The organism is Xenorhabdus griffiniae, assembly GCF_001028135.1.
In the GTDB taxonomy this organism is placed as follows: Bacteria; Pseudomonadota; Gammaproteobacteria; order Enterobacterales; family Enterobacteriaceae; genus Xenorhabdus; species Xenorhabdus bakwenae.
Map to the genome: position 1 here is coordinate 57,672 of NZ_LDNM01000017.1, position 42,711 is coordinate 100,382.

A 42,711-nucleotide genomic window follows, 5' to 3' on the forward strand; every position below is an offset into this window, starting at 1 on the left:
TTATCTGATGCCGTTCTTTTACCTTGGTTTCGTTACGGCAGCCTTCACTAACTTCAACCTTGTGGCATTAGGTGTGATTGGTATTGTTATGGCAATCCTGTATATCCAGCTTAGCCCTAAATATAATCAATCACAGGCAGCCGCTTCTGCTGGCAATACTCCAAACGACCTTGATAACGAATTAGATTAAGAGAATGAACAACATGTCAGAAGCAACAAATATGGGTCAGAAAAAACTGACACAAAGCGATATTCGTGGTGTATTCCTCCGTTCTAACCTATTTCAAGGATCGTGGAACTTTGAACGTATGCAGGCAATCGGTTTCTGCTTCTCAATGATACCTGCCATTCGTCGTCTGTACCCGGAGAATACCGAAGAAAGGAAGCAAGCTCTCAAACGACATATGGAATTTTTTAATACCCATCCTTATGTTGCGGCACCTATCCTTGGTGTCACTATGGCAATGGAAGAGCAACGGGCCAATGGGGCTGACATTGATGACGGGGCTATCAACGGTATCAAAGTGGGGTTAATGGGTCCTTTAGCGGGTGTCGGTGATCCCATTTTCTGGGGCACTGTTCGTCCGGTATTCGCTGCTCTGGGTGCAGGTATTGCCATGAGTGGCAGTCTGTTAGGCCCTGTTCTGTTTTTCTTCCTGTTTAATTTAGTGCGATTACTTACCCGTTACTTGGGGGTCGCTTATGGCTACAAAAAAGGATTGGATATCGTTAAAGATATGGGGGGGGGCTTCTTGCAGAAAATGACCGAAGGCGCGTCAATTCTCGGCTTGTTTGTCATGGGTGCCCTCGTCAATAAATGGACCAAAGTAAATATTCCGCTCGTGGTTTCTGAAGTGCCTGATCCCATCACGGGTGAGATGAAAGTGACTACAGTTCAAACCATCCTTGACCAGTTAATGCCGGGCTTAATGCCCTTGTTGTTAACATTTGGCTGTATGTGGCTACTGCGGAAGAAAGTCAATCCGTTATGGATTATCATCGGCTTTTTCGTGCTGGGGATCGTCGGTTTCCATTTTGGTTTCCTCGGCCAGGTCTGATATTCCTGCATGGCTTGAATATTCGGGGGAGGTTTACCTCCCCTTTTCTTTGTTAAGACAATAAATTAAATAGGGATTAAAAATGAGTTTGAATGATATTGTTCTGATCGTTTTAATTGTATTCATGCTCGCTTTTGCGATTTATGATGAATTTATTATCAATCAGCTCAAAGGAAAAACGCTGTTAAATATCAAACTCAAAAGAAAGCAACGAATTGATGCGCTGATATTTATCATTTTGATTGCTATTATTATTTACAATAATGTCACATTACATGGCAGTCAGTTCACGACTTACTTGTTAACATTTATCATCCTGGTGACATTATATTTAGGTTATATTCGCTCACCAAAATTAATATTCAAAAAACAGGGTTTTTATTATGCCAACCGTTTCTTTTCTTATGAAAGCATTAACGCAATGAATTTATCTGAAGACGGCATTCTTATGATGGATTTAGAGCAAAACAAAATATATGTATCCGTCACAAAGCTGGATGACTTAGAAAAAATTTATCAATTTCTGGTTAACAACAGATGATTGCACTTGGCAGATTCGACTAAATAAGATCAATAATTCATATTAGTCTTATTTCCCTCTCAAAACAGATATAGATAACGATAAGCATTATCATTTTCATATTTAAAATTATGGCAAAATATTTTTTGCCTTTTATTCTTAATATGATATTGTCCGTCGCAGTCATTGGGGAGTAGCCTGTTCCAGAAAATTTCTGGAAAATTCGTATCAACATGCTCGTTTAAAATAAAACGTGGTACGAATACCTAAAGAACCTAATAACGTCCAGGTTTTTATATTCCCGTTATATTTCAAGTGACAATTAACAAAGTCGCAGCTTGAAAGATACGGGAATAAATCGGTTGGCAAGACCATAGACACATAACCGCACCATTGGCTGGGGGGTATGTTATGTGTATATGGAATCACCCAGCCGAGGCTATTTTGATGAATCTCTATGCAACACTTATTCTCGCGCTTGCCCTGTCTATGGATGCTTTTGCCGCTGCTGTAAGCAAAGGTGCCGCCCTTCACCGACCTCATTTTAGCGAAGCTATTCGCACAGGTATCATCTTTGGTCTGGTTGAAGCCTGTACGCCTTTAATTGGTTGGTCATTGGGCTTGTATGCCAGCCAATATATTATGGAATGGGATCATTGGATTGCCTTTTTCTTGCTCCTGATCCTTGGCTGCCGCATGATAATTGATAGCTTCAAACGTGAACCTGAAACTTCTTATCAAGCTACACCTCAACGCCATAGTTCAGCGGCATTGGTTCTCACTGCCATCGCAACCAGTCTGGATGCGATGGCAATTGGTGTCGGCCTAGCCTTCTTACAAGTTGATATTCTCCACACAGCCATGACAATTGGCCTGATGACTATGATTATGGCCACATTAGGCATGTTAATTGGTCGTTATATTGGCCCGCTATTGGGTAAAAAAGCCGAGTTGGTTGGGGGATTAATCTTAATTGCCATTGGCTTCAATATATTATTCGAGCATCTTAAATTATTTTGGTATGTGGACTAACACTATTATTTAACGTTTTTTACGTTGTAGTTTTATTAACTCAATTTACTCCGGGATATATAGTTCGTTATATTCCGGAGAGTTGTTCCCTTGTCATCATACTTCTATGGTTTATAAGATGACAGCAATTATCTTATTATCAAATACGTCGATATACTTTTAACGTAAAATCGGCTTCACAATTAAGCTGTTCTCTCGCTATTAAATCCCTTTTAACTTCGTCTGATGCCCGCCAGGCAAAAGGCGTCATCTGCAATAAATTATGCGCTTGTTCACCATTTAATGACATTGTATAGGCCAGTGTTTCAGTTGAAATTAATTCAAATTCTTCCCATTGTTCCTGATTTTCAGGATGTAAATGCACTTCCTGATAAATAAGCGCTTTCAATTGATACAAGTGACGAGGCCCTGGCGTTACCGTCAGAACAATACCACCCGTTTTCACCACTCGAGCCAATTCTGTTGCCTTGCAAGGGGCGTAGATCCGCAAAATACCATCCAATGAATGGTTCGCAAATGGCAGTCGATGGCTAGATGCTACGCAGAAATGAACATCAGGGTAACGCCTGGCACCATAACGAACGGCGATTTTCGCCACATCTAATCCATACACCGCCAGTTTCCGGTGTGGATTCAACTGTTCCTGAACTGCGGCGGTGTAATAACCTTCGCCGCAACCAATATCCAGCAAAGTTTCAGCACTTTCTGGTAAATATTCCCCAAGTAACTCCACCGTTTTTTGTTGCAGAGCCTGATAATGACCTGAATGCAAAAACGCCCTTCTCGCCTGCATCATCTCCACACTATCCCCAGGTTCTTTTGAGCGTTTATGCTGAACGGGCAGTAAATTGACGTACCCTTCTTTTGCACAATCAAACTGGTGATTGTTTTCACAACGCCATTGGTGGTTTGCAAACAATAAGGATGAGTGACATAAAGGACATTGATAAGACATAACATTTCAACGAATAGGAAAAATCAGGGGCATACTATACTCGATAAACTTCAAGTTGCAATCCGCAAGACGACGCGAGGCCTTATATTTCCCCGCTGCGCGGGGGAAAGTAGAAGAAAAAGAGTATGTTTCAGGAAAATATGACTGCGAATTCCGGGATATTTTTCATTAAATTAACTTAACCATCAATCCTGCATCCTCTGGCTAGAAAACTGGGCTTGCAGGAATGGCAATAATAACAAACCTATCATTACTGCACAGACAGAAATGGTAATAAATAACCCGGTCCAATGGTAATACTTCAAAATAATCGCAGAAGGGTAACCGGCAAGTGCAGCGCCCGTATAAGCAAAGAGTCCAACAAACCCCGTTGCCGCCCCCGCAGAATCTTTATGAGAACATTCCGCAGCCGCCATACCAATTAATAATTGTGGACCAAAAACGAAAAAACCAATCGTGAAAAAGCCAATTGACTGAAAAATCAAATCAGTCACCGGCATCAACCATAAAGCCGCTACCGATAAGAAAATACCCATCGCAAATAGCAAGTTCATCGGCCCACGATTACCGCCAAACACTTTATCTGATCCCCAGCCCGCCACCAGTGAGCCTGTAAATCCCCCCACTTCAAACAGTGACAATACCGCATTTGCACTCACTAAATCATAATGATGATATTCTGTCAGATAGAGGTTTCCCCAATCGTTAATCACCGTACGGACGAGATAGACCAACACGTAACTCAGTGAAAGCAACCAAATATATTTATTGCAAAAAACATAGGTTTTCAGTATTTCTTTGGGGGTTAGCTCTTGTCCTTGATTTTCCTGTATCTTTTCTAAATGATCATTACGAAATTGACCAACGGTTGGTAATCCCATTGTTGCAGGCTTATCACGTAGCCGCCAACATAAAAATATCCCAGCCAAAATACCTAAACAGCCCGGCACAATAAATCCTTCTCGCCAGCTAAAATGTAATGTTAAGAAACTGACAAACAACGCAACCAAAGCACTCCCTATATGGTGTGATGTATTCCATATAGACCACCAAAAACCACGCTCTGAGCGAGAATACCAACTGGTGAGCAGTTTGGCACAGGGCGGCGAACCCCAACCCTGAAACCACGCATTTAATATCCACAAAAAGGTAAACATCACAATCGAGCTGGACAGACCAAAAAAGATATTGATGATCCCGGTGGCAATTAACCCGCCCCCCATGAAATAACGCGGATTGGAGCGATCAGAGATAATACCGGAAAGAAATTTGGAACAACCATAAGTGATATAAAACAACGTGCCAATAAGACCGATTTCCCCCTTATCAAGGCCGAGATCGGTTATCATGGCAGGCATCGCATAATTGAAACTTTTACGGGTAAAGTAGAATAGCGCATAGCCCACATAAAGACTCAGCATGATATGCAACCGCCAGTAGCGATACTGTTGCCGGATTTCTTCATCAGATAACTGTTTGTCATGTACCGACTTGGATTGAGAAGAAGCTGTCATGACCGTATCTTAAAGTTTAGGCAGGATGATAGACAAATCCGTCCCCGAAGGAGTCGAATCACCTTGTCGTTTTCCACTGTGAATTGAGAACGTCCCACCCAGCGCCTGCACACGCTCCCGCATACCACGCAAGCCAAACCCTTTCATATGATCTTCAAATTTACAGCCAATACCATTATCCCTGATCAATAAGTGGATCATTCCGCTGATGGAAAAATGTAATTCAATACAATCCGCTTGAGCATATTTCACGGCATTATTCAGTGCTTCCTGACAAAGGCGATATAACGTAATTTGGGTGGTGTCACTGAGTTGCGCAATGGTCATAGCTGAATCCGTTTCCCAATAAACTGCTACCAATATGCCATGGGACTCAAATTCCATATCCCGCAATAATTGCTCAACCGCCTCTTTCAAACCGAGGTCATCAAGAATTTTAGGCCGTAGCCGGCTAAGTAACCCTTTAGTTGTATCATAAACATTGAGGGATAACGATTCGATAGTTTTCGCACAATTAGCACTAATCGGTGCGACTTCTACCCGCTGAATAATATTGGCCTGCGTACGAATAGCCGTAATATTCTGACCAATTTCATCATGCAGTTCACGTGCAATTTCCCGCCTTACCGACTCTTCTGCTTTCACCAATTGGCGGGACAAACTGTGATTACAATGAAGTTGACGCTTTAGCTGTGCATTAAGGTCACGCTGACGCTGCACCGCCATTCCCAGCATGATCCCCGTTAACGTTTGAGCCAACAGTGATAACAAGAGATCCGTGATCTCGATATGCGAAACACCATTATTCGAAACACCATTACGCGCGGCAATCAAAGCAATGCTGTTTAGCAAAGTACCGATCACTGCGCCTTGCCAGCCGTAGCGAAAAGCCAGCAAGATAATAGGGATCGCCAGGCAAAACGGGGCAAAATAACGCAACTCATTCGGAAGACCAACTTGAAGAAAAATATTTATTATAAACAATGAACTATAAAGAATAATCTGTTTCAGATGAAACTGAATACGATGTGATACAAGATTAGCAGTCAGGGGAAGCCAAATATTTTGGAACAGGTAATGCCATACTAAGTAACACAAAGGGACTAACATGACACCCCCGGTTAAACTCACCAAAAATGCAATACTTAAAGCAGAATTATGATTACTGATCGCCGCGACATTAATCATGGAAGTTGCCAGAATAATACCAGCCATAACAGCAAATCGCTGCCATTGACTGCCACAATAATAGCGACTGACAAACCAAACAAGAGGAAAACTGGCCATGCTGGCAGTTAATACCGTCAGCCATTGTAGCTGCCCCATGAGGAGCGTCAAACAGATGGTAAGCCCCCATTCTGCGCCGTAAATAGTCGCCCAATAACGCTTGGGGGTATGGAGAGTAATGCCGAGACGCAAAGCAAAAGGAAAAAACAGGATAGCCAGTTCAGAGTCATTGACAAAATAGTAAGCGATGACCCATAAGCAGAACCACCAACAAGAAAACAGTAACCAGCCGCAAAATGAATTAATCAGATATTGACGCATTTAAAGATCATTAGTGGCAAAATAATTCGCCAAACCCACGTTATTCGTTACCCCTAATTTACTCATCGCATTGGCTCGATGAACATGTACGGTTTTATGGCTTAATCCTAATTCAGCCGCGACGGCTTTAACATCCATACCACTCGCCAACATTTCGCCAACTTGCCGTTCCCGTTTAGTCAGGTATTCCAATGAAGACGGATTGCCTTTTGATGACGTTAAATTAAGGACAATATCCGGTGTCAGATAACAACCATTATTGGCGGTAGTCCGCACCGCTTGAATCAGTTCATCCGGGCTGCAACGTTTACTGAGATAACCACGCGCACCCGCTTTCAAGGCCTTCTCTACCATTGTGGCAGAATCATGCACACTCAGCATAATACAGGTAATGCCTGAGGGAAGATCTTTCAGTAGTGAAAGTCCACTTTCATCTTTCATTGAAATATCAAGAATACAAACTGTTGCACCCGATCCCGGTAATCCTTGCCTGGCTTCAGCACATGAACTGAATTCCCCCACGATTTCAATATCAGGCTCTAAATTCAACAATTGAGCAAATCCTGAACGAACAACAACATGATCATCTACTAATGCGACTTTAATCATCATTATTTATTATCGAGTTAAGCATCGGATTAAACTACTCTTATTGATATCGCTTCGCAACAGTACGTCATCGATAGAAAATAGGGGATATTAGGGCAAAAAGTGATGAAAAGATGCTACTGCGGTTATACAGCAGCATCAGTAAGTTTTTAATACAGCTTAATGTGCTTTCTTCGCTTTTCGAATCTTTTTCTCTTCCGCAATAGCCACGAAAGCAAGCAAGGTAAGGCATGCGAAGGCTGAGGTATCCAGAGCAACAAATGTCCCTTTCCAACCCGTTAAACCAAAGACAGGTACACCATCAGCAATCATTCCCAAACCGAGCTTGGCAAAACTGTCACCGATTAAATAAGCAAACGTTCCTTTAACACCATCAGCCACACTGATCGCCTTTTTCGGTACAAACCCTACAGCAGCCACACCAATCAACAACTGTGGGCCAAATACCAGAAAACCAAGCACAAACAGAGAACTCAAATACATGTATTCACTGGTTGCATGTTGATAGAATTCAAGGCAGACAATAATCAACCCTAACGAGACACAGGCAACCAGGGCACGACGGCCATTCGCCAAATCTGACAAATACCCCCACATTAAGGTACCTACCAGCGCCCCTATTTCGAACATGGTAAAACCCGTGATGGCCGTTTCTTTTGATTGCCCCAATTCCTGATAGGCATACACGGTTGACCATTGGTCAATACCAATACGTACGATGTAAAGGAAGATATTGGCAAAACAGAGTAGCCAAATGACTTTATTTTTTAAGACATATTCAACAAAGATCTCACGTTTGGTCATTTGGTTTTTTTCTGCCGCGATATCTTCTTCGCTGACAGATTCATCAAATAACTCTTCTACCTTACCCAAACCATAACTTTCTGGAGAATCGCTACCATAACGCAATCCAATGAAACCAATGATCAGGGCGATAATAGAAGGGAAAATAAACATCCCTATTACATGACCATCAAAGAAATAATTGGCACCAAAGAGGGCAACCCCAGCCGCCGCGGCGCCACCGACATTATGTGACATATTCCACAAACCCAGATAGGTTCCACGCTTGTTACGGGGAGTCCATTTCGTAATAGTGGAATAGCTGGCAGGCCCTCCTATGCTTTGGAAAAAGCCACTCAACGCATAAAATGCCATCATCAGGAAAATGCTGATGCCGGAATTTCCCATACTCATGCTAAACCCTAACATGGCAATGCCAGATAGGATCAACATAAATGGCAGGAATTGTTTGGTATTTTTACCATCGGCATAATAAGCAACAACGGTTTTACCAATCCCATAAGTAATAGAAAAACCTAACCCTATCAACCCAAGCTGTGTCATCGACAGACCATAAGTCGAGATCATATCGTTTTGGGCTATGTTAAAGTTTTTACGTACCAAATACATAGCCATATAGCCAATAAAAACCACCAAATACGACTGCATAAAGGGTTTGAACCACATTTTGCGGCGTACTTCCACTGGCAGATCCAGTGTTGGTTTACGAATTTGTTCTAAAATTTTAAGCATTTGAAATCCTTAAATAACCACGAGAAAAAGCGCCTTTTGAAGCAGGTGAAAATAAAAAAGGCAAATTGCAAGAAAGCAAAAGTTTTCGTAGTTATAGTTTTCGTAAATATAGTTTCGCAGATATAGTTATTATCCGGTCAGTTTAGAAAACTAAAGGCAGGTTGGCTTGAGCTATGGTCTTAGTTTAACTAAGAATATTTCCTATTTTTGCCTTATTCGAGCATAAAGCGTGAAAGAAATCACACTCTTTGCTCAGTACAGGGAGAAATAAGGGCTATTTTTTGGTGTTTGATGTCCAACAATATTTAGGCCAGTAAAAACTGAACAAGATCATCAACATTGTTAACGGCCAGCCACGAGTAAAAAAGCCCTGAAATCAGGGCGTTAATTAGAAAATCATGATGATTTGGTAAGTCTTGGGGAAGCTTTAAATCATTCCCACTCAATTGTTGCGGGGGGCTTACCGCTGATGTCATAGACTACCCGCGAAATACCACCTACTTCATTAATAATTCTGTTCGAGACACGACCCAAGAAGTCATAGGGCAGATGCGCCCAGTGCGCGGTCATAAAGTCAATGGTTTCTACCGCACGCAGGGACACAACCCAGTCGTATTTACGACCGTCACCCATAACACCAACAGAACGAACCGGCAGGAACACGGTAAATGCCTGGCTGACTTTATTGTATAAATCCGCTTTATGCAGTTCTTCAATAAAGATCGCATCCGCGCGACGCAGCAAGTCACAATATTCTTTCTTCACTTCGCCCAATACGCGAACACCAAGGCCCGGTCCCGGGAATGGATGACGATACAACATGTCGTATGGCAGGCCTAATTCCAGACCGATACGGCGCACTTCGTCTTTGAACAACTCTTTCAGCGGTTCAACCAGACCCAGTTTCATATCTTCTGGCAAACCACCGACATTGTGGTGAGATTTGATCACATGGGCGTTGCCAGTTGCAGATGCGGCTGATTCGATAACATCCGGATAAATCGTGCCCTGGGCCAGCCACTTAACCTGAGTTTGTTTCGATGCTTCTTCATCGAACACATCAATAAATACGTGACCAATGGTTTTGCGTTTAGCTTCTGGTTCATCAATGCCTGCCAGTGCAGATAAGAAGCGGTCTTCCGCTTTAACATGCACGATGTTCAGGTCAAATTTACCGGCAAACATCGCCATCACCTGATCCGCTTCGTTCAAACGCAGCAAGCCATTATCGACGAAAACGCAAGTCAAACGCTTACCAATCGCACGGTTTAACAACAGTGCAGTCACCGAAGAATCCACACCGCCAGACAGTGCCAGGATAACATGGTCATCCCCAATCTGCGCACGCAGACGTTCTACGATATCGTCGATGATAGAGGCAGGCGTCCATAGCGCTTCACATTGACAAATATCCTGCACGAAGCGTTTCAGGATATTCAAACCCTGGTGAGTATGAGTCACTTCTGGGTGGAACTGTACGCCGTAAAAACGTTTCGCTTCGTTGGCCATGATGGCAAACGGGCAAGTATCCGTACTGGCAATGGTTGTGAAATCAGCCGGGATCGCTGTCACTTTATCACCATGACTCATCCATACATCCAGCAGCGGTTTGCCTGTTTCGCTTAGGGCATCTTGAATATCGCGGAATAGTTCACAATCATTCTTGATTTCAACCTGCGCATAACCAAATTCACGTTCATCAGAGTTGGAAACCTGACCACCCAATTGTGTGGACATGGTTTGCATACCATAACAGATACCCAGCACAGGTATACCTGCATTGAAAACATACTCCGGCGCACGTGGGCTATTGTGCTCAGTCGTACTTTCTGGTCCACCAGAAAGGATAATACCATTCGGATTAAATTCACGGATTTGTTCTTCAGTGACATTCCATGTCCAAAGTTCACAATAAACACCAAGTTCACGAATGCGGCGGGCAATAAGCTGGGTATATTGCGAACCAAAATCAAGGATCAGAATGCGATGCTGATGGATATTAGTCGTCATTTGAGGTGAATTCCCAAAACAAGTGGCAATTAAAAAATAAAAAAGTCAGTGACCCAATGGTGGGCCACTCTCAATAAATTACAGACCTGAACGATAGTTTGGTGATTCTTTGGTGATCGTCACATCATGAACGTGGCTTTCCTGAATACCTGCACCACTGATACGAACGAATTCGGCTTTAGTTCTCAGTTCATCAATCGTGGCACAACCCGTCAGCCCCATACAAGAACGCAAACCGCCCATTTGCTGGTGAACGATGGTTTTCAGCAGGCCCTTGTAAGCCACACGACCTTCAATACCTTCAGGAACCAGTTTGTCGGCTGCGTTATCAGTCTGAAAATAACGATCAGAAGAACCCCTGGACATCGCGCCCAAAGAACCCATGCCGCGGTAAGATTTGAATGAACGGCCCTGGTAAAGTTCGATTTCACCCGGAGATTCTTCAGTTCCTGCCAGCATAGAACCAACCATGACACAGGATGCACCCGCCGCAATCGCCTTGGCAATATCACCAGAGAAACGGATACCACCGTCGGCAATAACAGGAATGCCCGTATCTTCCAGTGCTTCAACCGCATCTGCAATAGCCGTGATTTGAGGAACACCCACACCGGTTACGATACGGGTTGTACAAATAGAACCCGGACCAATACCCACTTTAACCGCGTTTACACCCGCTTCTACCAGAGCCTTGGCACCTTCACCCGTCGCTACGTTACCCCCAATGATTTGCAAATCAGGATACTTAGCGCGAGTTTCACGAATACGCTGCAACACACCTTCCGAATGGCCATGAGAGGAGTCAATAAGCAGGACATCGACCCCCGCAGCAACTAATGCATCAACCCGTTCTTCGTTGCCAGAACCTGCACCCACGGCAGCGCCAACACGCAGACGACCTTGTTCATCTTTACATGCGTTTGGCTTACGTTCTGCTTTCTGGAAATCTTTCACCGTAATCAAGCCAAGCAGGTGGAAGCTATCATCAACAACCAGTGCTTTTTCCACGCGTTTTTCGTGCATTTTCTGCAAAACAACTTCGCGGGCTTCGCCTTCTTTTACCGTCACCAAACGTTCTTTAGGCGTCATCACCGCAGTCACAGGCTGATCCAAATCAGTCACAAAGCGCACATCACGACCAGTAATGATACCCACCAGTTCGTTTTGTTCTGTTACCACCGGGTAACCCGCAAAACCATTACGTTTAGCCAGTTCATGGACTCCGCGCAGGGTCGTTTGTGGCGTGACCGTGACAGGATCAGTGACTACGCCGCTTTCATGTTTCTTCACGCGGCTGACTTCTTCAGCCTGGCGTTCGATTGACATATTTTTATGAATGAAGCCGATGCCCCCTTCCTGTGCCAGTGCGATTGCCAGTGAAGATTCCGTCACAGTATCCATAGCGGCAGAAAGCATAGGGATGTTCAGGCGAATAGTGGAAGTTAATTGAGTGGACAAATCTGCTGTGTTAGGCAAGACTGTTGAGTGGGCAGGAACCAACAATACATCGTCAAAAGTTAATGCTTCTTTTTTAATTCGTAACATGGGCAATATCTCACCAGGCTATGGAGCAATAAGAGGGATAAAATATTGCCGCGGCATTATACAGGCCGAAACCGGTTGCCTCCAGCATTTTTTGAAAAAAATTCTTGATTCGTAATCTGATGGGATTAATATCAGCCAATTAAGTCATTGTTTTAAAATTTGATCTAGCTCACATGTCACTACCAATCAATACCGGAATTTTTTCCGTCAGCCGTTTAAACCAAACTGTTCGTCAGTTACTTGAGCTGGAAATGGGCAGAATTTGGCTATCCGCCGAAATATCCAATTTTTCTCAGCCATCGTCAGGGCATTGGTACTTCACGTTAAAAGATGAACGGGCACAAGTTCGTGCTGCCATGTTTCGCAGTCACAATTTGAGGGCAACGTTTCGTCCACAAAATGGTCAGCAAGTATTGGTTCGGGCACAAATCACCTTGTATGAGCCTAGGGGTGACTATCAGCTGATTGTAGAAAGTATCCAGCCTGCCGGAGAGGGTTTGCTTCAACAACAGTTTGAAATGTTAAAACAAAAGCTTTCCACCGAAGGCTTGTTTGATCAAATTCATAAAAAATTACTCCCCTCTCCTGCCAAACGACTCGGTGTCATCACTTCCACCAGTGGCGCAGCACTGCATGATATTCTGCATATCCTGAAACGCCGTGATCCTGTCTTGCCAATTGTCATTTATCCCACGGCCGTTCAGGGAGCCGAAGCGCCATTACAGATTATTCGGGCAATCGAACTGGCAAATGTGCGACACGAGTGTGATGTTTTGATTGTCGGTCGTGGCGGAGGGTCACTGGAAGATTTATGGTGCTTCAATGATGAACACGTGGCACGGGCAATATTCCAAAGCCGTATTCCCATTGTCAGCGCAGTCGGCCATGAAACCGATGTCACCATTGCGGATTTTGTCGCTGACTTACGGGCACCAACGCCCTCTGCGGCAGCAGAATTGGTCAGCCGCAATCAGACAGAGTTATTACGACAAATACAATCCCTGCAACAACGTCTGGAAATGGCAATGGATTATTTCTTTGCCCAAAAACAACAGAGAGTGAATGTATTGCAGCACCGCCTCCAGCAGCAACGCCCTGATTTGCAATTGGCGCGCCAGCAGAATCATTTAGCTGAGTTACGGCAAAAACTGACCGATAGTGTCTTACGTTGTCTAAAACAGAACTCAATTTCATATGAGAAGTTGAACCAGCGATTGTTGCAACGCCATCCTGAGCGGGAAATTCAGCGTTATAACTCATTTATCCAGCAACTTGACTTTCGTTTGAGACAGTCCATTGAACGGCAATTAGGGCGTTATCGGGAAAAATTTGCCGTTTCTTGTTCACGTATGGAAGCAGTCAGTCCACTGGCAACATTGAGTCGCGGTTACAGTATCAGCGAAGTATCTGATGGAAAATTATTAAAGCAAGTCAAACAAGTAAAAGCAGGCGATATGCTGAAAACGCGGTTGCAGGATGGCTGGGTTGAGAGCCAGATAACGCAGGTTACAAAAGTCAATAACAGAAAGAAATTAAAATAGATTTCTGAGATAGCGGTGAATTTTCACCGCTATCGTTATATGCCTATTTAAATGTTATTTTCCATTAGAGAAATTAGAGAAATTAGAGAAATTAGAGAAATTAGAAGCGAATTTCTGCGCCCATGACGTAGGTTCGGCCACGGGCAGTTTGGGTTTTAGCATCTTGCTCCCCCATCATCGGTGATGAGTTCATACGGTTCAATGCATCAGAATAATTTCGATTTGTCAGATTCTGCACAGAGAATTTAATCAATAAATTTTTGTTAATCTGATAATCACTATACAGATCAATAATTGTTGGAATTTTATCCGATTCTTCCATTACAATTTTATTATTATCATCCCGCTCATCTTCAGGACTCTGATGATAAGATTGCCCTGTATATTTTATAATAGTTCCTACCCGAAATTTTTCATCCAAGAAACGAACACCGGTATCTAATGTCAAATAACGTTCTGGTAATTGTGATTCCGGGCTTGCGCCCATATAATGTGTCGCTAATGATGTCGGTTGCTGTGTTTTCTGTTGGCTATATGCCAATAAACTATAGAACATACCCGCATCATAATTAGCGGAAATCTCATAACCTTTCATAGTTACTGGTTTCACGCTATTGGTATAGATATAAGCACTAACATTCGGGTTAAGTGAACCCTCTTCTTCGGCTGTCAATTTTCCATCAAGTTTACACAGTTTCTTTTCAGTACAAAGCATATACTGATCACTACTGATATAATGTTTAATTTTGGTATGGAAGTACGTTGCTTTTAAACGGAAAGTATCTCCATCTACAATTAAATTCGGGTGGTAGCTATTAAATCCGATTTGATAGGTATCCATCAGCAATCAAGGTTTTGGTCGCATCAGTAAAATCGTGGAAACTGTTTATCTTATTTTTGAGTTTCCCCTGCAAGTACCAGTTTTTGCCTAAATTACCACCACCACGGACATGCACCAAGGCATAGACAAAGCCACGATCCAACAAACTCAGCAAGGCAGAACTAAAATAAGGGTCCATGCTGATACCGTAAGAACCATACCCATAAATCAGGATCGGGTTCTCGCCTTTTTTGAACAAAGATTTGCGGTATACCAGAGAAACAGGGACGTCCACGCCATCACGGGCTTTTACCCAGATGCGCTGGCTTTCATAGTTTTCTTTGTTGAATCCTTTTACTGCCTGTTGTTTCAACAATTCACGCTCACCTGTTTGCATATTCCACTGGAATACTGAACTTGGTGTGGTCATTGATGAATAGCTATAGCGCAAGAAATGGGTATCGGGTTCTGGGTTAAAACCCAATGATGCCATATAGGCCGGATCATCGAATTGAACCCGTTTTTCCTGCCGGGTTTTCCAATCAATCTGGCGGATCGACGGCAATCCTTTAGCCCGTTCCTGTACAACCAACCCCTCGTTGAACAGGGCAAAATTTTCCAGATCGGTATTTTCCTGTGGGGCAATCACGGTTTCCCAGGGATTATTAATGGCATCTGTCCGATACAGGCCAAACAATAGATGTTCACGATTAGAGCGGATATAGAATTGCCCACGGAAATGGTCTAGATCATATTCATGCCCAACTTGCCGAGCAGAAAAAACCTGCGGCTCTGATTGTGGGTGGTTAGCCTCAATGAGTCGATATTCTGAACTCGTGTAACTGGTACTCGAAATCAAAATATAATCAAGTGACGTACTCTCCGATATCGACAGATAGAAACGTTCATCTTCCTCTTGATAGATTTTTTTATCTTGTTGGCTATCAGTGCCATATTGGTGGCGGAATAACTGATAAGGCAGCAACGTTTGTGGATCTCTGCGCACATAAAACAGCGTCACGCCATCATTTGCCCACACAATGTTGCCGGAAGTATTCTCTATGACATTATTCTGCCAATCGGTATTACTGAAATTTTTAAATGAGATCTTGTAGTTACGGCGCCCTTGGGTATCCTCTGCCACTGCGATGCGCTCGTTATCCAATGAAACCGCAAAGCCACCCAGTTGATAGAACTTATGGCCTTTTGCCCGCTCATTGCCGTCAACCATGACCTGCCAATCCGTTGAATTATCGACTGGTTTGCGCTGATAGATCGGGAAATCTTTTCCTGCCTCGTAAACAGTACGATAAATATACCCATTATAGGTATAAGGAACGGACTGATCGTCTTTGCTCATTCTATCAGCCATTTCTTTATAGAGAGTTTCGCGCAATTCCTGACCTGATTTCAGCATCTGCTCGGCGTATTGATTCTCAGCCTTTAAGTAATCAATGACGTTTTTATCCTGATGGCTGTCATCGCGCAGCCAATAATAGTTATCAACCCGCACATCCCCGTGGAGTTCCATTTTATGCGGCTGTTTTGCGGCCATCGGTAGCACCCTGTTTTCCTCCATTGCAGTAGCAACAAAACTGTGGTTCCATAAACTACCACTGAGTAACAAGCTAAGCATTACTCTTTTACCACGCACTGCCTTACTGCAAGCTTTCTTTTCTTTATTCGACCTTTTCATATCTGATGAAAACGCCGCCTTATGCTGTGACATGCCATCAATCCTGTATTTTTATTGAGATAAATAAAAATCTATCGGCAGTTCAACCGTAACACTACCATTAGTTAAAATAACTTCAGGTGGCTTAGGCAAAGGCTGTGCCCTTTCCAACACCATCCTTGCTTCCCTGTCCAGTGAGTTAGTCCCTGAACGTCGAGTGAGTTCGCTGTTCATTACGACACCCAATGGGTTAACCATAAATTTCACCATCGGACGCCCTGTTCGTCTTCTTCTCTGGGCATCTTCTGGGTATTTTTTATAGCGGTTTAAGTGCCCGGCTACCTCTGCCTGCCAAACAGCTTTGGCATCAGCAATGGCATCAGAATTGCTTTCGTAGGATGCCGCGGTACGAGCGGTCACATTATCGGCCGTCGTATTGCTGGTTGCTGGCGCGGCACTACTGTGGGATTTTTCGCTTTCCTGCTCTTTTGCTTTCACGCGCTTAACAGGCTGAGTTTTCTTCGGTGCATCTTGTTTTTTCTTTTTTTTCTTCTGCTTATCCACCAAAAGCAGGGCGTTTTCATTTACATCCAATTTGGGCATGTTTATTTCGTCAATTTTGCTCTCCTGCTGCTTACTGGCAACGGATAGCTGCTGTTCAATGCCAATCGGCTGTTTTTGTATTTTTTGTAGCGCTTCTGTCTGCGTTGACAATTCCACCATCACCGCCGGCGGAGGAAGAAGCTCCTCAAGATCCACATCCTTTGGTTTGTAAACCAGCCATCCTACGAACAAGGCATGAAGTGTGATCGCAGCGAGGAAGGATTTTGTCACATGACCCGTGTGAGCATTTTGATACGTGATGTACGTCAACATCTCTTATAGCACATTATGTCAATGATAAATGGAGATGAATGATAATCAATTCAATATATAAATGAAAACTATTTTTATTTGTTAATTAGTCACTTCCTTGTGATACTTACTCTTATTGGGTTATATTTTCGCTTACTTTAGGTGTAAACCAGACAAAATCAGCATATTCGTTATCTAACGAAACGCCCTCTTCCGCGATGACAAAGACAGCTATTTTTTCATTTGGCGCTATTTTTTTGACGTGCTGAGGAACCCCCATAGTTTTTACCGCGTGGTATCCTCCGGCAAACAGTAAGGCAGGTGATGGAGCCTTCATTAGCTGCTCTGCCATCCGTTGATCCCGCATTTGCTGGATCTTAGTCATGCCAGAAAGCAGTTGTGGCTCTATCTTTCCGCCATGGGAATGGCTAATCGTGGCTTCAATCAGCTTTTTGACCTCATCAGAAACCAAGGAATTTTTATCTTCTACATCATGATTTCTATACGCTTGTTCAACTTCACTGCGATCCAAATTTGCTGCCAGCAGAGGATAAGGCGCCCTCATCAGTTCCATAACCAAATCACCATACCATTTCCACGGCCAGCCCTGTTGCCATGCCAATAAATTCTGGATCCGCTCTTCCCTGACGATCGGATTACTCTGCAACCAACTTTTCACTTTATTCACTTTTTCTTGCTGGTTTGGATTAATCATTTCCAGTAATACGGAACCCTGGGGACGCTTTTTCCCAAGTTGTTGCACTAACCATAACTCGATTTGGTGATGGTAAGGATTGTCATGTTTTTCACCAACAATGACACGAGGATAATTTGCCAATTGCTCCCGCAGTTGATCTGGCGTGATCGCTTTGCCTGTTTTCATATCAAGCACCACACCCGATCGCATCAACTCGCCGGGGAGAGTTTGCAGCGCTGCCTGAGCGCTATTTTGAGCGTTGTTTAGAACTGCGGTACAACCTGCGAGAAAACAACCACCAAGCAGGAGAGAACCGGTTAAAAAAGTCGATTTTATACGGGTAGATGTTTGCATAACTGTAAGTCATTAAAAAAATTAATCATCAAAAAATTGCCCGCATATTATAGATAATGAGAATTATTTACAAATTAAAAAACCCTGTCAGGCATAAACCTAACAGGGTAATTCACCGATTTATTCCAAACCACGGTTAGAATGGCGAGTTATTTTTATAGTGGATCTGTTTGTGCTTCAACCGCCGCCAACGCCACCATATTCACGATACGACGTACAGAAGCAATCGGTGTCAGGATATGAACCGGCTTCGCAACCCCCATCAAAACCGGGCCAACAGTTACCCCCTCTGAACTGGTCACACGCAGCAAGTTATAGCTGATACGAGCCGCTTCCATATTCGGCATAATTAACAGATTTGCTGAACCCTTGAGCGGGCTGTCCGGCATAATATCGCGGCGGATACTTTCCACCAGCGCAGCATCACCGTGCATTTCACCATCAATTTCAAGTGTTGGTGCCATTTGCTGAACCAATGCCAATGTCTTACGCATTTTTTGCGCAGAATCACATTCAGAAGCACCAAAACTTGAGCGTGATAGCAAGGCCACTTTAGGTTCAATACCAAAACGGCGAACCGTTTCAGCCGCCATCAGCGTGATTTCTGCCAACTCTTCTGGGCTTGGATCTTCATTAACATAAGTATCGGCAATAAACGTATTTCCCATCGGTAACATTAAGGCGTTCATGGCACCTGCGGTATGCACTCCCTGGCGAAAACCAAAGACATCTTTTACGACCTGATAATGTTCGCTGTAGCTGCCAACAGTACCACAAATCAGGCCATCTGCTTCACCACGGTGCACCATAATTGTACCTATCAGCGTTGGGTTACCAATCACTGCACGACGTGCTTGCTCTTGCGAAACACCACGGCGTTTCATCATTTGATAATATTCCTGCCAATACTCTTTGAAACGTGGATCATTTTCATTGTTCACCACTTCAAAATCTTTACCCGCTTCAATATGCAGCCCTTGCTTTTTAATCCGCATTTCAATGACGCCAGGGCGGCCAATCAGGACAGGAAATGCCAGCCCAAGGGAGACAAGTTCTTGGGTCGCATGTAGTACCCGAACATCTTCCCCTTCAGCCAATACAATCCGTTTCTTCTCTTTTTTGGCTTGGGAAAAGATGGGTTTCATAAATAAGTTGGTCTTATAGACAAACTCATTGAGTTTCTCAATATACGCCCCGAAATCGGTAATAGGTCGGGTTGCCACACCGGAGTCCATCGCCGCTTTCGCTACAGCCGGTGCAATTTTTACAATCAAGCGAGGATCAAACGGTTTCGGAATGATGTAATCGGGACCAAAGAACAGGTCTTGATCGCCATAAGCAGAAGCCACTTCCTGACTTTGTTCAGCCAGTGCAAGATCAGCAATGGCATGCACACAGGCAAGTTTCATCTCTTCATTGATGGTTGTGGCCCCCACATCCAATGCGCCACGGAAAATAAACGGGAAGCAAAGAACGTTATTCACCTGATTAGGAAAATCAGAACGGCCAGTACAAATAATGGCATCGGGACGTACTGCTTTTGCCAATGGTGGCAAAATTTCTGGCTCTGGATTGGCTAATGCCATAATGAGCGGATTTTTTGCCATGGTTTTCACCATGTCTTGGGTCAATACGCCCGGCCCGGAACAGCCGAGGAAAATATCAGCATCAGGGATCACATCTGCCAATGTACGGCTGCCATGATCCTCAATGGCATAATCCGCCTTGGTCTTTTCCATGTTCTCTTCGCGGCCACGATAAATAACCCCTTTTGAGTCACAGACGACAATATTTTCACGTTTCAAACCCAATGCTACCAGCAGGTTCATACAGGCAATTGAGGCAGCACCCGCCCCCGATACCACCATGCGCACCTTGCCAATGTCTTTATTAACGACCCGCAATCCATTCAGCACGGCTGCGGTACAGATAATGGCTGTGCCATGTTGATCATCGTGGAATACAGGAATTTTCATGCGCTCACGGAGTTTCTGCTCAATGTAGAAACACTCCGGTGCTTTAATATCTTCCAGGTTGATACCACCAAAAGTGGGTTCCAGCGCGGCGATGATATCAATCAATTTATCAGGATTGGATTCATCCACTTCGATGTCAAAAACATCAATACCAGAGAATTTCTTAAATAAAACGCCCTTCCCTTCCATAACAGGTTTACCGGCTAATGCACCGATATTACCCAGCCCTAAGACAGCGCTGCCGTTAGAAATAACCGCAACAAGATTGCCACGTGCAGTATATTTATAAGCCGCCAAAGGATCTTCTGCTATTTCAAGACACGGTGCAGCAACCCCCGGTGAGTATGCCAACGCCAAATCACGTTGCGTTGCCAATGGCTTGGTTGGTGTAACCGTAATTTTTCCAGGTTGTGGGAACTCATGAAAATCAAGAGCACTTTGTTTTAATTTTTCATCCATCATCAGATCCTTTACGCGTCATGTCTTAGTGAAAACCGTTTCAGTATAATAGTTACAGAAGGTTAAATCATGATATCAGTAGCATTTTGTTCATAATCTTTAAAATCAAGGTGCAAAAACAAACAAATGATGACGTTACGTTAATCAATATTATATAGATACTCTCTTAATGATACCTATATAGGGGTATTTTATCTTCAATTAATAACCTGATAAATTAATTAAAGATGAATTTTAAAATTAACATTTAAAATAAGTTTACAAAAACAAAAATTAATCTATAAAATATTCATCCAAATTTATTTGGAAAATTATTAGCAATTAAGGAAACACATTTTCTTATGAAAGTGAATTTCATCTGAGTGGTTAAACCTGTTTGCGCCATTTCTATTTTTATATCAGGATATATTTTCAGAATCTCATTAATGATGATTCAATATACTCCATAAAAATCACACAGCGATTTAACATAAAGCAGAAACCTGTCTTTTATGTTTTATTAAACATAAATCTGCATTTCTATATGGGAGAAAGAATATGCATAATCATTCAGTCATGATAGTGGATGATCATCCTATCATTCGTCACGGCTTAAAAGGGTTGATTGAATTAGAACGAGAACTCATTGTGACAGCCGAAACTGGCAATGGCGAAGACGCAATTAATATCGCTTGCCAAATAAAGCCTGACATTATTCTGATAGATTTGAAAATCAATGGTCTTTCAGGAATTGATACGATTAAATCTCTCCGCCGCAAAGGGCTTGATTCCTATATCCTGGTACTTTCTGATTCAGATCACAGAAGTGATATTTACGATGCAGTTGATGCCGGTGCGAATGGTTATTTATTAAAAGATATCGAGCTGACCTCTCTATTGAACAACATAAAAAAAGCCATAGATGGTCATGCGGTGTTCAGTGAAAACGTCCATCAATATTTATCCACTCGCCATCTTTATGTTGATCCGTTATCAAAATTAACCAAACGTGAATTAGATGTTTTAAAAGAAATTGCAGAAGGAATGACAAATAAAGAAATTGCTGATTTTCTTTTTATTTCAGAAGAAACGGTGAAAGTTCACACCCGTAACTTATTGAAAAAACTTAAATCACGTTCTCGTCTCGAAGCCACTATCATCTATCTGAAACACAGAAAAACAGAGTTCATTTAAACATTGGCTTGTTGCTTAACGCCCCAATACAAAACACAATTTCCCTCATTTTTACCGATGGGGAAATTGTGAGTTATCAAGAATTATAAATTAATTAGGAACAAATTAATTTTGCATATAATAATCAAGGATATTATCTATAAATTTATTACTTGAAATGCAGGCAATCTATTTTTGTCGATAATTTGAACACCCGTAACGTCAATGCCAGGAAAAAGCAGACAGAAAGTCTGCGCAAAAACGCGTTATCTGGATAAAATAGCCAATTTCCCGCATTATGTCGGATATGTTGAACAAGACAAAACTAAGGCTCTCATCATGTCAAATACCTCTTTGTATCCGGATACCCTTTCTCACAAAATAGCCATTCTCTACGGCATCAAAAACTGCGATACCATAAAAAAAGCACGTCGTTGGTTAGAAGATCAAAAAATACCTTATCAATTCCATGACTATCGGGTTGATGGTCTATCCCCTGAGCTACTTCAAGCATTTATTGAGCAAGTTGGCTGGGGATCTCTCCTGAATACCCGCGGTACAACGTGGCGCAAATTGCCCGACGAGCAAAAAGCAGCTATTAACAATGCAGAAGCGGCTAAGGCACTCATGCTGGAATACCCTTCAATCATAAAACGCCCTCTCTTGGTTTCAGGCTCAGAAAGTTCAAAAAGCGAAGGAACAGAAAAGTATTTACTCGGTTTCAAGGCAGAGCAGTATCAACAATTTTTCTCGCATGACTAGATAAGGAGAGCACCATGATCTGTCCGGTAATTGAACTTGCTCAACAGTTAATCAAACGTCCTTCTGTCAGTCCAGATGATCAAGGTTGTCAGGAACTGCTTATCCAGCGCCTGCAAGACATTGGTTTTACAATCGAACCAATGCCTTTTGGCGATACCCTGAATTTTTGGGCTTATCGCGGAAGCGGAGTCACTTTAGCCCTTGCCGGGCACACCGATGTTGTTCCTGCCGGCGATATCTCACAATGGCAAACGCCGCCCTTCGAACCTTCTATCCGTGATGGAATGCTGTATGGCCGTGGTGCCGCAGATATGAAAAGCTCTCTGGCTGCAATGGTTGTTGCTGCTGAACGTTTTGTCGCAGAAAATCCTGCGCATAAAGGCCGTCTGGCTTTTCTGATCACCTCCGACGAAGAGGCCAAAGCCACCAATGGTACCGTCAAGGTCGTTGAAACGTTAATCTCTCGCCACGAACGTCTGGATTATTGCCTGGTCGGAGAGCCATCCAGCCAGAACTGCCTTGGGGATATGATCAAAAACGGACGACGGGGGTCACTAACCGCCAGCTTAACTCTCTTTGGCACCCAAGGACATGTTGCCTATCCACAGTTGGCAGATAACCCGATCCATCGTTCAATACCTTTCCTGCAAGAACTCGTCAATACTCAGTGGGATAACGGTAATGAATTTTTCCCGTCCACAAGTATGCAAATCGCCAATATTCAGGCGGGAACCGGCAGTAATAACATTATTCCTGGTAAATTGTGGGTGCAATTTAATTTCCGTTTCAGCACTGAACTGACAGACAGCGAGATCCGCCAACAGGTTGAAGATATGCTGAAAAAGCATCATCTAAAATATGAGATTGACTGGTGGTTATCAGGTCAGCCTTTTCTGACGTGCAAGGGGGTTCTTGTTGACACTGTAGTTGAATCCATTGAGCACTATTGTGGATATAAACCAGAGCTATCAACCAGTGGCGGTACATCAGATGGACGTTTTATCGCTAAGATGGGGACTCAGGTCGTGGAGTTGGGACCAATTAATGCCACCATCCATAAAACCAATGAATGTGTCAAAGTGACTGATTTACAAAAATTGAGCCTGATTTATCAACGTATCATGGAGCAATTAATCAAATGATGACACCTGAAGCTTTGACCGGCCTGTCCACTGATCACCTGATCACTCTTACAGGCAATCACCGTTTGCAGTTTAATGCCACCAAAGCGTTTCTTGCCATGCAGAAAGAAGCGGCCAAAGCAGGTTTTAAGCTACAACCTGCCAGTTCGTTCCGTGATTTCACTCGCCAGCAAACTATCTGGAGTGAAAAATTCTGTGGTCAGCGTCCAGTATTAGATGAAAATAGCCAGCCTCTTGATATCTCGAAAATGGATGAAGGAGAACGCTGTAAAGCCATTCTTCGCTGGTCAGCTTTGCCAGGAGCAAGCCGCCATCATTGGGGGACAGAGCTGGATATTTATGATCCCTTTCTGCTACCAGAAGGTAAAAAATTGCAGCTAGAACCGTGGGAGTATGAAAACGGCGGATACTTTGAGCCATTAACCCATTGGTTGACAGAAAACATGTCTCAGTATGATTTCTACCGTCCCTTTACGCGCCACGATGCAGGTGTCGCTTATGAACCGTGGCATATCAGCTACTGGCCATTATCCCATGAAGCCGAAAATTTATTCGATGAACACGTTCTATTAAATGCCTGGGAAGATCGTGATATTGCCGGCATAAACTGGTTAAAAACCAATCTATCCTATATATTTGAAAAATACATCAGGATAATAGATTAAAAAAACGATACTCGATAAACTTCACGTTGCAATCCGCAAGACGACGCGAGACCTTATATTTCCCCGTGGCGCGGGGAAATATAACACGCATCCTGACGTTGGATGGGTATATAAATCAGGAAAATAACAGATCAGCAAAATAGCTGCTTCACACATTAGGCTCCTGAGCCTCACGGAAGAGGCTCTAAACATTCTGAGGAAAATACCATGCATTGGTTGATAGATTATTGGTGGATTGTTCTGTTAGTGCTCGTCGGCATTATTGTTAACGCAGTAAAAGCACTGAGTCGCGTCGATAAGAAATCTTTCTTAGATAACAAACCCGAATTGCCCCCGCACCGGGATCTTAATGATCAATGGGATGATGAGGATGATTGGCCACAGCGGGATCGCAAGAAATAACCCAATCTCTCCAGTGGCTGGCAAGTATTTTGTCGATGCTTGCCAATGCCTCAGCCGCCTCTTCACGCCACTGTTTTAACAGGGCCTTACGGCCATTCAGCGATAATTCACTGACACATTGTTCGATACTTAGCCGCTGTTGAAGATGCTTTCTCAACGCAGGCAAGGCCAAATTGCTCTTCAACAGTATTCTCTGTAATGCAAAATAAGAGGCTGACAGAGGACGATGAGCAAAGGCAAACCCAGCCAATTCCTGCCAGTCACTGTCATTGATCTGTTCGTCACCATCATGCTCAACTGGTAAGGTAAAGCCAAGTAACGATCCTAATCCTTTGGCATCTCTGGATAATCGCTGTTGTGCGGATTGAGCAAATCGCTCTCCCTGCTCACTCAAAGGCAAAACAGCCATCGCGGTATAACAACCACTACTCGCTTCCCGGTGAGTGCCCATTCTTATCAGGCGAAAACCACATTTTTGCCAAAGACCCCATAAATTAGTGGTATAACCAAAACTAACAGAGAGGAAATCCAGCTTTTGTTGACTGGCTGCCTGACATTGTTGAATGATCAAATGTCGTGCGACACCACGACGGCGATATTGAGCTTGTACAGCAATACGGCTGATCCGCTGTGATCGTAAAGTTGCAGCCTGCGGAAAACCGCTATGTGCCGCCAGGGATTGGGCCACCAAATTGCCTCTTGGCCGCCGACGTCCTGCCCAGATCTCATGTGCTAATGTCTGTGACAAACCACCTTCGTTCACCATCCACAAAGCGCCAACCAATGATTGATGATGTTCTGGAGAACCCGAAAGGGCAGCCAAAAATGTCATTCCGTTACCATCCATTAATCGCCGCAGATCAAGGGGAGATGTCCGGTAATGTGCACTGGTTAATAAGCCATAAAATTGGCGCAATAATAAGGTCGGGTGTTGTAACCATTCAGGCTGACATATCAGGTGAAAATGCAATTCTTCTGCGTCTAATCGTGTGTCATACACGAGCGATTTATCATCGAATAACAGAGCACTATCCAGCCACGCTTCCAATGGATCATTTTCAGCCCAGCGCATAGGCGTTTTCAATTCACGAATATGGCAGTCAGGCAATTCGGCACACAATTTCAACAAAAAACCGCGTCCTGTTCCCTCATAACCCTGGACTGTTGAAGTCAACAATACTCGTGGAAAATGGCGGATTAATTCTGCTAATTGTGGCGTTGGGATCGCTGCGGCTTCGTCAATCAATAACCAATCAGCATCGCTTTTATTTTTTTGTCGACCTTTTTTCGTCCGGCAATATTTCAACAAATTGTCTACTGACCAAAACGGCGTTTCTTGCTCCAAAAATTTCTGTTCAGCCGAACCTGAGATAGCGGAATAACGTCGAATAACGTCTGTGGTTATTTTGGCAGGAGCACATAACCAGCATTTTCCTTGCCAATATCGCACTAACATTCCTGCCAGCGCCGACTTTCCCCGCCCCCGAGATGCGGTGATCACCCAAACGCCTCGTGTGGCCTGTAACAGTTCGTCAAGAAGAGATTGCTGACTTACCGTTGGGTTGCCATCAGGCATCTGCCAGACTCCGGTTGCAGGCAATGGTGGTATCTGAGATATCTGAAAAGGTATTTCCTGACGCCATAATAATACTTCAGGAAAGGCGCGGATTTGCTGCTGAATATGGCGAATAAAATGAGGCGTCGAAATGACGCCTGACGATTCATTCCAGCGCAAACTATCTTCATCAGGCTGTTCGGGCCATTGTGACCAGGCGGGTACGCGCATCACCAACCAACTTCCCGCTTTTAATGTGCCAGCCAGTATCGCTAATGCCTCAGCATTAAGCCCTTGAGTCGCATCAAAAACACCATGTAAGAATTCACGGCCAAGCAAGCTGACGGCTTTTGTGGGATCTATGGCCCCCGCTACATGCGCTGAAACCGTTAACCAGTCCCCTTGAAACTGTTCTGTTAGCTGATTGACAATCAATTCACTCCATTGCGGATCACCACTCAAAACAACTAAACGGCGCTTGCCCTGTTGTTGCATTTGTGCCTGCAACATTGCCCATACGCTATACATAGTGCGAACTATCCATAAAATGAACTGCATAACATGTGAAATATCTGATGGCTAAAATGGCTTCCGGCATGGTCACGATTTACCAATCATCAGTGATAAAATGCCAGCGGCAATCAGAGGGCCTACCGGAACCCCCTTAAATAGAGCCACGCCCAATACAGTGCCGACCAATAATCCAGCCACGGTAGAAGGCTGGCCAGACATTAAAGTCACGCCACGGCTTCCCAACCATGACACAAGGACACCAACAGCAATAGCCAGCAGGGACTTCCAATTTAAGAACGAGCTAAAAATTTCCTGAGCGGAGATTTTCCCACTTGCGATAGGTGCCATGACGCCGACAGTCAGAATCAGGATACCTATCGCCAAGCCGTACTTTTCCACCCAAGGGAAAAACTGATCCAAAGGCGTGATACGCACTACCAGTAGAAATAACATGGCAAGTGTCACTGTCATGTTATGGCTGATGATGCCCAGCCCCGCAAGCACGAGTAAAATAAGTAGAGTAGGATCGATATGACTCATGAGTTTTTATTTCCTGTAAACTCCGATAGAACAATGTTTGACTATTTTTAAATCAGGCAACATAAATTCTGGCATGGAAAAGAGGATAACTTAAAATTTTTGCACTTAATCAAAAATATTCATCAAGTACCATCCCAAATTTGGGTAATAGCGCAACAATGGGTAGTTTGTTAACATCTTTGCCTTAAACAATCACATTGATAAATAATTAGCCATATAGATCAAGATACAACCCCTGTTTCTTGATAATTAGCCTTTTAAACACCAACGCCTTTTTACTAAGGTAAAGCAGAAAGGTTGTAAGAAGTGCCTTGCAACTAATATGCGTTCGTATAAGCGATATAAATATGAAAAAATTAACCTCCTCCATGATAATCTGTCTCTCTTTAGCGGGTTGCACCACTCAGTGGATCCCTGCAACCAGTAATCCTGTTCCTTTTAGTGAAGCAAAAGTTGAATGCAGATTATCAGCATTACAACAATTTCCTGTCAAAAATGAAATCGCCCAAAGATCAACACTGAAAATGGTGCAGCAACCTTGTATCAATAAAGAGCAATGTGGAAAAAACGGTTACTACAGTCAAAATGTTCCTATGGTCGAAAGCTATGTGACGGATGTCAACGCGGGTTCTAGAAGCGAATTTTATTACGGCTGTATGCACCAAAAGGGCTGGAAGCAAATAACCAAATCCCTGCTTTAAAACTTATTCAACCTGCAAGACAGGGACAGGATGCCCTTTTGGTTATCGGAGCATCCTGCCTATTTTACATTATATTTTTTAAGTAATCGTTTGCGTCATTAATCCAAAATAACGCCAATACGGCGTGCAACTTCCTCATATGCTTCGATCAGGCCGCCAAGACTTTGGCGAAAACGATCTTTATCCATTTTATCCATCGTCTGCTTATCCCATAAGCGGCTACCATCCGGTGAAAACTCATCCCCTAATATGACCTTGCCCTTAAACAAACCAAATTCCAATTTAAAATCCACCAGAATCAAATCCGCATCATCAAACAGTTTGCTCAATACTTCATTGGCTTTGTAGCTCAGACGTTTCATCTCAGCTAAATGCTCTTTGCTCACCCAACCGAATGTCTCACAATAGGATTCATTAACCATAGGATCGTGTTTGGCATCATTTTTCAGAAACAGGTCAAACAGTGGCGGATTAAGCACCATTCCCTCTTCCACTCCCAAACGCTTAACAAGGGAACCTGCGGCACGGTTACGAATAACACACTCAACAGGCACCATATCCAGTTTTTTCACCAGGGATTCATTATCTGACAACCGTTGTTCCATTTGCGTCGGAATGCCCGCGTCTTCCAGTTTACTCATAATGAAATGATTAAATTTATTATTCACCATTCCCTTGCGATCGAACTGTTCAATGCGTTCACCATCCAATGCTGATGTATCATTACGGAATTCCAGCACAAGTAAGTCAGGATTGTCAGTGGCATACACTGTTTTTGCCTTTCCACGATACAACTCAGCTTTTTTCTGCATTTTACACTCCAGAAATATAACGTCTTTAAACGTAACTAATTAAACAAAAAACACATCCAAAATATAAAAGGGGCCTAGGCCCCTTTTATATATTACTTATCCCTGGATTGGCTAAACGCGGCTTCCAGCACCGCCACCATCTGATCATTTTCAGATTGAGTCAACGGCTTACCTTTGTCGCTGATAAATTGCAGGCTGCTTCGGTTATCCAAATCACCCACCTGCAACTTATAATTTCCGCCGAGGATGGAAGGCGCGTCTACTCCCAGCGCTTTCCAGTCAGAAGAACTACGTTCTTCATAAGTCACCTCTATCGCTCCGGTAGAACGAGTACGATCCGTGACTTTCATACCGATGTTTTCCAACACGTATGGCAATCTGTTCCAGACTATGTTGTATGGTGCACGCACGATAATTTGCGGTAATCCGGTATTATCACTACCGCTTTGTACAGAGAGTGGACCTGAGTTTTTAGCACCGCTCAGGCTCGCTGCTTCTTGTTGCTGGCTTAAGTCACTTGCCAATTTATTCAGCATCACAACATTGTAACGCTGGATTTGTACCGGATCGATAATTTCCTTTTCTCCCTGTTTCAAACCTTCGTTCGCAACAGATAGTGCTATTTGGTAATCCTGTTTGGAAACTGAAATACGGTAACGCCCCTGATAAGGAACATTTTCATCCGCTCGGTGCCATGTAATCCAATCTGTCGTTAAGGTTTGTGCAGCATCATCTTTCTGGCTGATTTTATACCCTTTTTCCGCCAGAAGATTATTTACCTGAGACCATAAGCTACTGTATTCAGGAGTATTTTCAAACAACAACTTACTGCTGTTAGCACTATTTTCAACGCGGGAACCCGTCAACAATGCAAGCGCTTGCAATGGAGGACGTATATCCAAATCTTTACCCACAGCCCCCGTTGCCGACGTTGTCGGAAGATTATATTCACCATTTTGCAGTGGTAATGTCATTCCCGCAGGGATGTTCAATAGTTTCAGAGGAGGCGTGTCAAGATAGGATTGATCCCCGCTTACCTGACGTTTATAGCGCTGATCACTGGAGCAGGCAGCTAAAAAAACGACCAATGACAGTCCAGCAATCTTCATGACCTTCGATTTTTGCAATAATGTTGCCATTAAAATTCCCTAAAATTTTACAGTAATCCAGCTATTTTCAAGGCACTACCAACTGGAATTTGCCCTTCCTGCGTTAGCGGAACCATTGGCAAACGCAATGTATCATCGGCAATCAACCCCAATTGACGGCAAGCCCACTTAACTGGCGTCGGGCTAGGTTCAACAAATAATTGATGATGCAATTCCATCAGTCTGCTGTTCAGTTCACGAGCTTGCAAAAATTCACCTTGCTCAACCCATTCACACAACTGCGCCATTTCCGCTGCGGCAACATTTGCAGTGACAGAAATAACCCCTTTGCCACCAAGCTGCATGAAATCGACAAAACTTGCATCATCACCACTTAGAAGAATGAAATCTTCATCACTAACCAATGCTTGGATCTGACTAACACGACTTAAGTTCCCTGTCGCTTCCTTAAGCGCAACAATATTTTTCAGTTTTGCTAAACGCGCGACCGTCGGTGGCAATAAATCACATCCGGTACGGGATGGCACATTATACAGAATTTGTGGTAAGTCAGTATTCTCAGCGATTGCCTTATAGTGCAAATATAAACCTTCCTGTGAGGGTCTATTATAATAAGGTGTGACTGACAGGCAACCCACAACACCCGTGTTTTCGAAACGGTTGGTCAGAGAGATAGCTTCTGCTGTCGCGTTTGCCCCTGTTCCGGCAATCACCGGAATACGCCCGTCAGCCATTTCCAGGGTTGTCAGTACAACATCAACGTGTTCGTCATGGTTAAGTGTTGCACACTCGCCCGTTGTTCCAACAGACACAATCGCAGATGTACCACTGGCGATATGATAATCAATCAATTTTTTCAAACTGGCCTTATCAATCCGGCCAGTTGAATCCATCGGCGTTATCAATGCAACTATACTGCCTGTAAAACCAGAATGATTGCCTACCATTGCCATTTCCTCTTAGTTAAACCTAAAACTGCAAATGAGAGGTTCATGGTACTTTCTTGCTATGCAGAAGAAAACTCTTTAACCACGCGATTTCAATGAATTTTGTTAATATCAAGTGTAGCTGATTAAACATAAATTATAATTTTGTTCCCTTGATAAAGGCGATTGACCTTCTCCTGATCATTTTTTATGTTAAAACACAACATACACAGCAAACACCAACTAAAATTAAAGGAAAACCGCTTTGCCAACATCAGAACAGCATTTTTTAGTGATCACCGCCCTCGGTACCGATCGTTCCGGCATCGTCAATACCATTACCCGCCTCGTCAGCACATGTGGCTGTAATATTGAAGACAGCCGTTTAGCTATGTTTGGCGAAGAATTTACTTTTATCATGTTGCTATCGGGAAGCTGGAATGCCATTACTTTGATCGAATCTACCTTGCCACAAAAGGACGCAGAACTTGAATTACTCATCGTGATGAAGCGTACCCGATGCGGCGTCCAGAAAAAATTTCCTTCGACCATCACCGTTAAGGTAGACGTAGTTGATTCACCGGGAATTGTTGAGCGCTTTACCAGTTTATTCACAACCCAGGATCTTAATATCGCGGAACTGGTATCAAAAACTCACCCAGCCGAAGAAAATCACCCTGCTCGTCTGCAAATCCAAATCACTGGTCACAACCCAGTTGATGATAATGGCACGATATTTAAAGAAAATTTTCATCATCTATGTACAGAATTAAATGCACAAGGCAGTATTATCGTACAAGACCATTTAAATCAAAACGATTAACCGGAGAATAAGTGATGAGTCCATTGAAAGCCGGAGACAAGGCACCACAATTCAGCCTTCCTGACCAAGATGGCGAACCCATTAATTTATCAGACTTCAAAGGTCAACGTGTTTTAGTTTATTTTTATCCCAAAGCAATGACACCTGGCTGCACAACTCAAGCCTGTGGCTTACGTGATTCTATGGATGAGCTAAAAAACGCCAATGTTGAAGTCTTGGGTATCAGCCCAGATGCACCTGAAAAACTATCCCGTTTTGTAGAAAAAGACATGCTGAATTTCACGCTGCTTTCTGATATTGACCACCAGGTTGCCGAACAGTTTGGTGTGTGGGGAGAAAAGCAGTTCATGGGGAAAACCTATGATGGCATTCATCGCATCAGTTTCTTAATTAATCCACAAGGTGAGATTGAACACGTTTTTAATCAATTCAAAACCAGTGATCATCATCAAGTTGTGCTGGATTACCTAAACCAACCTTCACTGTCAATATAGACACAGTAAGTCTTGAGTTGCCACTTTATTAACAAAGTGGCAACTTAGTTTATTTGTTTGGTATTTATTGCATTGTTATTTAATGGAAAATGCTTAGCAAGCACCTAATCATTATCGCATGGTGAACACATTGTGTTGGCCGCTTTATGTTGATGAGTTATTGTTTTGATGAGCATTGTTTTGATGGGCATTGTTTTGATGGGCATTGTTTTGGGCACGAAATATTACGCTCACCCTGGCGCCACCAAGTGGACTATCATCAATACTGATATCACCGTCATATTGCTCGACAACTTCAGACGCTATCGACAAACCAAGACCCTGGCCTGATCGCAGTGTATCGGCGCGTAAGCCACGCTGAAAAATCATTTCTCGCTGCTCAGGGAGGACACCTAATCCATCATCATCGACAATAATAGTGACTGAATTTCCTCCCGAATTTCCTCCCATTGTGGCGGTGATTTTGACCAATTTCAGGCAATATTTACAAGCATTATCCAGAATGTTTCCCATCACTTCCAGGAAGTCATTTTTTTCCCCCAGCCATGTTATTTCAGGAGAGACATCGAGCATAATTTTGATGCCCTTATGTTGATATACCTTAGTTAAGGCACTGATTAGGCCATCGAGCAAGATGGGGACAGAAGAAATCTGCCTCAGAAGTAAGCTATGGTCGCTGCGCATATTGGCTTTGTGTAGATAATATCCGATTTGTTGGGATATCCGGTCAATTTGTTCAAGCATAATGGGTTCAGCTTGTTCAATGGTCAGCTTTTGAGGGGGGCGCAGAGAGCGCAGGGTTGACTGTAATACCGCCAGGGGCGTTTTCAGGCTATGCGTCAAATCCGAGAGGGTTGTGTGATATTTTGCATAACGTTTACGTTCATTGGATAACAAGTTATTTAAGTTTCTGACCAGCCCTCTTAATTCAGTAGGAGGATTCTCATCCAGTTCTTTCCTTTCCCCATTTTCTAATGAACTGATTTGGGTAATTACGGATTTTATTGGCCTAAGACTCCAGTCAGCAGCAAGCCAGATTAATGGAATGATGAGAAGTAGGTTAGCGATGAGTACATACCCAAACCATTCCCATACTTTTGCTGATTCCTGTACATCTTGTGGAATGGTATCAATGATAACAATGGTCATGGCAGGCAGTTTGTCAGTGGCGGGATAAATATTTACAGCAACTGAGTAGGTTAATAACACGTCCTTACTATTTTCTGCCTTTTTTGCATTATCTTGATTTGCTGTTGGATTATAGAAAAAATCCCCTTTTTCTTTAAAATACGCTTCTAGTGTATATAAGCCATCTTTTTTCAGCCAGTCAGGATCAATCATTTTTTCCAATTCAGACACATTATTCTGGCGCCAAAGAATATTTCCATCATTATCATAGATCAGTGCTAATGCGCGATAATTCATGGAAAAATCTTTGGGAACAAGGATTTCTAGCTTGTTATTTTCCCATCTGGCTAATGTGAAAAATAAATTACTTTGGCTACGGAGTATGGAATAGCTTGTTTTATCGAAACTGACTAAATATCCGGCGATAGCAACAATGCCATATGATAGAGTCAATGCAAGAATAATAGCAGCCGTAGCCATGAGAAACCGTGTTCTCAAAGAAAAAGGTTTTTCAGAGAACTTAAACATTATAAGACTTCACATCGAAGCGATACCCTTGACCACGAACAGTGACAATGACCTCTTCCGGCCATTCATTCAATATTTTTTTCCTCAAACGCCCCATCAATACATCAATTGTGTGACTCTCGCGTAGTTCAGCATCCGGATACAATTGGCGCATTAGTGTTTCTTTACTGACAACTTTGCCATTATTGCGCATTAAGGTCTCGATAATAATGTATTCAAAGGCGGTCAACTTAATATTGGTTTCATTGATAGAAAACTCCTTTCTTGAGAGGTTGATTAAAAATGGTGATATCTCAACTAATTGTGATGCCAAACCACTATTACGTCGCATTAATGCCTGTATGCGGGCATTAATTTCTTCCAGATGAAAGGGCTTAGTAACATAATCATCGGCACCCGCGTTTAGCACGTTGACTTTTTCTTGCCAGCTCTCACGAGCGGTAAGAACAAGGATAGGTAAATTAACTTGCTCACTGCGCCAGCGCTGTAACATGCTAAGACCATCCTCTCCCGGTAACCCTAAATCAACGATAGCAATATCAGGGTGACTTTCTTTAAGATAATAATCTGCTTCTTTAGCATTCTCCGCAGCATCAACTTGATGTCCGATATCCCGTAATTGCACGGTTAAGTGATGGCGAAGTAATGCATTATCTTCAACGATCAATATCCGCATAATGATTCCTTATGCTAATCAGTAATTAATGTTTATCAAATAAATTTAAAATAGCTAAGTAATCAATTTCGTCAATAAAAATTAAATAAAATTATAGGTATATGATTATGAATAAACTAAGTATAGTAACAATTTAGCTTTTGTTGGTATATTAATGATTGGTGCGTTTAAAAACAAATGGTTAGGTTGAAATAGTAAATAAATATACAATTTATTTAACTTCTATATAAGTTCATATACTCCATAGCATTCAGGTTGCTACGTGACGATCGGGAGTCTGCTGGGATTACGCAGTTAGCAGGAAATTGCAGCACGAAAATTGCGCATGGGCGGAATAGAACCCGCCCATTTGTAGGGATAAATACAGATTATTTTAACTGGTCAACCAGCGAAGCAGCGTATCCAATGTAATTTGCTGGCGTCATGGATTTGAGGCGCTCTTTTTCCACTTCAGGAAGCTCAAGGCCATCAATAAACGCTTTCATCCCTTCAGCATCAACACGTTTACCACGAGTCAGTTCTTTCAGTTTTTCATAGGGTTTTTCAATGCCATAACGGCGCATAACAGTTTGGATAGGCTCTGCCAATACTTCCCAATTGCAATCCAGTTCACTCAGTAAGTGCTGTTCATTGACTTCCAGCTTATTCAACCCCTTCATAGTGGATTGATAAGCAATCAATGCATATCCCAGACCAACGCCCAGATTACGCAATACGGTTGAATCTGTCAGGTCACGCTGCCAGCGAGAAGCCGGCAGTTTGCTGGCAAGATGCCCCAGAACCGCATTTGCCAGGCCCAGGTTGCCTTCTGAGTTTTCGAAATCAATCGGATTGACTTTATGTGGCATGGTAGAAGAACCAATTTCCCCGGCGATAGTTTTTTGCTTGAAATGGTTCAAGGCGATGTAACCCCAGATATCGCGATCAAAATCGATTAGGATGGTGTTGAAACGCGCCACACAATCAAACAGTTCTGCAATGTAATCATGGGGTTCAATCTGAGTGGTATACGGGTTCCACTGAATACCTAAAGAGGTCACAAATGACTCACTGAATTGATGCCAGTCAACTTGTGGATAGGCGGATAAGTGCGCATTATAGTTACCCACCGCCCCGTTGATTTTGCCCAGAACTTCTGCCTGCTCAAGCTGACGGAATTGGCGCTTCATACGATAGGCCACGTTAGCAAATTCCTTGCCGACCGTGGAAGGTGTGGCAGGTTGACCGTGTGTCCGCGATAGCAGTGGCAGATCGCGATAATCATGTGCCATGCGTGTGATGGTATCGATTATTTGGCACCATTGCGGCAGCAGAATTTCCTCACGGGCTGTTTTAAGCATCAAGGCATGTGACAGGTTATTAATATCTTCTGATGTGCAGGCAAAATGAATAAATTCTGCAACCTGATGCAGGGCAGGAATATGCGCGACTTTCTCTTTCAGAAAGTATTCAACAGCCTTAACATCGTGGTTGGTTGTGCGTTCAATCTCTTTGATACGCAGTGCATCCTGCTCATTGAAATTTGCAATAATTTCATCAAGGTAAGCGTTTGCGTAGGCGTCAAAAGCAGGAACTTCTCGGATTTCTGTGGTTGCAGCCAGTTTTTGCAACCAACGTACTTCGACTTGCACACGGAATTTTAGTAAGCCGAACTCACTAAAAATAGCGCGTAATGCGCTGACTTTATCGCCGTAGCGGCCATCAATTGGAGAAACAGCGGTCAGTGAGGATAATTCCATTGGTAGCAACTCCCGGATTTTATTTAACAATGTATGTTTAACAGATTTATGTTTAATAATTTAGATTTAACAGTTTTTCGCTGACGGTCTTTACCATCTAACCGTTAGCAAGGATCTCTTTTGCCTGTCGGATCAGACGTTGACGAGAAAACATAATTTGCAGGCGGCTACCGCCAACTTGTTGCCATAAAACGGCACTACGGATACCGGCCAGTAACACCGATCTGACTTTTGCCTGAATCAACGAATTACGTAATACATCAGGTGAGCCCGTCACTTGAATGCGTGGTCCCAACGGGCTGATAACATCGACATAAATGCCAGCCAGGGCGTTGAACATTCCCTCTGACATAGGTTCAAAATAGGCTTGCTGACGTTCTAATTGTTCAATGCGATTTGCCAATTGATTGACGGCAGACGGATTTTTACTCAAGCGGCGTTCCAGTGCCACCAAACTCAGCATATAGCGGGTAAGATCGGCAGAAACGCCACTATGTGAACCATTGAACATACCCAACATGGCATCAAGGCCAACACGCAGGTTGCAGGCATCATTGCCAAAGACATCCAGTGTGGAGGTTGGATTCATGTTCAGGACACTGTTGATCATGATTTCAAAAGCATCCGTATCACACTGGCCTTCATGGGCAAGTTTTTGTACCAGACGGCCTGACTGGCAGATACCTGCCAGCGCCAGTGTAATATCGTAATAATTTTTAGCCACAACTACTCCTGTATACGTTGTTCGATCACACCACCACCGAGACAAACTTCACCTTGATAAAACACGGCTGATTGACCCGGGGTGATAGCGGCAACAGGGCTATCAAAACGAACCTCAATGTTATCTTCGCCCAGAGGGACGACAGTGCAGGGAATATCATGCTGACGGTAGCGTGTTTTGACTACACAGCGGATTTCTGCTTGCAGTGGTCGGCGATCCACCCAATCCAGTTGCCGGGCAATCAAACCGAGCGACATCAAACGAGGATGTTCATGGCCTTGGGCAACAATCAGTATGTTATTTTCGACATCTTTATCGACGACATACCAGGGTTCTTCACTACCGTTTTTCGTCCCCCCAATCCCCAGTCCTTTGCGCTGACCGAGTGTATGGTACATCAAGCCGGTATGTTGGCCGATGGTCTGTCCATCAACCGTCATTATCGGGCCGGGCTGGGCGGGTAAATAGCGCCCAAGGAAATCACGGAACTTACGCTCACCAATAAAACAGATGCCCGTCGAATCTTTTTTCTTTGCGGTGACCAGGCCAATTTCTTCGGCAATGCGGCGTACTTCGGGTTTTTCCAATTCCCCTACCGGAAACAGGCTCTTGGCAACTTGCTGGTGGCTTAAGGTATATAAAAAATAGCTTTGATCTTTATTATCATCCAGGCCACGGAGCAATTGGCTCATGCCGTTCACATCCCGACGACGGACATAATGCCCGGTTGCAATATAGTCAGCGCCTAAATCCTCTGCGGCAAACTCCAGAAATGCTTTAAATTTGATTTCTTTATTGCAAAGAATGTCCGGGTTTGGGGTTCTGCCGGCTTGATATTCAGCCAGAAAATGTTCGAATACATTATCCCAATACTCGGCGGCAAAATTAATGGTATGCAGTTCTATGCCCAGTTTGTCACAAACGGCCTGGGCATCGGCAAGATCGGTAGCCGCCGAGCAATACTCTTCACTATCGTCTTCTTCCCAGTTTTTCATGAACAGGCCAGCTACCTGGTAGCCCTGCTGTTGCAGAAGGTAGGCGGAAACGGATGAATCAACACCGCCGGACATGCCGACAATGACTTTTTTCTGGCTGTTATCTGACATGGATATATCTCACTGCGGAAAAAAACAAACGCAATACTTTAGCACGTTGGCAACCAAGGTGCACCAAGCGTCTTCATTTGGCGAAAGGTGAACCATAATAATCCAGTATCGAGAGTGGATAAGTTTTGTGCTCCAGGTAGCAAAGAAGACTTTCGGCGACCAGAGGGGAGCGTAACTGTGAACTGTTAAGGATTTCTTCTGCACTTAACCAATGGCAGCAATGGATATCGTTATCTTGTGGATTGGTATCTATGACTTTTTCCATTTCAACCAGGAATAGAAAACGGATAAATGGGGTTCTGTCCGGCGCAACCCATTGGTGCAATTTTAAAAATGCGTGTGGTTGTACACGAATTCCGGTTTCTTCCCACAGTTCCCGTTCAGCAGCAGCCAGTAATGTTTCATCCGCTTCAAGGTGGCCTGCCGGTTGGTTCCAGAGGAGCTTGCCGTTGATCAATTCTTCAACAATCAAAAATTTATTTTCTGCATGAACAATGCAGGCAACCGTGACGTGTGGACTAAACAAGATTAATTTCTCTCCATTCTCCAGGGGATAATGTGTCTAATTGTATCGAACCCATACTAAAACGGATTAGGCGCAATGTAGGGTATCCCACATGGGCAGTCATTCTGCGTACCTGCCGATTGCGCCCTTCATATAACGTAATTTTAAGCCAACTTACCGGAATGCTTTTTCGTTCCCGAATAGGGGGAATTCTCTCCCAAAGCCACTCAGGCTCTTCGACTAATTCAGCGCCAGCGGATAAGGTTGGGCCATCTTTCAATAAAACGCCGCTACGCAGTTTATTCAGGGCCGTTTCATCAGGAATGCCTTCTACCTGAACATAGTAAACTTTAGCGCTTTTTTTAGCGGGTTGGGTCAGTTTAGCTTGCAATTTGCCATCATTGGTCAGCACCAGTAAACCTTCACTATCACGATCCAGACGACCCGCGGCATAAACATCAGGAAACGGGATAAAATCTTTTAACGTTGCTCTGCCCATTGCATCGGTGAATTGAGGTAAGACATCATAAGGTTTGTTCAAAATCAATACCCGACGAGGGCTAATTGTTTTTTTTATAGCTCTGTTATTTTTTCTCTGGCTGAATCGGTTAAGTTGGCGTTTTTTAAAAGAGATATTTGTCATGATAAGCCATCGTTAAAAATAAGGGTGCGTATTATACCTTAAAATCTGTGACCGTTGGCGTTTGCAGAATATTCAAGTAGTATTGACACGTCCCTTACAAAAAATTAACAAGGCATTGCGCTTATTTGAAAGGAGAGGTTAATGGAAAGCAAAGTTGTTGTTCCAGCGGAAGGTAAAAAAATTACTATTGATGTCAAAGGTAAATTAAGTGTTCCGAATAACCCGATTATCCCTTATATCGAAGGGGATGGCATTGGTGTTGATGTTACGCCGGTCATGCTAAAAGTTGTTGATGCTGCGGTTCAGAAAGCGTATGGCGGTGAGCGCAAAATTTCCTGGATGGAAATCTACACAGGTGAAAAATCCACGCATGTCTATGGTAAAGATGTTTGGTTACCCGATGAAACGCTAGATTTGATTCGTGAATATCGTGTTGCTATCAAAGGTCCTCTGACAACGCCAGTAGGTGGTGGTATCCGTTCGCTGAATGTAGCACTGCGTCAGCAATTGGATCTGTATGTCTGCCTGCGTCCGGTTCGTTACTACCAAGGTACGCCAAGCCCTGTTAAGCAGCCTGAATTAACCGATATGGTTATTTTCCGCGAAAACGCGGAAGATATTTACGCGGGTATTGAGTGGAAAGCAGGTTCAGCGCAAGCGGACAAAGTGATTAAATTCCTGCAAGATGAAATGGGTGTTAATAAGATCCGTTTCCCTCAACAGTGTGGTATCGGTATAAAACCTTGCTCAGAAGAAGGCACTAAACGTTTAGTACGTGCCGCGATTGAATATGCTATTGATAATGACCGTGAATCAGTCACTCTGGTTCATAAAGGCAATATCATGAAATTCACCGAAGGTGCTTTCAAAGACTGGGGTTATGAACTGGCTCGCACTGAATTCGGCGGAGAATTGTTGGATGGTGGCCCGTGGGTTAAGATCAAGAATCCTAAAAATGGCAAAGATATCATCATCAAGGATGTCATTGCAGATGCTTTCTTGCAACAGATCCTGCTGCGGCCAGCAGAGTATGATGTTATCGCTTGTATGAACCTGAATGGTGACTACATTTCTGATGCTTTGGCTGCACAGGTGGGTGGCATCGGTATCGCTCCAGGTGCAAACATTGGTGACGAGTGCGCACTGTTCGAAGCAACACACGGTACGGCACCTAAGTATGCAGGCCAGGATAAGGTCAACCCGGGTTCGGTGATCCTTTCCGCTGAAATGATGTTGCGCCACATGGGATGGCTCGAGGCTGCCGACTTAATCGTTAAAGGTGTTGAAGGTTCCATTGCTGCCAAGACCGTAACTTACGATTTTGAGCGTCTGATGGAAGACGCCAACTTACTGAAATGTAGCGAATTCGGCGATGCAATTATCTCACACATGTAATTAATTGCTTAACTGAATAGATGACGGGAGCTTAATGGTTCCCGTTGTTTTATTATCACAATGGAAACGGTTATCAAAACATTATCAAAACCAGTTATCAAAACCCATCAAATTTCGAGCAACTTAGACGACAATTTTTATCCAATCTTTGCCACGGTCATCATGGTATTTATCTGTCTGTTGCTGCGTTTTATGCCCCAATAAATCTTTCGTATTAATACCCTGATCGCGATATAGACGCTCTGATAATGAGCGCTGCTCATGAAAGGTCGCTGGAGTTCCTTCTCTCCAATCAATATCTGTTTTATCACGTGCTTTTTTGAAGTTTGTTGTTAATGTATTAGCCGTTACTTTTTCTCCGCGTTTAGACTGTGATGTGGTGTGAAAGTAGTGAATTAAATACGGACTAACAACACGGTCGCGGCATCGCGCAACAACTTCTCTGAGAGAAATATTGAGAGCATTGCATCGTAACGTTAAGGGGATAGCTAATCTGGTTCCTGTTTTTTCTTGAGAAACATGCAGATGATCGTCCCAAATATCACTAAATTTCATCTCAGAAATATCACCTAATCTCTGGCCTGTTACTATTGCTAACAACATTGCATTACCCATGTACTTGTGGTGTGAGTCAGCGACTTCAAATATTTTTTGCCACTCATCCAGATTGAGACGCTGACGAGTCACTCTCCTCCTTGGCTGCTTAGTTGCTAGGGCGGGATTGTAACCCGGAGGAACCTCCCCGGCATGTTGAGCTTCCTTAAAAACATCAATCAAAACAGAACGGATAACTTGAGCCATACGAGGTTGTCCGGCTGATTTATATTGATCCAGTATTTCAGCTATATCTCTGGCATCCACGGCAGGAAGAGACTTCATTGCTAGAGCTTGCCGCATTAAATCTACCGGCTTGCGTTTCTGTTTGAACGTATTGAGTTTGATATCACCAGTTTCCAGGCGTTCTTCCTGAACTTTCCAGTACCTATCCAGCCACGTATCAACAGTAATTTCTTTTCCCTTAATTTTTGCTATACGATCACCAATTGCCATGACTTGCCGGCTACGTTGTTCAGCTAGTCTATTGTTGGCTTCAATAGCAATTTCTTTTGCTTCTTGCTCATCGTCGCCTAAAGCATGGTATTTTCCTGTAATGGGATGTCGATAGCGCCAATACACCTTATTGGTTTTGCGACTAAACAATGGGTATAAGTTGGGGATATTGATATTGTTTTTGCGAGGTCTAGCAGCCATCATTTAAGATCCTCTGTAATTTAGGATTATCCGACTTATTTATAGTTGGAGTAGCTAACCGTCCAACTAGTTCTGCATCTTCTCTAACCCGCCAAATGCCGCCTTCTTTTTGTGCTGGTGGGTAAAAAAAACCATTTCTAGCATAACGTTGAAGGGTGCTTAAACTAGGCGGGCGACTCCTATATCTGTCGCTTGCCCATTCATCCAGAGTTAGCATCTGCATATTTTAACCTCTTTTCATTTCCTTCTGAATCAACCGAACATAGTAAACCAGCACTGATTTAGCGCTGAATTTCATGTGGTTGAGTGGTTTAAATTGGGGTGTGTACTTATCGAGGACTGCGGTCACTGCGGTATCGTCGTATTTTGGTAGTTTTTCCAGTTCTTTGAGGCAATCCCTTGCCACCGTCCTCCTTGCGTTCTCGAATTCGTTAGTCATCGGTGATGAAATTAACTCCGTTAATAAATTCAATATCATTCACGGGCGACTCATTCCCCCACGTATCCCAGCCATCCATTGACTCACGGGCAAACAATTCAATGCGCGGGACGTTGCCGTATAGCTGCTCCAGTCGATAGTTAACCTCTCGCGGCTTTCGTGAATGCTCACGCAGGCATGAATAGATGACCTGTTTCACACTGGCGCTCTGTCGTGGCAGTCCGTTGCCCCGAACGGCGATCAACATATCCTCAGTGTTGCTGCGGGTGTAGTTGCC

Annotated in this window: 41 protein-coding genes, 1 pseudogene and 1 riboswitch (1 of these 43 cut by a window edge); of the genes and pseudogenes, 14 read left to right on the forward strand and 28 right to left on the reverse strand. The window is 43.4% G+C overall.

The window, feature by feature from the left end; all coding sequences use genetic code 11:
• The 4 genes from AAY47_RS06210 to mntP form a co-directional block, all read left to right on the forward strand.
• A protein-coding gene (locus tag AAY47_RS06210) for a PTS mannose/fructose/sorbose transporter subunit IIC (protein ID WP_047767945.1) crosses the window boundary here: on the forward strand, positions 1–190 show its end. It extends 611 nt beyond the left edge of the window; 190 of the gene's 801 nt are visible here — the last part of the coding sequence; the start codon falls outside the window, past its left edge; it ends in the stop codon at positions 188–190.
• 13 nt (positions 191–203) lie between these two features.
• On the forward strand, positions 204–1,058 hold the full coding sequence (locus tag AAY47_RS06215; RefSeq protein WP_047767948.1) for a PTS mannose transporter subunit IID: 855 nt from the start codon (positions 204–206) through the stop codon (positions 1,056–1,058).
• Between the two features lie 82 nt (positions 1,059–1,140).
• Positions 1,141–1,599 carry a DUF986 family protein gene (locus tag AAY47_RS06220; protein WP_047767949.1) on the forward strand — a complete coding sequence of 153 codons (459 nt, stop codon included), beginning with the start codon at positions 1,141–1,143 and terminating at the stop codon, positions 1,597–1,599.
• A 153-nt stretch (positions 1,600–1,752) separates the two neighbouring features.
• A riboswitch (yybP-ykoY riboswitch) is annotated at positions 1,753–1,895 on the forward strand.
• 130 nt (positions 1,896–2,025) lie between these two features.
• Positions 2,026–2,610 (forward strand): manganese efflux pump MntP, encoded by a 585-nt coding sequence (gene mntP, locus AAY47_RS06225; RefSeq protein WP_152669775.1) that lies wholly within the window; start codon positions 2,026–2,028, stop codon positions 2,608–2,610.
• 139 nt (positions 2,611–2,749) lie between these two features.
• Here mntP and rlmA read toward each other — a convergent pair whose 3' ends face one another.
• The 7 genes from rlmA to guaB all read right to left on the reverse strand — a co-directional run bounded on the left by rlmA (position 2,750) and on the right by guaB (position 12,327).
• Positions 2,750–3,565 carry a 23S rRNA (guanine(745)-N(1))-methyltransferase gene (gene rlmA, locus AAY47_RS06230; RefSeq protein WP_047767952.1) on the reverse strand — a complete coding sequence of 272 codons (816 nt, stop codon included), beginning with the start codon at positions 3,563–3,565 and terminating at the stop codon, positions 2,750–2,752.
• A 185-nt stretch (positions 3,566–3,750) separates the two neighbouring features.
• Positions 3,751–5,079, reverse strand: coding sequence for an MFS transporter (locus AAY47_RS06235; protein ID WP_047767954.1), 1,329 nt, complete (start codon positions 5,077–5,079; stop codon positions 3,751–3,753).
• A gap of 9 nt (positions 5,080–5,088) precedes the next feature.
• Entirely contained in the window at positions 5,089–6,627 is a 1,539-nt protein-coding gene (gene uhpB / locus AAY47_RS06240) for a signal transduction histidine-protein kinase/phosphatase UhpB (protein WP_047767956.1), read from the reverse strand.
• On the reverse strand, positions 6,628–7,236 hold the full coding sequence (gene uhpA / locus AAY47_RS06245; protein ID WP_047768018.1) for a transcriptional regulator UhpA: 609 nt from the start codon (positions 7,234–7,236) through the stop codon (positions 6,628–6,630). It abuts the gene before it with no gap.
• A gap of 159 nt (positions 7,237–7,395) precedes the next feature.
• Positions 7,396–8,772 carry a hexose-6-phosphate:phosphate antiporter gene (gene uhpT, locus AAY47_RS06250; protein ID WP_047767958.1) on the reverse strand — a complete coding sequence of 459 codons (1,377 nt, stop codon included), beginning with the start codon at positions 8,770–8,772 and terminating at the stop codon, positions 7,396–7,398.
• Between the two features lie 432 nt (positions 8,773–9,204).
• The gene (gene guaA / locus AAY47_RS06255; RefSeq protein ID WP_047767960.1) at positions 9,205–10,782 is read right to left on the reverse strand and encodes a glutamine-hydrolyzing GMP synthase; all 1,578 of its coding nucleotides are present in this window, start codon (positions 10,780–10,782) and stop codon (positions 9,205–9,207) included.
• A gap of 78 nt (positions 10,783–10,860) precedes the next feature.
• Positions 10,861–12,327, reverse strand: a complete 1,467-nt coding sequence (gene guaB, locus AAY47_RS06260; RefSeq protein WP_047767962.1) for an IMP dehydrogenase — start codon at positions 12,325–12,327, stop codon at positions 10,861–10,863.
• 173 nt (positions 12,328–12,500) lie between these two features.
• Between guaB and xseA the strand changes: the two genes are divergently transcribed.
• Positions 12,501–13,868, forward strand: coding sequence for an exodeoxyribonuclease VII large subunit (gene xseA / locus AAY47_RS06265; RefSeq protein ID WP_047767964.1), 1,368 nt, complete (start codon positions 12,501–12,503; stop codon positions 13,866–13,868).
• 100 nt (positions 13,869–13,968) lie between these two features.
• On the opposite strand, the gene AAY47_RS06270 is transcribed toward xseA, so the two are convergent.
• The 5 genes and pseudogenes from AAY47_RS06270 to maeB form a co-directional block, all read right to left on the reverse strand.
• Positions 13,969–14,709, reverse strand: a complete 741-nt coding sequence (locus tag AAY47_RS06270) for a TonB-dependent receptor domain-containing protein (RefSeq protein WP_083446782.1) — start codon at positions 14,707–14,709, stop codon at positions 13,969–13,971.
• Positions 14,702–16,267, reverse strand: a pseudogene (locus tag AAY47_RS06275) (S9 family peptidase); the annotation flags it as partial. The gene AAY47_RS06270 and the pseudogene AAY47_RS06275, both read right to left, overlap by 8 nt.
• Before the next feature lie 168 nt (positions 16,268–16,435).
• A complete protein-coding gene (locus AAY47_RS06280) occupies positions 16,436–17,239 on the reverse strand; it encodes an energy transducer TonB family protein (protein ID WP_047767966.1) in 804 nt (267 codons plus the stop codon).
• Positions 17,240–17,351: 112 nt separating this feature from the next.
• Complete coding sequence (locus tag AAY47_RS06285; RefSeq protein ID WP_047767968.1) at positions 17,352–18,269, reverse strand: ChaN family lipoprotein; 918 nt, start codon at positions 18,267–18,269, stop codon at positions 17,352–17,354.
• A 155-nt stretch (positions 18,270–18,424) separates the two neighbouring features.
• Positions 18,425–20,704 carry an NADP-dependent oxaloacetate-decarboxylating malate dehydrogenase gene (gene maeB, locus AAY47_RS06290; protein WP_047767969.1) on the reverse strand — a complete coding sequence of 760 codons (2,280 nt, stop codon included), beginning with the start codon at positions 20,702–20,704 and terminating at the stop codon, positions 18,425–18,427.
• Between the two features lie 537 nt (positions 20,705–21,241).
• Here maeB and AAY47_RS06295 point away from each other — a divergent pair.
• From AAY47_RS06295 to AAY47_RS20480, 5 genes are all read left to right on the forward strand, one after another.
• The gene (locus tag AAY47_RS06295; RefSeq protein ID WP_047767971.1) at positions 21,242–21,877 is read left to right on the forward strand and encodes a response regulator; all 636 of its coding nucleotides are present in this window, start codon (positions 21,242–21,244) and stop codon (positions 21,875–21,877) included.
• A gap of 318 nt (positions 21,878–22,195) precedes the next feature.
• Positions 22,196–22,618 carry an ArsC family reductase gene (locus AAY47_RS06300; RefSeq protein ID WP_047768024.1) on the forward strand — a complete coding sequence of 141 codons (423 nt, stop codon included), beginning with the start codon at positions 22,196–22,198 and terminating at the stop codon, positions 22,616–22,618.
• Between the two features lie 14 nt (positions 22,619–22,632).
• A complete protein-coding gene (gene dapE / locus AAY47_RS06305; protein WP_047767973.1) occupies positions 22,633–23,760 on the forward strand; it encodes a succinyl-diaminopimelate desuccinylase in 1,128 nt (375 codons plus the stop codon).
• Complete coding sequence (locus AAY47_RS06310; protein ID WP_047767975.1) at positions 23,757–24,425, forward strand: M15 family metallopeptidase; 669 nt, start codon at positions 23,757–23,759, stop codon at positions 24,423–24,425. The genes dapE and AAY47_RS06310 overlap by 4 nt, the downstream gene beginning before the upstream one ends.
• Before the next feature lie 207 nt (positions 24,426–24,632).
• Positions 24,633–24,827 (forward strand): YpfN family protein, encoded by a 195-nt coding sequence (locus AAY47_RS20480; protein WP_072059750.1) that lies wholly within the window; start codon positions 24,633–24,635, stop codon positions 24,825–24,827.
• On the opposite strand, the gene AAY47_RS06315 is transcribed toward AAY47_RS20480, so the two are convergent.
• Together AAY47_RS06315 and AAY47_RS06320 are read right to left on the reverse strand one after the other, a co-directional pair.
• Entirely contained in the window at positions 24,772–26,910 is a 2,139-nt protein-coding gene (locus tag AAY47_RS06315; RefSeq protein ID WP_047767977.1) for a tRNA(Met) cytidine acetyltransferase TmcA, read from the reverse strand. The two genes, AAY47_RS20480 and AAY47_RS06315, sit on opposite strands and share 56 nt — an antisense overlap.
• Before the next feature lie 72 nt (positions 26,911–26,982).
• Positions 26,983–27,435, reverse strand: a complete 453-nt coding sequence (locus AAY47_RS06320; protein WP_047767979.1) for a DUF441 domain-containing protein — start codon at positions 27,433–27,435, stop codon at positions 26,983–26,985.
• Positions 27,436–27,782: 347 nt separating this feature from the next.
• On the opposite strand from AAY47_RS06320, the gene AAY47_RS06325 reads away from it, so the two are divergent.
• The gene (locus AAY47_RS06325; protein ID WP_053460723.1) at positions 27,783–28,136 is read left to right on the forward strand and encodes a hypothetical protein; all 354 of its coding nucleotides are present in this window, start codon (positions 27,783–27,785) and stop codon (positions 28,134–28,136) included.
• Positions 28,137–28,234: 98 nt separating this feature from the next.
• Here the strand turns inward: AAY47_RS06325 and purC are convergent, their stop codons facing one another.
• The 3 genes from purC to dapA all read right to left on the reverse strand — a co-directional run bounded on the left by purC (position 28,235) and on the right by dapA (position 31,004).
• Complete coding sequence (gene purC / locus AAY47_RS06330; RefSeq protein ID WP_047767981.1) at positions 28,235–28,948, reverse strand: phosphoribosylaminoimidazolesuccinocarboxamide synthase; 714 nt, start codon at positions 28,946–28,948, stop codon at positions 28,235–28,237.
• A gap of 92 nt (positions 28,949–29,040) precedes the next feature.
• On the reverse strand, positions 29,041–30,087 hold the full coding sequence (gene bamC, locus AAY47_RS06335) for an outer membrane protein assembly factor BamC (RefSeq protein ID WP_047767983.1): 1,047 nt from the start codon (positions 30,085–30,087) through the stop codon (positions 29,041–29,043).
• 17 nt (positions 30,088–30,104) lie between these two features.
• Entirely contained in the window at positions 30,105–31,004 is a 900-nt protein-coding gene (gene dapA / locus AAY47_RS06340) for a 4-hydroxy-tetrahydrodipicolinate synthase (RefSeq protein ID WP_047767985.1), read from the reverse strand.
• A gap of 244 nt (positions 31,005–31,248) precedes the next feature.
• Here dapA and AAY47_RS06345 point away from each other — a divergent pair, with 244 nt between their 5' ends.
• Together AAY47_RS06345 and bcp are read left to right on the forward strand one after the other, a co-directional pair.
• Complete coding sequence (locus AAY47_RS06345) at positions 31,249–31,806, forward strand: glycine cleavage system transcriptional repressor (protein WP_047767986.1); 558 nt, start codon at positions 31,249–31,251, stop codon at positions 31,804–31,806.
• Between the two features lie 14 nt (positions 31,807–31,820).
• Positions 31,821–32,300 (forward strand): thioredoxin-dependent thiol peroxidase, encoded by a 480-nt coding sequence (gene bcp, locus AAY47_RS06350; RefSeq protein WP_047767988.1) that lies wholly within the window; start codon positions 31,821–31,823, stop codon positions 32,298–32,300.
• Positions 32,301–32,444: 144 nt separating this feature from the next.
• Here bcp and phoQ read toward each other — a convergent pair whose 3' ends face one another.
• The 7 genes from phoQ to rluE all read right to left on the reverse strand — a co-directional run bounded on the left by phoQ (position 32,445) and on the right by rluE (position 39,349).
• Positions 32,445–33,956, reverse strand: a complete 1,512-nt coding sequence (phoQ, locus tag AAY47_RS06355) for a two-component system sensor histidine kinase PhoQ (protein ID WP_047767990.1) — start codon at positions 33,954–33,956, stop codon at positions 32,445–32,447.
• Complete coding sequence (gene phoP / locus AAY47_RS06360) at positions 33,949–34,632, reverse strand: two-component system response regulator PhoP (protein ID WP_047767992.1); 684 nt, start codon at positions 34,630–34,632, stop codon at positions 33,949–33,951. The genes phoQ and phoP overlap by 8 nt, the downstream gene beginning before the upstream one ends.
• A 368-nt stretch (positions 34,633–35,000) precedes the next feature.
• Entirely contained in the window at positions 35,001–36,371 is a 1,371-nt protein-coding gene (gene purB / locus AAY47_RS06365) for an adenylosuccinate lyase (protein ID WP_047767993.1), read from the reverse strand.
• 97 nt (positions 36,372–36,468) lie between these two features.
• Complete coding sequence (gene hflD, locus AAY47_RS06370; protein WP_047767994.1) at positions 36,469–37,095, reverse strand: high frequency lysogenization protein HflD; 627 nt, start codon at positions 37,093–37,095, stop codon at positions 36,469–36,471.
• Between the two features lie 2 nt (positions 37,096–37,097).
• A complete protein-coding gene (gene mnmA, locus AAY47_RS06375; RefSeq protein ID WP_047767995.1) occupies positions 37,098–38,201 on the reverse strand; it encodes a tRNA 2-thiouridine(34) synthase MnmA in 1,104 nt (367 codons plus the stop codon).
• Between the two features lie 73 nt (positions 38,202–38,274).
• A complete protein-coding gene (locus AAY47_RS06380) occupies positions 38,275–38,727 on the reverse strand; it encodes an NUDIX hydrolase (RefSeq protein WP_047767996.1) in 453 nt (150 codons plus the stop codon).
• On the reverse strand, positions 38,720–39,349 hold the full coding sequence (gene rluE, locus AAY47_RS06385) for a 23S rRNA pseudouridine(2457) synthase RluE (protein ID WP_047767998.1): 630 nt from the start codon (positions 39,347–39,349) through the stop codon (positions 38,720–38,722). The genes AAY47_RS06380 and rluE overlap by 8 nt, the downstream gene beginning before the upstream one ends.
• Positions 39,350–39,490: 141 nt before the next feature.
• Between rluE and icd the strand changes: the two genes are divergently transcribed.
• Positions 39,491–40,744: an NADP-dependent isocitrate dehydrogenase gene (gene icd, locus AAY47_RS06390; RefSeq protein WP_047768000.1), complete on the forward strand. Its 1,254-nt coding sequence runs from the start codon at positions 39,491–39,493 to the stop codon at positions 40,742–40,744.
• Between the two features lie 123 nt (positions 40,745–40,867).
• On the opposite strand, the gene AAY47_RS06395 is transcribed toward icd, so the two are convergent.
• The 4 genes from AAY47_RS06395 to AAY47_RS06410 all read right to left on the reverse strand — a co-directional run.
• A complete protein-coding gene (locus AAY47_RS06395) occupies positions 40,868–41,995 on the reverse strand; it encodes a site-specific integrase (protein WP_047768028.1) in 1,128 nt (375 codons plus the stop codon).
• Positions 41,985–42,218 (reverse strand): excisionase, encoded by a 234-nt coding sequence (locus AAY47_RS06400; RefSeq protein ID WP_047768002.1) that lies wholly within the window; start codon positions 42,216–42,218, stop codon positions 41,985–41,987. Before AAY47_RS06400 ends, AAY47_RS06395 begins: the two co-directional genes overlap by 11 nt.
• A 3-nt stretch (positions 42,219–42,221) precedes the next feature.
• The gene (locus AAY47_RS06405; RefSeq protein ID WP_152669774.1) at positions 42,222–42,401 is read right to left on the reverse strand and encodes a hypothetical protein; all 180 of its coding nucleotides are present in this window, start codon (positions 42,399–42,401) and stop codon (positions 42,222–42,224) included.
• Positions 42,402–42,426: 25 nt separating this feature from the next.
• Positions 42,427–42,711: MT-A70 family methyltransferase (locus tag AAY47_RS06410; protein WP_047768030.1), on the reverse strand; the 285-nt coding region annotated here is incomplete at its 5' end.

Excerpts from the sequence above, each read along its gene's own strand:
- phoQ (WP_047767990.1), bottom strand. The coding sequence starts at position 33,956 with ATGTTTAAGTTCTCTGAAAAACCTTTTTCTTTGAGAACACGGTTTCTC.
- uhpB (WP_047767956.1), bottom strand. The coding sequence starts at position 6,627 with ATGCGTCAATATCTGATTAATTCATTTTGCGGCTGGTTACTGTTTTCT.
- AAY47_RS20480 (WP_072059750.1), top strand. The coding sequence starts at position 24,633 with ATGCATTGGTTGATAGATTATTGGTGGATTGTTCTGTTAGTGCTCGTC.
- AAY47_RS06215 (WP_047767948.1), top strand. The coding sequence starts at position 204 with ATGTCAGAAGCAACAAATATGGGTCAGAAAAAACTGACACAAAGCGAT.
- AAY47_RS06310 (WP_047767975.1), top strand. The coding sequence starts at position 23,757 with ATGATGACACCTGAAGCTTTGACCGGCCTGTCCACTGATCACCTGATC.
- xseA (WP_047767964.1), top strand. The coding sequence starts at position 12,501 with ATGTCACTACCAATCAATACCGGAATTTTTTCCGTCAGCCGTTTAAAC.
- rlmA (WP_047767952.1), bottom strand. The coding sequence starts at position 3,565 with ATGTCTTATCAATGTCCTTTATGTCACTCATCCTTATTGTTTGCAAAC.
- maeB (WP_047767969.1), bottom strand. The coding sequence starts at position 20,704 with ATGGATGAAAAATTAAAACAAAGTGCTCTTGATTTTCATGAGTTCCCA.
- uhpT (WP_047767958.1), bottom strand. The coding sequence starts at position 8,772 with ATGCTTAAAATTTTAGAACAAATTCGTAAACCAACACTGGATCTGCCA.
- AAY47_RS06400 (WP_047768002.1), bottom strand. The coding sequence starts at position 42,218 with ATGCAGATGCTAACTCTGGATGAATGGGCAAGCGACAGATATAGGAGT.
- AAY47_RS06315 (WP_047767977.1), bottom strand. The coding sequence starts at position 26,910 with ATGTATAGCGTATGGGCAATGTTGCAGGCACAAATGCAACAACAGGGC.
- dapA (WP_047767985.1), bottom strand. The coding sequence starts at position 31,004 with ATGGTAGGCAATCATTCTGGTTTTACAGGCAGTATAGTTGCATTGATA.
- purC (WP_047767981.1), bottom strand. The coding sequence starts at position 28,948 with ATGCAGAAAAAAGCTGAGTTGTATCGTGGAAAGGCAAAAACAGTGTAT.
- AAY47_RS06325 (WP_053460723.1), top strand. The coding sequence starts at position 27,783 with ATGAAAAAATTAACCTCCTCCATGATAATCTGTCTCTCTTTAGCGGGT.
- guaB (WP_047767962.1), bottom strand. The coding sequence starts at position 12,327 with ATGTTACGAATTAAAAAAGAAGCATTAACTTTTGACGATGTATTGTTG.
- uhpA (WP_047768018.1), bottom strand. The coding sequence starts at position 7,236 with ATGATTAAAGTCGCATTAGTAGATGATCATGTTGTTGTTCGTTCAGGA.
- AAY47_RS06270 (WP_083446782.1), bottom strand. The coding sequence starts at position 14,709 with ATGGATACCTATCAAATCGGATTTAATAGCTACCACCCGAATTTAATT.
- AAY47_RS06295 (WP_047767971.1), top strand. The coding sequence starts at position 21,242 with ATGCATAATCATTCAGTCATGATAGTGGATGATCATCCTATCATTCGT.
- AAY47_RS06280 (WP_047767966.1), bottom strand. The coding sequence starts at position 17,239 with ATGTTGACGTACATCACGTATCAAAATGCTCACACGGGTCATGTGACA.
- bcp (WP_047767988.1), top strand. The coding sequence starts at position 31,821 with ATGAGTCCATTGAAAGCCGGAGACAAGGCACCACAATTCAGCCTTCCT.
- AAY47_RS06320 (WP_047767979.1), bottom strand. The coding sequence starts at position 27,435 with ATGAGTCATATCGATCCTACTCTACTTATTTTACTCGTGCTTGCGGGG.
- AAY47_RS06395 (WP_047768028.1), bottom strand. The coding sequence starts at position 41,995 with ATGGCTGCTAGACCTCGCAAAAACAATATCAATATCCCCAACTTATAC.
- AAY47_RS06235 (WP_047767954.1), bottom strand. The coding sequence starts at position 5,079 with ATGACAGCTTCTTCTCAATCCAAGTCGGTACATGACAAACAGTTATCT.
- AAY47_RS06220 (WP_047767949.1), top strand. The coding sequence starts at position 1,141 with ATGAGTTTGAATGATATTGTTCTGATCGTTTTAATTGTATTCATGCTC.
- mnmA (WP_047767995.1), bottom strand. The coding sequence starts at position 38,201 with ATGTCAGATAACAGCCAGAAAAAAGTCATTGTCGGCATGTCCGGCGGT.
- purB (WP_047767993.1), bottom strand. The coding sequence starts at position 36,371 with ATGGAATTATCCTCACTGACCGCTGTTTCTCCAATTGATGGCCGCTAC.
- AAY47_RS06300 (WP_047768024.1), top strand. The coding sequence starts at position 22,196 with ATGTCAAATACCTCTTTGTATCCGGATACCCTTTCTCACAAAATAGCC.
- mntP (WP_152669775.1), top strand. The coding sequence starts at position 2,026 with ATGAATCTCTATGCAACACTTATTCTCGCGCTTGCCCTGTCTATGGAT.
- rluE (WP_047767998.1), bottom strand. The coding sequence starts at position 39,349 with ATGACAAATATCTCTTTTAAAAAACGCCAACTTAACCGATTCAGCCAG.
- guaA (WP_047767960.1), bottom strand. The coding sequence starts at position 10,782 with ATGACGACTAATATCCATCAGCATCGCATTCTGATCCTTGATTTTGGT.
- phoP (WP_047767992.1), bottom strand. The coding sequence starts at position 34,632 with ATGCGGATATTGATCGTTGAAGATAATGCATTACTTCGCCATCACTTA.
- bamC (WP_047767983.1), bottom strand. The coding sequence starts at position 30,087 with ATGGCAACATTATTGCAAAAATCGAAGGTCATGAAGATTGCTGGACTG.
- icd (WP_047768000.1), top strand. The coding sequence starts at position 39,491 with ATGGAAAGCAAAGTTGTTGTTCCAGCGGAAGGTAAAAAAATTACTATT.
- dapE (WP_047767973.1), top strand. The coding sequence starts at position 22,633 with ATGATCTGTCCGGTAATTGAACTTGCTCAACAGTTAATCAAACGTCCT.
- AAY47_RS06285 (WP_047767968.1), bottom strand. The coding sequence starts at position 18,269 with ATGCAAACATCTACCCGTATAAAATCGACTTTTTTAACCGGTTCTCTC.